Here is a 55,684-nt window from a genome sequence, read left to right on the forward strand (position 1 = left end):
GGGTTTCTTCGGCATTTTCGAGCGAGAATCGGACGGGCTCAATCACCACCGGGCGCGGGGCATCGGGGCCGTAGCGCTGGTAGGTGATGGCATCGAACGTCTGCTGAAGCAGCGCACAGAGGTGCGAGGCCTGGGTGTTTAGCTCCCGGTACAACTCTTCGCGGTCGAAGCGCTTCGAGGTGCCCGACGCCGTGGTGGGCGTCACTTCCAGGAACTGCATGTTCAGCGTGGCGTACGCTTCCGCCTTTTTGCGGGCGTAGCGTTCTTCCAGCGCTTTCAACGGCTCAATGCTGCGCGGAATGTACCCACCCGGCGGTATGGGCAGATTGGTGCGCATTCCCTCGTCAGACAGGCTTTGCGCCGTTGGCGCGGTAACGATAATCTTACCCGTGGCCGATCCGCTGGACACCGTGCCATGCCCACCGCAGACGGTGCAGGGCGACTCGTTCAGTATGGCCCCGTCGGCGTCTCGCAGGGTAACCGTACCGTTGTAGCACTTGCGTGGGTCGCTTTCGGGTAGTCTCGTCGATGGGCATTCGCGGGTGGCGTACTCCCATTTTTCCGACGACACATGCAGGTTCGTCTCAACGTCGGCGTCGTTGTTGTTTTGCTGCGCCGCTTCGATGCATTCGAGGGCGGGCGACAGCGGCGATTCGTAGTATTCTTCGTCGGGATCGTCGGCCACCACGCGGGTGGTCTTACCCGTTTTTTTGCGTTCCTGATAATCGGACCCGTCGTATTCCGCCTCTTCGTCCTGTAGCTTACCCAGCTTCCAGGCGGGCATGACGGGGCAGTTGTGTAAAGGGGCTAAAAAGCCGCTACCCGCCTCGACCGAACGAAGGCCCGTCACGTTCCAGGTCGACAGGCGGCCGGCGTCGGTTGATTTGATGCCGAGGTACGTAGCAATGGCGTAGCTGTCGGCATCGACAAAGGCGAGACGGCGCGGCTCGTCTGATTTGCGGGGCAACTCGACCACGCAGAAACGGCCTTTTTTGTGCTGATACACCTTGTCGCACGGAATCAGTACCGGACGGGGCTTGGCCCGTACCGTGTCCGATTCGGGCTGATCCAGCGGCAAAACCAGCAGGACCGCGTTGGGGTCATGCACGTAGAGGGGCCGTACGCGCCGCCAATACCAGTCGTTGACTGATCCGTCGCTCGAAAAGTTGGCGTTGCAATAGGTTTCGGTCGTGTCGGTGGCATCCCCATCGACGGCGGGCCACTGAATGACGAAATCGTCGGCCTTTGAAATGTAGTCGAGCGTTTCAATGTACCGGTTGCGCAGGGGGCGAAACGGGTTTTTGTAAATAACCCGGCGGTACAGCTTACTCTCTTTGGTTTCGTTGGGCCGGTTCAGGTCCAAGTACACCGGGTACGCCCGCCGGAACGCCTGCCGTAGCCGGTCGCGGTGGGCAATCGATGCCTGATAATAGGCATGACGCGGCCCGTCGCCACTCAGATACGGCAGGATGTCCCGGTTAAAATCGAGCATAACTCAAGGGGCGGCGCTTAGGCCTTGTCAATCGTGAAAGAATAGCTACCCGTTACGCCCGTCGCGTTTTCGACCACCAGCGTGAAGCGGTATGTGCCCGTCGTGAGGGTCGTAGCGATCGAGACCACACCCGTCGAGGTGTTGACCGTGACGGCAGCGGGTGCGGCGTCCGACGTGTTGAGGAATACCGAGTAGGCAATGCCTGAGCCAGCGGCCTGCGTCGCTTCGTTCAGTACCGGCGTCAAGGTGGCCGCTGTCGAGGCCATTGAGAACCGGTTGATGCCGCCGACTACCGGCGTGAGGTTGGTGACCGTCGGCGCGCCAAACGTGAAGGCGACATCGTTGGTCAGCGTGGCCAATACGACGCCAAAGGCGGGCAGCGGCTCACCCTGCGAGGTGCAGGCGATTTCGAAGGCGCCCGGAATGTCTTTTTTGATGTCGCCATCGACAGCCGTACCGATGTTTTGGTACACGGGGTTTTGCAGGCTCCAGCGCACGATTTCAACGTGGGCGTCCGAGAACAGGTAGATGTCGTACGGGGTCTGCCGTTCGCGTAGCGCGTTGAAGAACTCGACGTTGAAGAGTTGGTCGGCGTAATCGATCATGTACGCATACTCACCCAGACCCGTCGGGCGCGGCGTCGTGCGGGTGCCGTAGGCGAAAGCCTCTTTGAATTCACTGAACTTGCCGCGCTTGCCATTGATCTGACCGTTGCCGAAGAACGAAGCCAGTCCGGCGTAACACAGCTTTTTCAGCACACCGGGCAAGGTGGCCGCCGTCAGTGTGGCGGCGCTACCTCCATTCGGCGGGGTATAGCTCTGGCCCAGATCGGGCAGGGTACCCGCGACCACGAAAGCGGCAGCGATAAAGTTTGATTTGGGCTTTTTGACGCCCGATTGGGGTTTGCGGTTGCCCTGTACCGTCGATAGCGGATCGGCAATGACTTCGCCTAATTTGGACATGGTAGAGAAAAATTAGAGTGAGTTGACGCGGCCCGTTACCCCGCCGAAACGGGAAAGATCAGTTGGATATGCGCACTGAGAATTGGGGCAATGGCTTGCCCGTTACGATCCAGAACTGGCCGTCAGCGACGGGCTCAGAGACGTACGTTTCGCCATTGATGACCACGTTTACCGTATCGCCATCAGCGCGGTCGGTACTGAAAATCAACGTACCATTACCGTGATCGACCGATGTCAGGAAATCAGCGTAGATCGGCTCAATCGCGGTTCGGGTTGTTAGCTCGGGAGTATCTTGCTTCTTAGCCATTAGAGTAGCGGTAAGGAGAGTGAGAAATAGTTGACCGGATTCGTCTCGCCAACGGCCCGAATCGTAGCCGTCCGGTTGGCAGCGGGCACCGAGGGAAAGTTGACCTGCTGAAACTTGGGGTCGTAGCTGATGCCCGGCTGGTACGCGCCCGACATAATGCCTGGTATCATCACCTCGACCGGCACGGCACAGTTGATGTAGATGGAGAGAAACGAACTGCTGCTGTAGCGATACGAGGCCGAATTGATCACGCCCGAGCCAACCGGCGCTGAGGGCAGTACGGTCAGCGAGATCGTGCGCGTCGTAATAGCGCTGCCGATGATGTCGCGCCGGACGGCGATGGCCACGTTTTGGGCCGTGGTCACCGTGAAGGGGAGCGGTGAAATCGGCAAGCCGCCGTTATAGCCCACCAGCAGCGCTTCGTTCGGGCGTGGCAGTACCGAAACCGTGGTCTGGCCCGCCCGCTGCTCAATGGCCAGATCGTACAGTAGGGTCGTGCTGTCGGGATTGGTTTCGTAGGTGTCGGGCAGCCGGACCTTTCCCGCTTTGAGCGCGTCGTAAAACGCGGCGGGTTCGGCCCCGAATTCTGTTTCGTACTCGGTGGCCGATAGCGTGTCGACGCTGCCGTCAGGCCGCTCAACCTCGATCGTAGCGGGGAGCATCCAGCCGGTCGGTTGCCCGTCGGCTTCGGTAACCAGGCGCGGAATGCCGCAGCCCGCCCCGCGCTCGGTGTAGCTGGCCTGGATCACATCACCCGCCGACAGGGCCGTCACGGGCACCGTGAGCGTAGCTGCGCCGGTCGTCGTGGCGTAGCCAATCGTCCAGTCGCCGCGACTAATCAGTACGACTGTACCGGACCCCTGCGCGGTTACGTCGACCGTAACTGCCGTAGACCCGTGTACATAGCCACTGATGATTTCCGCTCTGAGCATACCCGAAATTGGCGGCTGGGCTGGGCAGCTTTACGAGGGCATGTGTATTATGACGGCTTTTTGGGGTGTAACTCGTTGGTAGTCAGTTTGTGTGCCGGTGTGAATTGAAAAACCCCACCGACGGGTATCGGTGGGGTTAGATCGGTACTTTTTTAAAACGATGTGCTGTTTGATTAATTCCTTAAAAACCCGCTCGCCAGGCATTCGGCATTGAACCGATGGCCTCGGTCGTTTCCGTGAAGGCCGTCGGCCAGCAGTAGGAAGTTGTACGCCGAATGTACACCAATGTCAATAAGCCGGATGTTGCGGGCGGCAGCAATCTTTCGTACCGTTGCGTTGAGCTGCAGTCGTTTCGTATCCGAGAATGCGCCGCCCGTCCCGGTGGTAACATCGAGCGGCCCCGCCGTCCACAGTACAGGCACCGCCCCCGCCGCAATCACCAGATCAATCATGCTATTGAGGTTGCTCTCCGAGGTGGAACGACCCACGCCCGCCGTGGTGCTTTTGGCGTCGTTGATATTGGCCTCAATTAACACAACTTGGGGATTATTAGCCGCCAATTGACTTGGCAACGCCGACAGGTTAGCCGATGAGTTCTGACCCGATAGCCCGCCGTTGACGACCGTAATCGAACGCCCCAATACTGCAGTAAGGGTCGCCTGTAGCACGTTGCGGTATTTCAAGGAATCCGCACTCGCGCCAACCCCATCGGTAATTGAACTACCGACCGCCAGTATTTTTGTGTAATTGATTGGCAGTGGCGTTCCGGTTGGCAATTGATCGGTAGTAGCGACCGTTTTGCCCGCCATTTTGGTGCCAGCGGCGAGCTGGATGGCCTGCACCGGCCCCGACACGTAGGGCGTAAAGTACGCCTCATAGGTTGTGGCGCTGCTACCGGCCTCCAGCATCAGGGTTGACGAAATAACCGATTCATCGCTGCGTTTGGCGGTAAAGATCAGGTAGGTGGCTGTGGCGGGCACGGTGAACGAGAAGGGGTAGGTCGAGGTGACCGCAAAGCCGACCTTTGCCTTAGCCGCTGAGGCGAACTGGATAGCTTTCTGCCCCGTCGTGCCGGAAAGTGTGTAGACCGCCCCGCCCGTCACGGGTATGTAGTCTGAAATCGTAAAGCCCGAAAAGGTGCCAATATCGCCCCCCGTCGAAACGGCAGAGTTAGCCGTCACCGACGCGGGATTAAACAGGTTCTTGGGCGACACAAACGATAGCGTGCTGACGTTGGCGATCTGATCGGCGGTGACCAGCGCCTTGCCATTCATGGTCGAATTCGGAAACAGCTCAGCCGCCTTGAGCGCCCCGCCCTGTACACCGGTCACGACAGGCGCCCGATAGGCGGTGAAAGCGGTAGCCGAACTGCCCAATTCCAGTTGCACCAAAGCGGGCTGCGTCGCGTCACTGTTGAACTTGCAGGTGAACACCAGTTGGGCTGCCGAGGCAGGTACCGAAAACGAGAAAGGGAACGACGTGCTGGAAATAGCCGAACCCGCTACATACGTACCAGACGCATTTTCAAACCGAATCGAGTACTGTAAGCCATTGGTCAGGCCCGACAGGGTATAGGTGGCGCCCGGCGATACAGGAATGACCGGCGAGAGGTTGAAGCCGGTAGCCGTACCGATTGAGCCATCCCCCGAGTTTGATACATACTTACCCGTCTGGACAGCCGCGACGTTAAAGAGGTTTTTTCCCTGCTCAATGGTGGTGCCCAGCGTGACACCGGCGATGCGCGTCCAGGTGGTTCCGTTGCTTAGCAGCTTATCACCCACACTGTAGACGGTACTCGTACCCGACACAACCGACGTGGTGCCCGACGTAGTGACCTCGTAATAGTCGCCCTGCGTGGTGGCCGTGGCACTCAGGGCCGGACTATTAGTCGAGGCGTTCCAGCCCCCTTTGAAGGTTTGTGGTGCGATCGTTTTGGCATTCCAGGCAATCCGCTCGGCGGGGCTGACTGTGCCCGACGATATGTTGGAGATGGCGGTCTGGAGTGCAGTAAAATTGTAGACCACAGCTTCCCCTGTGCTTAATGTGAGCGATAGCCCACCACCGTCGGGTGTTACTGACATGTAGGCAATGCGCTTGCTTTGGGCGTTAACGCCAACGGTAATCAAAGCGGCAAGCGCTAAGAGTAAGTATCTTCTCATTGGTTTTAGCTTAAAATAATCTGATTTAGTTTATCGGCACCAACCCCCCACTTTACATAGACGCTCGGGCGCCCTGTTGTCCCATTTGGCACGGAAACGAGGATTGCGTTCTGCCCTATTGGGAGCGCGGGCATGGGGGCCAGGGCGGCAGCCTCGAAACTCGTATAGGTCAATGTCTCGTTGGTGACCCCGCCTTCGTATAGATTGGCTAGTACCTCTACAAACCCCAGCAGTGTGATCAGAATCGTTTGCAGAGTTGGCCCGCTAATCTGGCCCGCGCCGTTAGCTTTTATTTGGGCGTTAATTAATGCTCGAAGATCTGTGATGCTCATTGGTCAAAATCATCGTTAAAGTCTGGGCTATAATCTGGTCTGTTCGTCAGTTCAGTGTCATAGGTCAATACGGTGTCCGGGTCGCCAAACGCGCTGCCTACAACCCCGGCCACCGACTCATGTGGCACAGGCAACAGGCTTACCGTGTAGGCGCCAGGCTCGAAACGCACGTTGCGAATCCGATTGGTCTGATTGGCCCACAGCGTGTATTGACCTGCCAGCCCATCGGGTCCGTTGATGCGTAGCTGCAGCGTGTCAGCGCCCACCCCGACGCGCAACTCGTATTCACCGGCTGGCACCTGCACCCCTTCGCGCAATTCGCTCTCAAACGTATAGCCACGTACCCAGATGGCTAGCCCCCCATCGCCATTAATGGCCTCAATCAGCGCGTAACTGCCTGATACATAGTCTGCCGTGTTGCCCCAATTTAAATTCGTATCCAATTGCCGTGTCGCGTAGAGCTGGGTACGTCCCTGGGAGCGGTAGCCGTCGGGTGCGTAGCCTTCTGACAGCGTGTACTCCCCCAATTGCTCGACTTCGAGCCCGTCGACCACAACCTGCCCCGATTTCAGCGCGGCCCATAACGCCCGGTGAAACCCACTTGATTGCGTCTTTGTCGTGAGCGTGTAGCAAGGTCGGGCCGTAGCGCGTTGCCGTACGGCTTTGCCCGTCAGATCGGCGCTCAGGCTTTCGGACTGCTGAAGCCGGGCCTTTTCAACCAGCAGAGGTAAGCGTAGTTGACACTGTAGCCCGTCTTCCAGCCCGTCGAAGCCGCCCCACCGCACGAGTGAGGTTTGCGGCTCAGTAATAAGCCGGGTTTGCGCCCGTAGGCGTACTGGTGACACACCCGACCCGACCTTGAGACAGTAGCTACCCAATGCGAGATCAGCAGGTACGTTCAGCTCAGCCACCAACGGCCCTTTGACGGGGCGCGGGGTCTGGCTCAGCGTCAGCGGTGCCACGTTGGCGGGCGCGTGGTAGGCGGGGCCGCGGCGGACGAGGCCCGTTACTGCAACGCCCGTTGCCGTCTCGATCGTAAAGCCCGACCCGACGAGCGTTTGACCAAGTGCCGCGACTACATCGGCCATCGTGTCGCCGTCGGCCGCCGTGTAGCTCGTAACAGCCCCACCAATCGACAGTTCGTAACTGTTGCCCGGCGCGACCGAACTGCCCACGTACCCATTCCAGCGCCGTACCGTGCGCGAGGGCAGCGGCGTAAGTGCTTCGAGCGTAATGGATGGGCTGTTGACATTATCGCCCGTCTGGTAGCCCGCCTGCACAAGCGTGACGGGTTCCGTACCCACGGCGACACTCAGCACCCCACCCGATACGAGCGCAGCGGCTATCGTGGTTGGCGTTGAGGTGTCATCAGCTACGGCTACCCGGTCGGGTTGACCTGACACTGAAATCTGATAGACGTTGCCAGGCAGAATGTCCGTACCCACCACGACCGCGTACTGGTTGGCGCCGCCCGACGTGCCGGTATAGCGCAGGGCCAGGGTGGGCGCGTTGCTATTATCCCAGCGGCCTTTGTCGGGCTTGGCGTAGGCGGTTGGGTACGTTGCGGTTGGCAACTCGACTGGCGTTTCCGGATCGGCCGGCAGCCCGAGCGCGGCGCGAACTATGGCCACCGTATCGCCATCAACGGCGGTATATTCTTCCGCCCCGAACACGAACACGTTACCCGCCACGATCGAAGCGCCGATGTCGACCCGGTACGGCCAAGCCGCGGCTTTGCTCAGCGTACCGCCATCCATGACCACGAAGCTGGGCGCGTTGGTATTGAGCTTGACGACCTTCCCCAGCCCGACCGTGACGGTCTGCTCAGCCAGCCGAAGCCGGTCGGAGTCATGCAGCCGTACGTAGACCACGTAGCCAGAGCGCCACACGTCGACCGCGATAAACGGCTGACTGGCCAGATGCCGCGTAATGGCGCGGGTGTAGGCGAGTCTATCCGCATACCCCGCTTCATCGGGGTAAAACGTGGTCGTGATGGGCACGTCGCCCACGCAAAGCGCGAATTGCCGGTACGAGGTCGGCAGCGCCCCAACCGTCAGCGTCAGGTCGGTGTAGGTTTCGCCGCGAACGGTACGCAGTGAGCCGACCACGGTTTCAACCCCAGATGCGTCGACCAACCGAATAGCATCGCCCGGCGCAAACGTGCCCGTTCGGGCCAGTAGCCAGCGGTAGTTTTCGCCGGGCAGGATGTCGAGTACATCGGTCGCGCCGGTATCGGAGGGCGTTACCGGCAGGAATACGTAATCATTGTCTACTCTCATCGAACAAGCAGGGTTATGGTCAGTGAGTGGGTGGTTTCGTCATAGGCCGCGTCGAGCAGTTCGCCGCTTACCGGGCCATCTGGCCCGCCGTAGGTTACGCTATCCGCGAGGTTCAGGTACGTTGCCCCGTCGGCGTCGATCGTGAGCGTATGCAGCTCCGGTAGTTGGCTGTAGGTGTACCAATCAGCCCACCGCTCCCGAATGGCTACGGCGTCGAGCCGATCAGGGCTGACGGGTACGTAGTAGATTTCCTTCGTCTTGTCGCTGTTCTGGCTCAGTAAGCCGCGTCGGGCCTGCTCAATGCGGGCCGGATCGCAAATCCAGGTGGGCTTTAGCGACAACTCGTTACCCGATAGCACCCCCGTTAGGTACGTTCGTTCTCGGTAGTCGGCACTTTGGCGCTGGGTCGTGTCGCTCGGTGCTGGCCAGCCCGACGTAACCGAGCCGTAGACGTACTCAGTGGCCCGTTTAATGCTCAGGTTCCGGATCTGCTTGTACGGAATGGCGCTCACTGTTTCGGCATCGTTGCGCACTTCCAGACTCAGCGCATTATTGACCGTCAGGCCGACCCGCAGGTAATGCAACAGGCACAGGTTGCCCAGCAAGCCCGATAGTGATAGGCTAATCGTCGCTTCGTCGTCGCCCGCCAATCCGGCCGCCGTGGCAATCTTACCCGCTCCAAACTCGGATAGCCACGCTGAAGCTACATCTACGTCGGCCAGCCCCATTTTGTCGAGTAACTGCCGTAACGCCCACTCAACCGTTACGCCCTCCGCGTACGAGGTGAGCAATTCGGGCTCTTCGGTGATGGTCAGTTCGGTCGAGGTGTCGTAGAGGTGACTGCTGCCGTTGGCGTAGGCCGTCAGCGTTAGCGTATCGCCCGCCGCGACAATCCGCTGTTTGTTGATCAACGCCGTTACGGCCCCGTCGGCAGTGTTTACCTCAATGAGCCTGGAGCCGCCGCCTGATAACTGGTAGGTGCCTGCCGTGCCGATATTGAGCGCGATTCGACCCTTAATCCGTACGGTAACGGGTTGATTCGATGTGTTTTTGTAAATGGTCGTTGCCAGTGAGGCATCACCCGTACCCACAAATGGCACACCGCTGTAACCAGCGCGAGGTACGACCGTACGATCGCCAATCCATGCCGATACCTTCAGGGTGATTAAATCGCCAATTGATCGACCTGCCAGCGGGAACGAGTACGACGGGGTTAGCTCGTAGACCGTCGCGGCCCGCTGGGCGATCGTGTCGGCCACGCTGCTGCTTTTCAGCCCTACCGTTACGCCCGTGAGCGTCCGGTTGTAGGTGTCGTAGTCGATCTGCGCTTCGTAGTTGAGGCCCGGGACGTCAATGGCAAACGTAGTCGAGGGCAGCAGTTGCTTGAAACCCTGTTCCAGTATGCGCACGGCAACGGGGTCGCTGAACTGTAGGTTCGTCAGCCCCGTTACCATCGCTTCACCGCGTAGAAAGAAGCCCCAGTACTGTTTGTGGCGCTGCCGGGCCAGCCGCAGCCCGTCGACGCCTGCCGGTGCGGCTATTTTGACTCCGTTGAGGCTATACATTTGGGGGCTTTGTTGCGGTTACGAACCGATTGGATTTTGAAGTAATGACGGGCGTTCACGACCTCTCTGCGTAGCTCTCGATGTATTGCCTTCATCTCGGCGTCGAACTGCTGTTGCTGTTGAATCGTGAGCTTATCTCGCTCTTGATAGGTGATATGAAGCCCATAGATTTTTTCCAACTGTTCCAGCGTTAGCACGACGACCGGTTGGTTGGTGACGTAGATACTTTTCGGTACGAATTCTTTTTTAGCCGTGTTTGCCATTGTTAGAATTGGAAGCGATTAGCGTGATAGGTGGTCTTTTGGTCCTGGGCAATCATGGCGGCAGCAATGCCCCCGTTGTCGACGTTGAGCTGCAGCAACTCTTTGTCCTGAATCGCCTTACGTAGCTCCCGTAGTTCGGCCAGCATGGCACTACTGCCGCCGCTCATGCCGACTGTATCGGGCAGGTTGAGCCGGGCGGGCAAAACAGGGATCGCCAATCGTGGCTGTAGCATCCGGGCGATTAGCTCCGTGTTCGAGATATTGCCCAGCAGGGCGTTTTGCTCGGTTGGGATCACCCGTTCGCCCCGGTTGAGCAGGGCGGGTATCGTGTCTACGCCGCTAGGGTAGGGGCCATCGACGTACTCGGTGCCCTGAGCAAATCGTTTGCCCGTTGAGGGTATATAGCCGTCGGCATTACGAAGCTGTATTGGGTTTTTAGCGGCGTCGTAAACGGTAATCACCTTGTTGTCATTGGGGTTGTAAAAAACCTCAACGGGTGCGCCGTCACTGGTAAACCAGCCCCGGTATACGTCATCACTGCCGCGCTTAGAGGCCACATCCTGCGCTGCCGCGTAAGCCCCGCCAATGCCGCCGCTTGGATTGATCACAACGGGCGTACCATAAGCAGCCGGGCCGCTGACCCCGCCTAATTCGCTAATCATCGCATTCACTTGATCGATCAAGCCCTGAGCCGCGCCAGCAGCCCGTAGCTTGAGTACAGCGATTCTTAGCTCGATGATGCTTATCTGCTTATTAGCCTCAAAGGCTTCTGCCTGCGCTTGGCGTACCGCGCCTATATAAGCCCGGTTGGCAAGTTCTTTTTTGTGCGCGGCGTCAAGCTCGTTGTCACGTAGTTGATTCTGATAACCCGTAATGGTGTTCCTAAGCTCGGTTTGCAGCGCCTCAATCTTGTTCTTTGTATCAACCTCCAGGTCCCTAATCCGACCCTTCAACTCCCTTTCTTTCGTCTCGAAATCCTGCCGGTAGGTATCGAGCGTCGTCTTAAGCTGTGTTTTTAGGTCGGTGATTTCGTTCTTTTGCCGGGTCTCTAACTCAATAATCTTATTGGTCTCCTCCTCTTTCAGCTTCTCGGTCAGGTCTTTTTCTTCCTGTTTGAGTTGTTTGCTGATTATGGTATTCGCCTTACTCTTATCGAGTTTAGCATCCTCAACATCTTTATGAACCTGACCGATGCGCTCAGCAAAAGCGTTCATTACGTCGGCCCGTTCTTTTTCTGATAGGTTACCAGCCAAAATGCGGTCACGTTGGGCGGTCAGCTTATCAACCTCGGTCGTACGGTAGCGCTCCAAAACGTCGTCGCGCAACCGATCAATGATACCCGCCGCCTCTAATTCATCCGCTTTTGACTGCTCAACCAAAGAGCGCCGGAAGTCGTAAGTATCCTGTAGTGCCTTTTTCTCGGCATCGTAGCGGTCGTTGACCTTTTGAACGGCGTCGTCGTATTGCTGCTGAGCGAGTGCCTTTTGTTGATCGTAGCTGTCTTTGAGCGCCGATAGCTGATCTTCAATGGCTTCTTTCTTTTTGTCGCGCTCCTGCTCAATGAGGTCTTTTTTGATCTCAAAAGCATCCTTTGCGGCGTCGATCTCTGCGTTTATCTGATCCCTTCTTGCCTCGAACTCTTCGCTGATCTGGCTCAGTTTGGCGTCGTGTAAATCGGTCAGCCTCTGCTTTTCAAGTTCAATTTGCTTTAGTCTGGTTTCAAGATGCGCCTTTTCAAACGCCATCTGATCTTGTTCGGAATTGCGCATTAAAGCCCGCGCATCCCCCTTGGCGTCGAGGATTTCTTGCACCTGCGCCAATTGAGCATCTACACCGTCGCGGTTCTTCATCAATTCGCCCTGGTACTCGTAAAAGCGCTCGATAATGGTTCGCTTTTCGTCGTAGCCACGGCTAAACGATTCGAGTTCCTGTTTGTAGGCTTCTTTACTGGCATCAATCAACCAGTCGTAAAAGCCGCGATGAATGTCCCGAAATTCCCGGAAGGCATCTGCCTGAGCCTGACGCTGGGCCTGAATTTGCTCATCTACTGCTTTGCCGAGCGCTACGAATGCCTGAAAGCCCAATGACAGCAAACCCGCCATTGCCTGCTGACTCGACGCCGTGACTTTTTCCAGTTCAGTCTTTGCCTCTTCGGCGGTCACTTTGGCCCCTGCAACGACCTGCTTCTGCTTCTGGATTTGCTCACCCGTACCAAAGTCCATTAAGAACGTAAGTCGCGCCTGAGCGGCATTGAACAGCGTTTCGGTTTCCCGTACCCGCTGCTCAGCGCTCTCTTTGCTCTTGCCCGAGATAGCATCCCAGTTGTCGAATACCGCCTTCGCGGCCCTGCCCATTTGACCGACTAAGCCTGATTCCTGCGAGGCAAAATCCAGTACCAGCGCAAAGAGCTTGCGCCGGGATTGCTCTTCGATTTTGAATCGCTCGTTCTGCGTTTGAGCAACGTCACGCGCCGCTTCTTTCTCAATTTGGGCCGTTTGCTTGGTTAACTCTGTGTATTCTTTGGCTCGCTCCTTTGCCCCTTTGTAGCCCTCTGTCTGAATGGTGAGCCGCTGGATTTCGCCCTCTTCAAGCCCCTTGTTAGCCTGCTCAATTACCTCACTGATTTTGAGCCATTCATTACGGCTTAGTTCGACTCGCTTATCCTGATACGTCTTGATAATGCCGTTTATCTTGCCCTGTGCAACCTCTGTCGCTTTGGCTATTTCGGTATCACTGGCATCTTTGGCGACCCGTATCTTGTTGACCGACTCGATTTCGGCTTTTTCTTCTTTGTCGAGGTAGGCTAGTTTTTCTTTATAGGTCTGCTGATTCTGAGCAGCCTTTTCAAGCGCAATTTGGGCCGCAGACTGGACGGTAATGGTTTTGTACTTTTCGGCATTGTCACTGGCAATGCCGAGCATAGCAGCATTATGCGCCAGCGTAAGGTTTTTGGAATCTAAGTGATATTTGCCCTCTAAATCGATCTGATCCGTCCGGTATTTGTCAAGTTGGCGGGCGTTGGCGTCAATAGCACCGGGAATTTCATTCATGGCTCCCATCAATCCCCGCCAATTGCCATTCACGGCGTTAGTGAGAGCATTCCATGTCTTAGAGGCTACATTGCCACCCTCGATTTGCTGCTGAAAGTGTCTTTGAACCGCAGGAGCCAACTTCTCAATTTCTTCATAAAGCGTTTTAACGCTACCTCCTGCGCGGTCTACTAAATAGGCGTACTCAGGAGCGCGTTCACGTACCTGATTCAGCAAGTCAAGCTGCTTGGCAAATAGCTTGTTCTGGGTCTCTACCGCCTGTTCGACCAGATACGCTTTCTGCGCTAGTTCGATCCGTTGAGCGTAGCTGAGGTTTACTTGAGACAGCACTTGCCTGAGTTGGGCGTTACTGATCGTCTCCGTGTTGAGCCCCTTGAAGTATTCGGGATACTGCTGCACAATAGTAGCGATAGCTTGGCGACGTAGATCACTACCTTGGGCCGCGTTCAGAGCTACATTTGCAGTTGCCCCTAGTAAGGTCTGCTCCCGTAGTAAGCCTTGCTCCTGCTCGCCCATCGTCTCTTTCATACTCGCAGTCGCAGCCTGCCAAAGCTGAGTTGCGGTCACAATCGCCATAACCGCTGTTACCAACGCCCCAAGCGGGTTGCGGGTAATGGTCGTCCACAGCGTCGTTAAGACACCTGAAAAACGGGATGTGGCCGCACTGCTAGCGGTCGTGGCGGCCGCATTAGCCGCTGTTGCCGCCGTCGAGGCAGCCTCGGCCTCTGCCGCCCGTATCTTGGCGGTGGCGGTAGCGCTTACAGCTACCCGGTAAGTAACGTAGGCTGCGGTAGCGGCCTCTAACCAAGCCTCTGTACGCTGGATAGCCTGCCCGTTGCCTAAGAGTGCGTCGATAAACTTGCTCGTCCAGGTAATCGCATTCTTGAGACCCTCTTCGTAGTAGTCGCCTAGGCGGGCCTTAGCAAAGAAGAAGCGGTCAGCTAGGTTGGAAGTTTGCCCTGCCAACGTCTGCGAGGCAATACCCATCTGATTGTAGTATAACCCCCCTGACGAGGTAGCGTCTTGTAAGGCTTTTTTAACCTGAGCAAAGCTAATTTCATGCGCTTGAGCCAGCTTGATAACTTGCTCCAAGGGCTTGTCCATCGACTTTGCCAATAATTCGTAGAGGTTGACGCCCGCTTCTGAAAATTGCCGTGTCTCGCCCGCGTATAATTTTTGGCGGTTCTGTACGTCAGTAAACGCTTTAGCTAGTCGAGGTAATTTTTCCATGCCGACAGCCGAGGCAATATTTCCTAGCATATCCATTGTCGGCAATAGGTCCTTTGTAGCTACCCCCATTGCCTTGAGCTGTTGGGTGGTTTCCAGAAGTTTTTCAACCTCAAAAGGCGACTTGAGCGCCATCGCCTGAATCTGCTCAAATAATTTATTGGCCTCTTCGCGCGTACCAGTCATCTGTATAAGCGCGGTCTTGAAGAGGTCAATCTTAGACTTTGCCTCAACGACCTGTTCGGTAAACTGCTTGATCGCCTCAATAGTCAACGCGGCCTTTACATAAGAACCTAGGTCTGCAAAGGCACTACCTGCGCTTGAAACATGGCTACGCACGGCGGCGTTTTGCTGAGCTAATTCGGAACGATAGAGTGCCGTCTGTTGATTGAGTTCGGCTTTCAGGGCGGCAGTTTGTCGATCTTGTTCGCCCTTCACAATGGCGGTTTGTTGACTTGCCTCTGCTTTAAGTGCGGCTGTCTGCTGGGAGATTTCGCCGCGAATGATGCTTGTTTGCTGACTGATCTCTGCCTTTTTGGCGGCTGTTTGTTGACTAGCCTCTGCTCGTGTAATGGCCGTCTGCTGGTCTAATTCAGCTTTTAGTGCATTGGTCTGCTGTTGAAGGGCCGCGCGATACTCGGCAACCTGCTGTTGAATAGCTGCCTTTTGCTCCTGTGTCGCGGCTTGATGTTGCTGCGCCGCCTGTTGAGTTACTGTTTTAGCCTGCTCAGTTAACTCAATTAGCTTTGAAAGTTGCTGGTGTACGAGAGGTAATTCACTGACCGCCTGGATAGCAAGGCGAATAGTAGTCGTTGACATCTACCTGAGGTCGTGTAACGCGTAGTGTTTGGCTGGTTTTCGCCCGTCGATTACCTAGCCCGATGGTGGTTGTTTACCCCGTAGAATTGAGGTCTGTACGAATACTTGACTGGATATGTAAAAATAAGTACTTACTGCTGAATTTGTTGTTAAGCTAATTATTAGTAAGACAAATAAATGTCAATAAAAAAGCCCACCGTCTACGATGGGCCTTCAAGGGCTATGAGGTCGATTGATTTAGCCTCACAGCCATATTAGCTTCAGAACCCAAAAAGGTAGTCCAATCCTTCGCCGCTATAGGTACGTTCAGTAAATGTCCCGTCTCTGTGTTCGCGCTCTGTTATTTCCTCAATCTGCCAGCCCTTGCCCGCCCCGTCGGTTCTTCGTAATTCAGCTATTTGTTGGACTACGGTAAAGCGATTACCCTCATCTGAGCGACAAATAATCGAGCCGCCGGGGTAATGAAAGAGGTTTTAACCTCAAAACCGGAAAGGGTGGGTGATCCCCAAGATTTGCCCGTTTCGGTGTCAATGGGCTTAATTGTTTCTAGTGTTTTCATTGAGTTATGCGGTAGCGTTATACAGATTATTTGACAGACTTATTGTTTTGAGGTTATGCAACAGAATCTAAAAATACGCTTTAACGACAATCGGCAGGCTTCACCTTTTCGCCACTCGACAAGCGCACCTTGTTGCCCTGCCAGCACACCCGCAGGTGTATGGGCGCCCGACCGTCTTTATCCAACCGGTCGAGGCGCAACAGTATAGCCAGTTCCATTGGTGTAGCCTATAAAGCCTTTTGTTGAGAATCGCCCATATGTCTGCCGTAATACTTTGCCCCGTTCAGATAGGTATCGGTTTGTTTGTGACAGTCTTTACATAAAGTCCTGCCGTTCGACAAATCCCACAGCGCGGCGCAGTTGCGGGCCTCGTCAAGCGTTTCGATTTTGTAGTCGCTGAGAATCCGGGAAAATGGATAGATATGGTCAGCTTCAATGTCTTGGCGCTTAGTTGCGTCGCCGCAGTGCTGGCACAAAAAAGCGTCTCGTTTGAAAACAGATAGTCGCCAATTCCTGTACTGTGCGCTGGTTCTTATTAAGGCGCTCAGTTTTGTTTTTCCGCCCTGCCATTGCGAACTAAGTGGGCCGCTGTATTTCCGACCAAACTCTTGAAAGCGGGCTTTTTTGGCAGCTATTTGCTGTTCGTTTTCCGGCTCATTAAATACCCCTGTGTTCTTAAGTGCCCTGTAGACAAGGTGCATGAGTGTGTTATTCTTTTCAGCAATTTGGGTTAGCGTCATTCCTGCCCGATAATCCGAAATCATACTTTCAGTAGGCAATTTATCGTACTGGCACCTGTCGCGCGTCTTGTGCCCTCTGGCCCGTAGTGCCTCTATCAAGGTTGGCCCGCTAAGCCCATAGAGGTGAGCGCTATCTGTGGTAATGTCGCCATTCAGGTAGGCGGCAACCGCCTTTTCTTTGGCCTCTTCGTCAACAAATCGAGACCTAACCTCGCCACCCAACGCACGAACAACTTTACCTATTGTTTTGGCACTGGTGTCATATTTTTCCGCCAATTTCACGGTTGACAGGCCCGACTCGTAATCAGTTAAAATTTTGTGCTTAGTCTCAGAGTCTATCCGCTTTTGCGGCCTTATCGGCACTTTCTCGCGCCGGAGAATGTGAAACACGGATCTTTCGTGTATGCCGTATTTACGGCCCAGCGAAGTAGTCGTGCCACCGTTGAGGTACTCGTCAATTATGGCGGCATCACGTTCGTTTCTTGTTGCTGACGCCCTTACTAAGCCCGCCTCGTCAATGTACTTCGCAGCTACGGTAGGGCAGATATTGAGCCTCTTTCCGATTCTGGAAGGCGTAAGCCCCTGCTTGTGGCTGGCTATGATTTGCTGCTGGAGTTCTTCGCTAAGGCTCCGCGACCTCACTTGCCCACTCTTGCGGAGTATAGAGTATAGCGTAGTTACGCTCATGCCGTAGTGCTTGGCAACAGCGGGGCCGTCTACTCCACTCAGATAAAGCTCAACCGCCTGTCGCTTCGTATCGGCGCTATACCTGATTCGTTTCGCTTCTTCGCTTTTCGGGGTAAGGCTTCCGGCTACTCTGAGAATCGTCTGTATGCTTACTTGGTATCTGTCAGCGAGGGAAGATAAAGACTCCCCGTTTATGCGCTCGGCCTTAATTGCGGCCCTTTGCTCACTGGTCAACTTGCCTTTCATAGCAAAAGTACTGCTGTGTGTGTTATTCGTCTATTTCATCATTACGCCAATACTGCTGCGCCTTCGCCCCGTAGGTTTCGGTGCGTTTGTGGCAGGTCGGACAAAGGGTTCGTCCATTGTTTACCCGCCAAATCAGTTCACATTCCGCCGCCTCTTCAAGGCTGTTAATGCGTCGATTGTGAACAATAGCCGACAGGGGGTATATGTGATCGACCTGAACCCCCTTTGTGTTCCCGCATTCCTGGCAGCGGTATCTATCCCGCCTGAGTACCGCCCGCCGCCAATCCAAATACAAGGGCGTTGTCCGTAGTTTGGCTATCAATGCCTTTTGCCATTCAGGATCATAGGTAACCAGCACAATCCTGAATACTTCGGAGGCCTCTTTGGCCGGTAGTTCGTTTTGCTTGCGAACCCCCTTCAAGGCGCGACTTACTTCGGCTTCGGCCAATTCCAGTCGTAGGGCTATCTCCTTAATCGACTCGCCACCATTAGTGTAGGCGTCTTGGATTAGCCACTTTGTGCCTGCGTTCATAGCTCGACAAGGGTTTGGTTGGCACCGATTGTTGCTTTGAATTTATTTCGCCCACCTACTCCCATACGGCGCACATGGCATCATTGACCTCTTCCGAACGCAATTCTGACAGGTAAATCTCAGTGGTAGCAAACCGCTTATGAGAGAGTGCTGCACTGATCTTACGCTTATCAGTGATCTTAGCATCGGCCAGTGTGGCGAAGGTGTGCCGCGCCACGTGGGAGGTTAACTTACCTTCAATGCCTGCTAGTCGGGCCAATTCTTTTAGCTGCACATTGATCTGCGCTGTGGCCGATTCGGTTTTGCTTAGCCACTCAGCTTTCGCTTCCGGCTCAGACAGGCCCGGCGTAGGAACGTACCTTGACAGCCATGGCAATAAATACGGGCCGGGGGTGGCATTGTATTCCGCCAGAATGTCCAGCGCGGCCCGGTTCAGTTTTACCTCCAAAATATCGCCCGTTTTTTGGGTGCGGTACACCAGATACGCACCCCCCTCCCGGTAGCGCAGGTCGGTTTTCTTCCAGTTAACTGCATCGCCAATGCGCGCGCCGTAGGCGTAAACCTGCAATAGGAATGTATTGCGGGCATCGCGTAGCTTACCTCTTACGTCGAGGTCTTTAAGTTGCTCTACCTGATTGTTCGTGAGTTTGAGCTTAACAACCCGCTGCTCTTTGAATCGCAGAAACGCCATTGGTTCGTGGTGCATTAGGCCCCGCTTACGAGCGTCATTTAAGAGCGTAGTCATAAAGGCCATGCGGCGCTGTAAGGTGTTGGGTGATTTGCAGCCGTTAGCGCCCAACCAAACCGAGAACTCAAGCAACCACTTCTCCGTAACTTGAGAAAGGGCAATGTCTTTTTGCGTGCCGGTATGCGTTTGGCCCAAAAACTGAGCTAGGCGGTTGAGGTGTCCGTTGTACTTCTCAGCCGTTCGCGTCTGGCTCAAGAGTGCCAAGCGCTCAACGTAGCCTCGACCGTGAGCCAATAAGGTGATAGCCGATTCAACAGGCGTTTGCCCACCAAAGAGGACGTATTGAGCATCAATGGGCTGCTCATAGCGAGAAAGCTCCTGCAAACGGGCCTCGGCTTGCTGGAAAGCATCGAATACCTGAGCGTTCAGTAGCCGCTTTTCAGGGTGATCGATAACGAGCCGACGGGCTTTATCCCATTGGTGGGGCTTTAAGCGGCACAAGGTGCGGCGTTTCCAGCTAGTCCCGTTTGCGCCTTTCTGTACAATCAGCGAGAGCATTAACGGGCGCGTACCATCACTATAAATCTTTGTGTTGAGAAGGAGCGAAAGTGTTGCCATGATGGATTGTTTACAAAGCGAGTTGATGAAATACTGTCTCCCTAGCCGTGTCAAAACCTTCCCATTCACCCGACTCATCGAGTAAATGCAGGTCAGTGTATTTGGTGCCTACGACTTCATCTTTGATCTGTCTCAGCACTCCGTTAGGCTCCAACCAGCCGAGCATATCTGAGAACGGCGAAAAGTCGCTGCCTCGGTTGCAGATTGTCCCAAAGCAACCGTTATGATGAATTACCAAGTAGTGCGCGTAGTTGGCTGTGAGGTCGTCGGCATCAAAGTTTGACCAACGGGTTATATCGCCCTCCCATACCTCGACGCCGTTGGCGTCATATAGCCCCGTAAACTGCGTAACCTCGTAACGCGGGTCCGTCAACTGCTCAAGGCTTGACAGTGGGGACAGCACCCGGTTGATGCTGTCCCATGTGCGTAGTTTTATTATGCGCGCCATACGTGTTCCGGCGTGTAGTAGCCACGAATGCAAAGCAGTTGAGGGCGCTCAATTTTCCGGTCGTGAGGCACATCCCGCAGCACCCAGAGCGCCGTAACGGCCCCTTCGGTCGTGCGCCAATCCGCCCCACCTTCGTCAATGATAAGTGAAGCGGGCATTGAGTCATCGTCGGGCAGGTCTTGACAAAACAGAAACACACCTTTTCGGAAGCGAGGCACGTACAGACTTTTCATTACCTCGAAAACGTAGACAGGCCCCGGCTGCTCAACAAAAGGAGGAAATGAAGTTCGGCGGGCGATTAGCTCCGCATAGGGCGGCAGATTGTGAAACGGCTTGCTCATAAGGCTAGGGGCTATTCGCTGTAGATTTCCTCCGCATTGGTGAGCGTATACAGCCGGTCTAATTGGCTATATCGCTCAATCACATCCAACCACGTTTCACCGTTACCGCGTGGGCATTGATACACATCAAAACCGTAGACATGATGTAAGCGGTTGTAGAGGTAATTCCAGACAAACTGTTGACTATTACCCGTTCGGGTGGCGGCGGCGTTCACGTACTTGGTAATCTGACTCCGCACATTGGCGGGAGTCGATTCCCGAACGGCCAGCGGTAAGACTAACTGTGTCTTTTGTCGTTTAGCGGGGGCAGGTAAGCCGCGCTGCATATCGGCAATGTCGCTTTGCAGTCGCTCTAAGATTACCTGCTGATTGGCGAGTACGGCGGCGTTCTGCTGAACGAGTTGCAGCATCAACTGTTCCGACGTGGTGAGCGCGGGCATTTGCTGAGCAACCTGCCGCAACTGCTTTTCGGCCTCAATAAAGTACTGCCGCGCCTCTTTGCCTTTCTGGTTGTTTTGCACCATCGACAGTTCTTTGGCGCAATCCAGGGTCAGCGCATAATCGGTTTCGGGCCTACCCCCTTTTTCCCCGTTTTGGGAAAAACCCTCAATGGCTTCAAAGTCCTGACCTTCGATCAATCCGTACTTATCAACCCGCCGACTGAACCACTGGGCAAACTTGTCTTTGACCTCCAAGAACTCGTGTAGTTCGCGGGCTGACACAACCGATACACCTTGTGTATCGGTTGTAATTTGAATCAGCGCGTTCATTGATCCTTGGCCTGTCCAGCCTTCCACGCTTGGTAAGAGGGATACGATTGAGGATCGGCCATATGTCGAATCAACCAATAGTTGTACTCGCTTGCCGTAGCCATTTTGCGGGTAAGCTTTACCAGCAGTTCGTCAATGGTTTCAACTTCGTAACTGGCTGTTTTTGCGTCAGACTCAAAGTTGGTCCGAGCGTAATCAACCACCATATTTTGCAGTGTCTGCCGGTAGTCGATCAAGGCACAGAATACGAGCATAACCTCACTGTTGGCGTCGCCTTCGCCAAACAAGTCCAAATCGAGGCTAACCGAAGATTGAGAAGAAGTGCCAGCAACAGCCTGCCGGTACTGTTCCGCCGTTGGCGGTGCGCTTTGTGCCGCTGAGTCGGCTTGCTGTGCCGTTGGCACAACGGGATTTGCGGGCGCAGGGTTTGCGCCGTAGTTTTGCTGCGTGTTCATTTGAACTGCACGGTTTAAGTGATACATCCGACCCCCTCCGCTGTTCCGTCCAAAGAATTGAGCGTTGGGGGTTTTCGTTGTCGTCTATCGACAGTTCAAATATACGTTTCTTTCCTTATATGGCAAGTGTTTAGGCAAAAAAATTTCTATTTATAGAAAGTCACTTTAACCTTAAGGCCGAGCGCCTTCGCTATTTCGTCAATGGTTTCTAGCGTAAGATTCTGATTACCACTTAAATATTTGCTCACTGTGGGTTCGCCTACATTCAATTTAGAGCCTACCTCTTTCTGGGTCAGCCCGCTATCTTTCAGGGCCTCGCGCAACGCCTCTGCCACAACCTGTTTAATGCTCTCCATTTCTGAATTGGGGTTTCGACAAAGGTAGTTTCTACTTGCCATATAAAGAAAGTGTCAACCAAGTAATGTTTCGCCGTTAACTAAATGGCCCCACTGTTTACACTTGTTCATATATTGGCACAAAAAGATTAAACTACCTCTATGCGACTACCTCTATACTTTCTGTCAGTACTGGCAACCGGAGTGCTGCTAACCAACTGTTCGTCAGAGAAAAAGCAAGCTGGCGGTTTATTTTCCGAGTCTACCTCTTTCTCGAAAGCCGATTTTGCGGGCAAGACCTTTAACATGGCCTTTTCCGTTGATCCGGCATCAAACGATAAGGAGCTTGAGGAAATAAAAATGCAGATGACCTTTCGCAACGACACAACCGGCTTTTGGCGGGCAACAAAGGGGAGTCGGTTTTATGATTCACCCTTCGGCTGGGAGGTCTTAGACGATACGCTGCATTTCCACGTAAAAGACAGGCTAATGCTCGACAAGTCAGCCATAACCAAAGAGGGTGGCGCTTACAAATTAACCGACGGAAAGACCTCGCTGTTACTTACGGAATGACCTCTATAGTTTATCTACAATTGCAATAGTTAGTAAGCTAACTAAATCTGCCTGTAAAATATTAGCCGCCCAGTAATTAACGACATGATCAGAGGATCATGGGCGCGACCCTCATTTGATCTGGTCAAATATGCTTACCTGCTTTGGCTTTAATAAAATTCCGACTCTCATGCGGCTAGTACCTGCCACTTACCTACTATTATCAATCAGCCTTACGGCCCTGTCGCAACCGCAGACAAGTTCTAGAATCGATGGCATTGGCCGATTTAAAATCGGCAAAACTACAACTGCTATTATTGATTCGCTAGTTGCCGAACGTGGCGGTAAGGTGAAGGAAATAGAAGAGCAACCCATGCTTGAGGCTGCCACACGTAGCATTTACAAACTAGTACCTAGCACCAAAACCAACTATACACTTAATTCGTCGCTGTGCCCTGATACTGAGGTATATCTATTGGGTCAAGTCGAGGTAGCAGGTATTAAGATTAGGCAGGTCTATTTGATCTTTTATCAAAATGTGCTGGCTGAGTTTCGCTCAAAAACATCAGCCGAACTTTCGGAAGCGCTAAGGCTAAAGTTCGGTAAGCCGACCGTCGATATTAGAACAAAGGATGAGGTGTGCAGGTACGTCCGCCTTGGAACCGAGGTCGTGAATAAGGAGGTAACCGAAATTACCTCATGGTCAGACGCCGGAGCAAGGGCCAAAGATGTTCGCATGAAGCACTACGATCAAAAATGTAACCCTATTTATTCCAGTTACTTCAGCTTGAGCCAAGAGGAATTGTTGTCTGCTGCCATTGACTGTAAGAAGGCTTGGCAGGATAAGGTTAACTATCAGAAAGAGCGACAAACCCGAGACAAGCTCAAAGAGTTTTAATACACAGTTCAATTTTCACTATCCCAACACCAATATGTATAAACTGCTACTGTTGCCGTTCCTGTTGCTGTCGCTTTTCTGCTGCCGAAATTCCGCCAGCCGCTATCAATCTTACGAACCCTACTACGAATACCGAATCGATTCGTTAGCGGAAACACACGCCATAGAAACAGAGGACGGGACTAGGCTTGTTGACCTGGCACCGGGCACTATCGTAATTGTCAGAGGAACACCGGGAGGTGGCTGGTCCTATATTGACTACAATGGCTACCGTTTGAGGGTTTATGATCCGGTTTGGACTGCAATTCGCCCTGTAAACTACACGCCGCCGCCAAAGTACAGGTCGGCCAAAGATTTGCCCGTTTATGCCTATTACACTACTGGCCCTAACCCTGTTCGTGTGCCTGCTGCTCGGCGAGCATCGGAAATCAGATCGCTGCGCGGCGAATACGAATCCACATCAACTAGCCGTAACGGCTATACGCCAAGTACGGGCGCAGAGATACATACTGGCCCGCGAGGGGGCCGCTTCTACATCAATTCCAATGGCAACAAAACGTATATAAAGCGCAGTTCGCCTTATCATTCATCCGGCTCTAGTTATCGAAGCCGTAGCAGTTCACGTTCATACCGCAGTAGTGTCCGCCGTCGATAGCTTCGCGCTTTCTACTCGCACGTAGCTGGCTATATGCCGGTAGTAGTCCCCAATAGTGCATGTAGTAAGCCATCGTAATTTTGTAGGGTCTCCATTCGCAATCCGATAATGTTCATCGTCTCTGGCGTCAAACCAAGCGATTCCCTCTGTAGTAGGATGCGCTTCAAATCCAGCCACTCTTCTGTGTTCTGATCGGCCAGATTCCCCAACCACGAAACAGACTTCATATCTGCTTGTAACAGCTTGGATAAGTTGAGGAATTTGTTCCAAGGCTGTTTGGCGAAAAAAGGGAACATCTCTGGTTTTTGGCTCCAGATCGCCTGTTTTTTACGGTTATGGGCAGTATCGTAATCCGTCGGGTCTTCGTCCTCACTCATACAGTAGAGGGTCGCTAGTTCGTAAATCATGGCTATATCTAAGCCTAGCTCTTTACGTACCTGTAGCCGCTTAATGATTACCTCGATTTCGGTATTGGCTGAGGTGTCGGGTTCTTGTCCATCACCCCGCAACATCTGCCGCAACGACTGTTTGTTGAGGTCAATGATTGTTGCAAAGGCTGTTGTCAAAACCTCGTCTGACAGCCCTAATTCATTGTGCTTGCGTACCATGTCGGTTATGGCATGGAATCGCTTAATGAACAGGTTTGCCCCGCTGTCGGTAGGCAGATAGTACGTCGCTCCTTCGATGATTATTGGCCCACCGTCCGGCCATTTGGCTACCTCCAAATAACCCCTTTCGAGGGCGTCCTTAAAATTCGGGTGCATATTAATTGCGTTAGTTTTCAGTCAATTGAAGTGCGTTATATTTGGCTTATGCTACAGAACAAAAAGCCATCCTTTGCCCTCCGGCATCTCACCACCAAAAAAGTTTCTATCAATGGTGATTTGCGATTTCGTTACTTCTTTGAGTGGTCGGAGCGCACAAGCCCCGTAAAATGTAAAGTGAACATTGAGCTATTGGACGAAGCAGGCCAAGTCTTAAATCAATCTACCTGCGTAGTCGAAAGTGTACATGAGGCAAAAAACCGCTGGGTTATGTTCGATATTCACGCCGATCTGAAGCCAGCGACTTTTCGCTATCGCACAAGTCGAGTGCTGACTTTTTCTGACTGGGCAACGGGCCCTATTAGTGGCAAAACAGAAGACTTGAGTTTCTTCGATCATAAAGAATAGCGATACATCTAGAAAGTAGCCGTGTATCGCGTTGCCTGTGGCGTCAACTCAGCATAAAACGCCCGGATGTCATCGTTGCTGACCCCTTCGATCTGGTAGGGGATCGCCCACGCCCAAAGGCCCGGGTCGATACTCTTTTGCTTCTCCGGGCCAAAGCCCAGATACTTTTTCATAATGTCGGGCGCGTTGTCTTCAATCGTGCCGTAGAGCCGGACACCCGGCACGGTGGGCAGCGTCATCATGGCCCGGCCAATGGCCGACGGGTCACGACTGAGCAGGATAAAGCGCATTTGAAACCGGAATGACGTTTGCTGATACGAGCCGTACGTTTGCGTGTAGGGCTCCGAATCGACCGCAACGCCCGCCGTGGTGTGCATGGACAGCCAGCCTAATGCATCGTCGTCGGTGATGGGCTGCTCAACCGTTGCCGAAAGCTGCTCGGTGTCGAAGTCGGTTGAGAAGTCGCCAGAGAATGCGTACGGCTGACCTGGCACAAACAGCGTGAAGTGCTTCTCGCTGCTGCTGTAGGCGGGACGTACGAGGCCCAGAATGCGCGAGGGCAGCACGTCGCCGTTCTTATCGCGGATGCTGTGGATATCGCCTTCGTAGTTGTGCAGCGCGTCGTTAATGGCGGTGATGATTGGGGCGATCATGGGCTATTGCTCTGTCTTCTGATTAAGCTTTCTGCGTATCTCTACCAGTTCATCAATCAATGAATGCAATAGCATGCTGATCACGAACAGCCCGCCACCAAAGGCAACAGCAAACCATTCGGGTGCGTGATAGGCCATTAAGAATTTGTAGGCCATGAACGCAGAAAAGCCCACGGTTGCGATTTGGAATAGTTTATCAAGAATCTTCATTCTCAGTCCTGCTTTATGATCTTATCAACTCGTTCCTCTGCGTACGCTACGATCGTACCCTCTTCGCTGTCGGACAGGCTCACCACCGGGCCGTAATACGCTTCGAGGTATTCGGCTTTATCGGCCTGCGTTGAGCTACCAAACCCGCCCTCTGCCGTATCGCCGCCGACCGACAGCCTGCGCAAATCGTCCAGCATGGCCCCGGTATCGGTCAGGTCAACCCGATCGGTTGATTTGCCTCGTTCGGTGCGTCGTTTCGCGTAACCGGCTGAGTACGCCCCGATACGCTGCCGGCTCTTGGTTTGCAGCACCTGCCCTTCAGCACCCACGCCCCGATTCCGTACCCGGTCGCGGATCAGATCGAGGCCCATATCCACGCTGTCGCCCAGGATGTCGGGCAGTTCGGTGTCCAGTTGCTCGAACTGACGTTGCAGCGCGGCAATGACTTCGGGGGCGTTGGTGTCGAGGGTGAACATTACTGACCGAGCAGAATACGCGTGTGCCAGTACAAAAGCCCAAGTTCAATGCATGAAGCGATTAAGGTCGACCAAACATTGTAGTTGCCCTTTTTGGGTTCGTTGTGCTTAGCAGAAGCAACACCGACGGCGATTATCGCTAAAGCGAACATTATGAGCATTGGAATCGTGAACATGGTATAGGGTGTTTGAACTGGTTGAACGATTGTAGGCTATCCGAGCATTGACCCACGGTAATACCCAGCCTGCACCTCACTATCCGCCTGCACCACCGGGCCAGGTACGTTGGCCAGGTCCGTCAGAATGCGTCGGGCGATGGGCTTGAGTAGCTTGTACGCGTCATCGCATAGTTTCTCAGCCTTTTCAGCGGCAAATTCCAGGTTGGTATTCGTGTAGAGGTTGATCCGGGTCGAGCCGCGTTTATCATCCATCAGGCAGCTGCCGGTGAGGTGGCGGAACGCGTCGGCCAAATCGAAGGCATAACGCGCAATGACTGCCGACAGTGAATGACTCACTGACGACACAAACCAGAATCGGCAGTCGGTAGCGACAAAGCCTGACGCTGTGCGGTTGGCACCATCCAGCGTACCCGTAGTCATGGTTGCACCACTATCCCCTGTCAGTGGGTTTGCTGCGCCACCTATTTCGGACAGTGTGAGGTTAGGCGACTCAACGCCTACGAATAGGTCCAAGCCATGTAATGGCACATCAAATACCATCGGCTCCGCAAATGGCGTAAAGTTTTGGGGCCCTGTTTTCTGGTAGACTGATTGGTTGTCGAGATAGTCGCCGGTCATCAAATTATAGGCTTTTACCTCGACTGTGGCCGCAATCGCCACCGTCAAATTCGCGTACAGCCCATCAATACGTACCTGCCGATACGGGGCATAAGGCACAGTTAAGCGACATCCCTGCAACCGGCTGTCCATTGTCACAGCTTCGCGTAGGTCCGTGGGCTTGAATTCAAAAACCGACGAGCTGGCCACCGTATGCTTGAACTCGCCCGACTTGTTGAACTCGGTTTCGAGCATGGCTGACAGCTTGCTCAGCGCCAGATCGTTGATCCGTGCCCACGTATCGGCAACGGTCTGATCGTCCTTACGCAGCGCGGTAACCAACTCCGTGCTGATGCCGGGCAGGTCGTTGACGTAGATGCTCCGGGCTTCGTTGTTGAGGCCACGCAGGCCGACGATGGAGGCAAAGGGGTTAGTCATGCCTGTACGATTTTTAGCACTTGTGAGTAGGTCGTATTGAGCGTAAACGATTCGCCATTCAGCATGAAGACCCGGCACCGATCGTTCATGTCGCCACCTTCGTTTTCGCCGGTTGACTTAAACGCGCTGATGTCGCTGATCTTGATTGACATGGGCAGCCATTCTGTCTTATCCGTATCAAGGCCCATGTCGACCATTGACTTGTCGTAGCAGGCTACAAAGCAGTGTAGCCAATTGCCCATTCCTGCGTCGTGTCGGTTATCCATCAGCGTTTCGATCTTCCGAAGGTTGGCACAACAATCGCGTTCGGGTTGTCGGCAAGTGAGACGATGTTTAGGTTTTTGTCGAGGCCGTGGGTGCCCGATTCGAGTTGCCTGGTTTTGGTTTCAAGCCGCTTGAGCCGTTCGGCCCGTTGCTCGGGCGTTTCGTTTTCGTATCGGTTAGTCATGAGCGTAAGTGGGGCGAATGTTGGCGGCTGTTTTCAGGTACGTTTGCGAACGGCTTATCATCGCCTCGGCTTCGTCTTGCAGTTGCTGGGCGCGCACTTGTTGTTGGACAGCCAAACGGTCTTGTATGCTGACCATTACGGCTTCCTGGTCGTGGGGCTCATCACCACAGTGAGCAACGATCATATCCACGACGTACATGACCATATCGGCGTTTGATTTGAGCATTGGCAGCGATGGCGCGATGTCTGGGAAGATCGGGTAGCCGGGCTTAGTCTGCGCGTCAAACGGTGGTAACGGTTTCTCGGCTGGGTTATGCCAGCATTCCAGAACAGCAGCACCATCAACCGACAAATCGGGGTACGTTGCCGGGCCTTTGCAATTCCCTTTGCAGCCGCTTTGCGTTTCCTTTGCAGCTTTGGTGAGCGCATCACGTTCACGCTGCCCGTATTCGCGCAATGCTTTGACTTTTTCGCTTTCAACCACTGTAACCCCCGCCGATTTGCTGACTGCCTCTTCGAGTTTATGCAGCACCTCAGACGCAGACGATGGCAAGGGAAGGACGACCTGTATTCCCTTTTCCAGCTTAGGGGGTTCATCCGCAGGCTCATTGTCGGCCGGATCAAAGAACTCAATGACGGGTTTCGCTTTCTTCTCAGCATCGACAACAATGGATGCTGCTGTCTCGGCAACTGAAGGGTTACCAATACCCAGCTTTTGCAGCACATCGGCGGCGCTGAGCTTCATCAGCGCACCCATCCGCACGTACTCGTAGACATCAATACCGGCCTCACCCTTGCTTTTGATCGCGCCTATCTCTTCCAACGCCTGAAAGAACCGGTTGTCAACGTCGTGACGCTGGCAGAACACCATCGTGTTGACGCGTCGCGGCTTGTCACTGGATAGCTGACCGACCAGTTCGAGAATGGCCTTTTTGTAGCGGGGTTCAAGTACGTGTTGTATCATTTTTCTAAGGGAGCGAGAGGTGAAATGCTGGGATTTGCTTTATGGACATTGGATATTTCTAAGCCGCTTTCTTATAGTGGCCCAGACTTCGGAACGTGGTGTACTCGAAATTGCAGAGGTCGTAGCGCCCGCAGTCCGAGAGGTGCCCGTAGTCGAATTTGTTGCAGTCGTCTTTGTCGAGCTTGCCATCCGTGGCGGTTTTGCACCGCTGCACGTCGGCCGCCAGCACTGGACAGGCTTTGTCGTCAATCTTGAAATCGTCGCCGTAGTGGTGAATCAGGGCGTTGACCACGAAGCGGGCGTCGTCGGTGTGTGGGTTGGCTTTGGGCACCTGATAGTTGGTGTAGTGCGCCCCGTACTGCGACATGTAGGTCTGAGTCAGTCGCCACGCCGACCGGTTGCCAGGCGTTAAGGCGTTGGACGCCCCGCCCGATGCATCGCCGGTGATGTGTAGCTGGTTGCTGCGCCCGTAGGTGTGGGCAATCTCTTTGCAGATGTATTCCAGGTCGAGCCCTTCGCCGCCCTGGTGGATCTCCCGGAAAAACTGTGGCACCTCCACGCCGTTAATCACAGGCTTTTGCCGCAGCGTCACCGAGTTGATCTTATTGAAGTCAAACGAGCAGTACACCGGAATGCGCGGGTTGTAAACCACCTTGCCGAAATGCACCGTCGGGTTGATCTTGTGGAAGTACGGGTTGTCAGGCCGGATAATGCCCCACAGCCCCAACACGTACACCCGGTACTGGTAGGGATCAACGTCTTTGAGTCGTTCCAGCGCCGCGATTCGCTCGGGTGTGATGTACTCGTTATCGCGGTACGTGACGTGGCAACTGCCCACCTGCCCCGCGTAAGCCGCGTCATCGATCAGTTTGCTTTTGATCCAGTGCGATTCAGAGACGGGATTGAGCAGTAAGATGATCTGAATAAACTGCTCAGAACGGGCGCGGCGGTCGATTTCCAGAAAGTCGCCCCATTCGAGTTGGTTGGCCTCTTCGATCAGCACCCGGTAGAAGCCAAACAGCGACTTGAGCGATTCGGGGTCGTTGACGCCCATAAACACGATCTTGCGACCGGTGGGCTTAAAGACGATCTCGCGTTTGTCGCTGCTGTAGAAGAAATCGAACGAGGTGGTGAGCCCCCACGCCAGAATAATAGCCTTGAGTAGTTTGTAACAGGATTCCCGAATGTGGCTGGCCTGTTTGCGCATGACCAGAATATCGGCTTTGGCGGTCATCAGGTCGAGTACAATGTCCTGATGCGCGCTGTAGCTCTTACTGCTATCGGCAGCCCCGAAAAACACGACGTAGCGGTATAACTGCTGCACGACCGCCCGAAACTTGCGGTAGGCGGTGGTGAACAGCTTGGCCGACAGGTGCAGCTTTCTCATTCGGGCGCGATGTCTATAATGATGTCGCCCGATTCCTCGTCGCGCCGTATCCGCTGCACACCATTGGTTTCAACAGCCACCTCGTGTTTATCACGCCACTTCTTGGGCTGGCGGTTTTTAAGCCAGAAGATCAGCGCTGTCGGGTCGGGCGGGTAATGCTTGGTTGTCGGTGTCTCGGTAACGACCCCTTCGTAGGTGCTGAAGTGCGTGTCGTCGTGACTGTAGCCCGTGGCGCGTTTGAAGAGCGATTCGACCACCTCGGCGTCCGCAATGGCTTTGCCCCTTTTTATGGACTCAAAAAACTCTTCGTGTTCTACCTTCCAGTTGTTGACCGTCTGCTCGGTGACATCAAAGAACTCTGCCAACTCGGCGTCTGTATGACCGAGCAGGCAGAGCTTATACGCCTGCTGTGCGTACTCATTACGGTACAGGGTAGGACGACCGCCAGCGTTACCAGTGGCAAAGTCATTCCCTAAGGGAGCAGACATGTAAACGTGAGTGTAGTTGGTGGTACTGTGTTGTAATTCGTACGAATATAAAGAGAAATACGGTTAGTTGTCAAGCAAATAATTAGTGTACTAATAATTAGCAAGTCAAGTAATTGAGCTAAGTAAAAGCCCGACGTGGTGGGTCGGGGGTGGTGGGCCGATCACCGTCTGCTGCCTCAGCCCGTGCCAACCCCTTATTATAGGTGGCGATGACCAGACTGACGATGCGCTCAATAAGCGCATCGTCGTCGGCGTGGTGCGGACTTGCGGTATCATGGTAGTCACTGACCATCTTTTCGGCGCTGTCTCGTATGCTCATGGGTTATGTTGTTTACTGTCGAGCGGGTTTATATGTCTTGACCGAAATGCATGGCGGCTTCGGTCTGAGCCGCGACAAGCGCGTCTCGTTGTTGCTGGGTAAGTTCTTGCCGTAATTTGGCTTGGTATGCCGTCAAGCAGTGCTTCCAGGTAAGCCGATCTGCGCCTATTGTGTCGACCCCTAACACCCGCTGCCAATACGGCGTAATTGTAGCTGGCTTGGCTGGCTGTTTTGGTGTGGGCGCTGGGCTAGATACGTTGGTCGGCACAGCGCCAAAGGGCTTGAGGGCTTCCCCGACGGGCAATAACATGCGCCGGGTAAAACCGCGCAACTCACCAACCGCTAACCGGATTTCGTTCAGATTGCCCGCAATCGTGTCGTACTGATCGCAGGCTAAGCAGAACTGATGCCCTTTGGCCCGAACATGTTCAAACCAGACGGCGACGCCGGGATCATCGACCGTCTTTGGCTGTTGGCTATAGGGGTCACCGTTTTTCTTCAGCTTGGCGTTGGAGGTGATGACCACGCGAATCACGCCCAACATAGCCAACTCCTTACGTAGCGCAGGTAAGGCGTTGGCGATCGTCAACGTAGTGCGTGGCGATTCACGAAACCGCTGCCGTACGCGGTTGACAGGCCAGCAAAGTGGGGCAGGTTTCATCTGATTGTCTCGTTTTCTACTCTCCAACTACTCGGCACCCACCCACCTGAACGTACCTGCTCAGCGGCCAGCTTGAGCAACTTGTCGCGCTTGACAAACCCGCCGCGTATAAACGCCTCTGATCGATGAAACGGCAGCCGAAACACCTGATACGGTGGCTGCTTCTGAACGCCCACGAACTCGAAGAACTTGGCGTTGTCGTCGCTGCTCAAATAGTGCGCCGCCTGCCGGTCGTAATCGTACTCGTGGCACGTGTCGATGAATTCGCTCTTTGATCGACACGAGGTTGTCTTCAAGTCGATCAGGTGTACACGACGCGGCAACACGATGGCATCAATCTTGGCTTTGCAGGGCAGGTTGGTTGTGGGATCTGTCCATGTACGTACCTGCTCACGATCGGCGCTGTTGAGCAGGTGGAACAAATCGCCTTCGCCGCCATTGATCACGGCGTTGCGCATATCCATTAGCCGGAAATACTCGTCGGAAGTGCGCTCAACAAAGGGCGTCTCGTAGACGCTGCATTTTTCTGGCTCCAAAATCAGCGTGTGAAACGCGGTACCAAACGCTAACGTCTCGGCAGATGCCCGAATCGGCTTGCGGCCAAACATGTGGGCAGCCAGGGCGGAGAGGTCGGAGTTGGCCCAATGGGGGAGCTGCCTGTATTCAATGTCGTTCACGGTAGTTGCTGGTTAGCGGTTTCTAGCTTAATCGGGTCGGGCACGTCAATACCCAACGTATCGGCGGCAAACTGTCGGCAGCGTTCGATGTACTCGCTGAAGGCTGCTGTGTCGAGGCTACGCGTTTCGGTCGACAGGGTGATGATGTGGCCGTTTTCGGTCGGGATGTCGCGGCTGTTAAACTGCCGTTTCAACCATTCGTGCGTTTCGCCGTGGGTGAGCCTCTCGCCCGCTACGTCCGACATCGCTGCCTGAATGAGTGGCAACACGACGCCGTGATAATATTTTGACTGCTGGTTGCTGCGCTTGCTGTACACCTTCGTAACCACCACCTCAACCACGCAGTCAGGTACGTTGGCAACGGCGTCGTCAAACTTGTCGCGGTCGCTGATGTAGAGCTGACCAGCAGTGATGTTGCCCAGCGCGGTTATCGTCTTGCCAGCCATATCAAAGGGTTCTGATGCGCTCAATGAACTCTTCGGCCAGGGCAACACGGCGCGCGTTGAACTCGATCAGCAACGCCTTTGACTCGTCGTTTTCTGGCTCTGGAAAAGCCAGATTGCCGATCGACAGCGCGAACTTGTGCAGTAGATTCTTGTCTTTGGCCAGCCGTTGGGTACGTTCCTTATCGGCTTTTTTGCGGGCCTTTTCGTCGGCTTCGGCCTGTTTGGCGGCGTTGGCCTGTTCGGTTTTCCAGTTCGTGAATTCGCTTACGAACGAATCGAATTGACTGTCTTCACGCCAGTACTCAAGTCCACTATTGGGTATGGTCTTGTCGTAATCTGGGTAGGCCCATTTGCCACCTTCCAACGCAAACCCCAAACTGGTAAGCTGCTCGGTACGACGCTTGATCGTTTCGCCTTTGATCCGATACTGTTCGGCTTTCTCTAAAATCCGTTCAGCGGCCCGAACCTTATAAGCATCAAGGTCAACAACCATCTGGTTGAACGTGCCATCCGAACACGCGCGTAGTTCGGCTTTGTCGGTGATGGTCCAAACCCGGTCATAGACAATATGAAATTCATCTTCCTCGTAAGCGCCCATCCCCACCAGCTTGTCAATCCGCAGCGCCAACCGACCGTCGAGCAATTCGTCCTGCTGCCGTTTCAGCGCGGCGGCTTCGTCCTGTTGGCGTTTCTTCTCGGCTTCCACGTCGCGGCGCAGCTGCTCGGCAAATTCCTCGTCTTTGCGCTTCTGCTCAGCGTGGGCGGCTTCGACCTGACCGTACAGCGTATTCCACTCCTCATCGGGCAGCGTGGTCAACTCAATCGCTTCGATCCGGATCTCACCGTACACATAGTAGCCAGCCTGTGACAACACCCCCAACGCATGCAGGGCACTGGCCCGCTCCAACGTTCGGGCCGCTTTGGCGCGCTCTTCGGCGGCGCGGGCTTCGGCAATCTGCCGCTTCCGCTCTTTGTCGGCGTCATCCCAGACAGTCTTCAACGGTCGAGTGAGTGCTTCGGCTTTACGGGCTTCTTCACCAATGCGCTCCCCTTCGGCCTTAATGGCGTCGTATTGGGCTTTGAACGGCGCGGCTATTTTTTTGGCCAGCTTTTCGGCGTCGGTACGCACCTTGACGGCCACCATCGTAAAGTCATGGACGAGGTCGGCTTCGGCCTGCGTTTTGGGTACGCCCAGCGCGGCAATGCGTTCGGCTTCAGTCAGCAACCTGGCGAGTTGTTGGTCGGTGGCGCTGATCGCTTCCAGCTCAGCGGCGGGAATCGTGGCAAGGGTGGTGGGGTCGGGTTGGCTGGATACTTCAGATACGACGGCTTCCAGGGCTTCGGTTTGGTCAGTTGTCATTGGTCAGTTGCGGTTTTTCAATGCGTTGATACTCGACTACCCACACGAAGGGGTTTTTCTCCCATGAGCCGGGGCCATTGATATTGTGCCAGATGAAACGGTATCCATCAACGTACCGGGCGTACTCGTTGACCTCTAATTGACAGCCGTTCTCGCCGTATGGGCGATAGATACCCTGGGTAGCCCCTTCAGCTCTAGCATCGGCTTCGCTGATGTCCTGCAACCGCTCAACGCGTACCGACTTAACCTGTAGCCACATACGGCAGGCAGCGTATGGCATGTGGATGGATGGTTTCCACTGGTAGGGGTAGCCCGCCTTGATGTACTGTTGCCGGTAATCGTCACTGTCGGCGCTCGTCTGGTCGGCCTTATAAGCGTAGGGTTGTTCTTTGGCCCAATGGTGGTCGACCAATGGGCAGTACGTCTCACGTACCCAAAGCACATCACCCGGCTTGCCGTAAGGAGACGAGGCCACCACGTCGGCCATACCGGGCGCCGTAAACACGAAGCAGGGCAAGCCACCTTTGACGGCTATTGGCGTTACGGTCCAATCGTGCCGCAACTGCTCGTTGACAACCTTCAGTTTGCCGGTAATGCGCCGGGTCTGGCTTTTGATGCCCGCCTGATTGGCCTGAACCATCGGGGTAGAAAAGAGTATCGGTATCAGCTTCATTGTTTGATCAGTTTACAGGATTCGGCGCTGACGGTCTTATGCTTGCCGTCGTCGGCCATCAGGTACGCGTTGCCGGAAGGCGACCACGAAACGAACGTGGCGTTGTAGTTGCGGATGTGGATACCACGCCGGGTCACCGTGACCCGTACCCGGCTACCGCGCTTGAATTGTTGGTCGGTGATCATCTTAGATACTCAATCATATGGTTGCCGATATACTCCGTATAGGCAGGGGGGATTGCCTGATCCAGCTCCTTTCTGATCATCCAATCAATGTCCATTGCAGCCCTGCACTCGGCAACCGTGTGTTCACGCCGTTTGCCATTCTCCAATCGCTTCGTGGTGCCTGACACGACCGTTGGGATGAAGTCGTGTTTACAGGCGGGCGTCATAATCAGGACATCGAAGCCGATTTCAAAAAAGCGGTGGCGGTGCGTTTTCAGGCCAAACATGGAGCCGCACAGCATAATCGGATTGTGGAGTTCATGCCGCGCGCCAGGCACATTTTCAATGTCATATGGTTTGCCAGTGGCCAGGAGCAAATCACGGGTTGGGCCGATGAGATCGGGGTGCTTATCCTGATGCTCAGTTGGCGTAAGGACTGAATACCGCTGACATGGGGGCGAGGCATGAAAGGCGTTAAAGTTTTTCCAGTTGTCAGCAAGGTATTGCAGGGCATCAGCCTGAATGAAGCGAAATGGATAGCGGGGTTGTGGACTCCGATCAATACCGACCACCTCGAACCCCGCCCGATGAAAGCCCATGCCAGCCCCACCCGCGCAGCAGAAAAGATCAAGTAGTTTTGGTTTGGCCATTGTCGAAGGGAGAAAAGCGCCCGCCACCTATCACAGCAGCGGGCTATATGGGTAGGGTTACGCGGTGGCAGGGTTGAGGACAGGCGACAACACCGGTTCGTCAATGGCATGAGCGAACGGGTTGTAGTAGTTGAAGGCCGTTTTGATGTTGGCGATGTCGGTCAGCGTTTCCTGCCGAAACACCTTGTAATCCTGGGCGAACGCTTTCAGCTCCGCCGATTTGGCCGGGTCGGCCATCTGGTACGTGAAATCAGCGATGTAGTAGATACCCTTCGGCTGAATCTTGTTATTCTCCTTTTTCTCAGCCGTGGCCGTAATCACTACGTCAGCGAGCGTCAGGTCATCGTAGTACAGCGGCTCGATCAACCGGAAGATGTTGTCAATGCTGTAGCCGTGAAACAGCACCGCCGACACGCAGTTTTTCTCATCAATGAAGAACAGCTCAGCCCAATTCTTCGTACCCATGTTCAGGATGTTATCGGTGAAGATGCGCCAGGCGATGGGCTGAAAGGTGAGGGTACGACCTACCTTATCCGTGCCGTTGATGTTGAATACCCCTTCTTTGGCATCGAATCGGTACTGTCTCGGGTGCCCTTCGAGGTACTTGTACTTGCTGACTGCTTCGCCGGTATCGGTGTTAAGCACTTGATAGGGCTTGAGCATGGCCTGCGCATCGGCAGGTACGTTGGTTGCGGTTTCTTTATTCATTGGTATTGGGGAGTTTGAAAGGGGTTGATTAATTGTCGATCCAAAGCCAGTTTTCGGCAGTGGGTATGACTGATTTCAAGTCGCCGCCAGCAGGGATGAACCAAGAGCCATTAGGGAATTCAAGAATCAGTACCTGTGGGTGCTTTTCGTTTTCTGGCAACTGGCTTAATGTGTGCTGGTAGCCAACTGAGTTGAGGTAGCCACTGAGCGGATCAGCAACCAGCCAACCAGTGCCGTTGATGGTGTCGAACGTACCCTCGAATCCAGAAAAGAACTCTTGGCTGATCTTGGTGATCTCGGCTTTTTGCGCGTCTGTCATCGTCTATCGTTACCCGCTACCGGGCGGTTGGGGGTTGGTGAAAACATCAATTGCCCGCACAGGCTTACCCGGCCCTCTAGCCAGCCATCGTAGAAGCTCGACCACTCCAATTCGTAGCGTTTCAACTGCTCGAATCGCTCGTTGACTTCGCCAATCATGGCCTCACCGTCTAGCGTGAGTTTTTCCAGCCAATGCGTCATCGGCAGGTTGTCGGGCGGTGAGTTGGTGCCGCCGACGTCGCGCATGTTCCAGCCGTGTTCGGTCAGCCGGTAGACGCGATGGTTGCCGGCCTGGTCAATCGTGGTAACCCATTCACCCAAAGGGGGCAGCCGGTCAACGATGGGCACTGTTCTGTAGATTATCATTGCTGTTTATGCGTGTTAGTTACTTACCCGATTACCAGCCGATCCGCCCGAAACGAGCGCCAGCCATTCACCTCTGTATCGAAATACCGGATCGCCAACGAAGCCAGATTCTCCGCCTTACCACCCTCGACCACCGGAGCCGCCCCGTAGTAGCCAATTGCGGTACGTTCGCTGCCGTCTTCTTTCACGTAGGTGAAGCGCGTGGGTGTTACCAGCATCTGGGCTTTGAGTTTGATGGTCTGCCATGCACGTTTGAGGGCATCGGCCATTGACAGGCCGGTGGCGCGAAGCGAGTGGGCGAGGTGGAAGAGTTGGCGTTTCATGGCGTTGTGCTGTTGTTGTCGTTTTGATGATGTAAATGTAGTATTTATATAAATATCTGTCAAGTATTGAAGCGAAAAAGATGTAAAATAATTGACAGTTAATGTACGAAGGCTCGAAAAATTGTCAGGCGATAAGGCTCATGATCTAATTATGTGTCAAGAAATACGGCGCTCGTGACCCCAACATATAGTGGGGTCACGAGCATTCGACCGTATCGACTCTATCGGTTCTATCGGAGTCGGTTAGCGAACCATCAGGCCTTCGACGTTGGTTGAGTCGCTAAGAATGGACTGAGTCGGGAATCGGTTAACATTCCTTAAATTGTTCGCTTAAACCGCCATTTGCAACCGCAGGTACGTTTACTTTGTTAAGGGGTAAGTTGCTGAAAGGCCCAAACTGAAGGCCTAATGCTCATTTAATGAGCCTAACCGGCATCCAGACTATTATTGCAACGCTCGACGGGTCTGTGGGGTCTTGCTGTTACTTATGAATCAATCGATTGCACGCTATATAGGTTGTTTCCTGCTGTTGCTGGGCCTGCTGGGTACGTTCTCCGACGCCCTGGCGCAGGGGCAGGATAGCCAGATCACCTTCACGGGGATCATTACGGGAGGGAAGAACAGTGAGCCGCTACCCCTGGCCCGCATCTTTATCCCCCGCGCCGGTAAAGGCGTGCTGTCGGCTTCCAACGGCTATTTTGCGCTGCCCGTTTACCCCGGCGATAGCGTGATTTTCAGCTACGTGGGCTACAAAACGCAGTACCACATCATTCCCCGCCGCCTCACCGAGCAAACCTATTCGGCCGTAGTGGCTTTGCAGGAAGATGTAAAGTTGCTGTCGGAGGTGAAGGTTTACCCATACCCCACGGAAGAGCTCTTTAAGCAGGCGCTGATCAACATGAAGCTGCCCGATCAGAAAGACCGCGATGCGCTGGCCAAAAATACCGATGCGCAGGCGCTGTTGCGGGCTTCGGCCGCCACGCCAATGGGCGCGCTGTCGAACCACCAGTACTTCATGAATCAGCAGTTTCTGGGTCGGGAGTCGTTTGCCAACCGGGGGGCAGTCACCACCTTTCCGTTCCTGAATCCGTTTGCCTGGGCCAACTTCATCAAGTCGGTGAAGCGTGGCGATTTCAACACCAAAGAGTACCGGCAGGGGCTGAACAATGCGCCCCCGGAGAACATCCGTCGCGACGACATTCTCAGGAATTGACCCCAATGCGTTGATTTATCCGTTACTCCACGTAGTCCAGTTCTTTGCCGTAGGTTTCATCGAGTGTAGCCAGTGACCAGGCGGCCAGCCCAAAGCAAACCGCGCCTACCAGGGCACCAGCCCCCAATGGCCCCAAGGCGGGTAGCGTTTTCAGCGATTGATACGCCGGAATCGATAGTAACGTCGTCGCCCGCACATTATTGGCAACGGAGGTGGTCGCTGTGGCTCGTAGGTTGGTGCCGAAGCTTTCGGCTGTCACGGTCAGGAACATGGCGATGTAGCCAATGCCAAAGCCAAGCAGACCGCAGACGAGGTAGAATAGAGAAGCCGAGCCGATAAGCCCCGACAGGTAAACGACGACAAAGACGCCCGTAAAGGCCATCATCCAGCCGATGGCACCCCGCCGCGACCCGAGCCACTGACTGAATACCCCGCTGAACAGATCGCCCGCTACCATGCCGATGTAGGTGTACATCACGCATTTGCCGGGAATGATGGCCTCTGCGATCCTCAGTGCTTTGCCAAACTCATTGCCAAAGGTGGCCAGCAGCCCGATAACGAAGTAGGTCGGCAGCGAAATGCCCATGCAACGCAGGTAGCGCAGAAACCGATCACGGTTGGCAAAAAAAGCACCGAAGTTACCCCGCCGAACGGTCGTTTGCTGCACCTGCCGGAACAGCCCCGACTCGAACACACTCACGCGGAGCAGCAGCAAAACCAGCCCTAAGCCACCGCCGATCAGGTACGTGAGCCGCCAGTTGCCCGATGCGCTCACGGTCAGGAAAGCCGCCACGGCCCCCAACAGCCCAACTCCGGCGACCACACTCGTGCCGTAACCGCGCAGGTGTCGGGGCAGAATTTCGCTCACCAGCGTAATACCCGCGCCCAGTTCGCCCGCCAGCCCCAGCCCGGCCATGAACCGCAACCAGGCATACGTTTCTGCGGATTGAACATACCCGCAGGCGATGTTGGCCAGCGAGTAGGTGATAATCGAGCCGAACAGCACCGACAACCGGCCCCGTTTGTCGCCCAGAATGCCCCACAAGATGCCGCCGAGCAGCAAACCTGCCTGCTGAAAATTGTAGATGCGCCCTCCAATAAGCGAAATGTCTTTTTCGCTCAGTCCCAACTCGGTAAGGCTGGGCACCCGCACAATGTTGAACAGCAGCAGGTCGTAGACGTCGACAAAATAGCCAAGCGCGGCCACCAATACGGGCAGGCTCAGCACGGTGCGTAGCGGAGAGGTAGGCATGAGAAGAATAATGTATAATGCACAATGTACGATGTACAATGGGCTGATGCGAGCCGCTTTGTTAATGCGTTAGCCCATTGTACATCGTACATTGTGCATTATACATTACATATTGATCGCCCGGTTGTCGGTAGCGGCCAGACAGGCCTCTTTGAAGGCCTCCGTGTAGGTTGGGTGAGCGTGTGACATCCGGCTGATGTCTTCCGCCGACGCGCGGTATTCCATCGCTACCACGGCCTCGCCAATCATATCGGCCGCGCGTGGACCAATGATGTGTACGCCCAGAATTTCGTCGGTTTCTTTGTGAGCCAGCACTTTTACGAGCCCGTCAATGTCCATCGACGCCCGCGCCCGGCCCAGCGCCTTGAACGGGAACGTACCCAGCTTGTAGGGTACGGCCTTGGTTTTCAGCTCCTCTTCGGTGTAGCCTACCGCCGCTACTTCGGGCCAGGTGTATACCACGTTCGGGATGAGCACATAATTGATGTGCGGCTTCTGACCGGCGATCGTTTCAGCGATGAACACGCCTTCTTCTTCGGCTTTGTGGGCCAGCATCGCACCCCGGATCACGTCGCCGAGGGCGTAAATGTGGGGCACTTTTGTCCGCAGATGATCGTCTACTTCGACCTTTCCGCGCTGATCGGTAGCCAAACCCGCCGCTTCCAGGTTCAGACCGTCCGTGTAGGGCCGACGACCCACCGATACCAGGCAGTAGTCGCCCGTTAGTGTGATTTGCTCGCCTTTCGGCGTATCGACGCTGACCACGACCTCATTGCCCGTGTTCTCAACCTTCGTGACTTTATGGTTGAAGTAGAAATCAGCGCCCAGCTTTTTCACGGCCTTCTGCAATTCCTTGCCCATCGTCTTGTCCATCGTCGGGATCATCGAATCGGCAAACTCAACGAACGAGACCTTGGCGCCAATCCGCGCGTAAACCGAGCCCAACTCCGCCCCGATAACGCCCGCGCCGATGATAATCAGGTGCTTGGGGATTTCGGGCAGTTTCAGCGCCTCGGTGCTGGTAATCACGCGCTGCTTATCAATCGGCATCGAGGGGAACGAGAGCGGTTTCGAGCCCGTGGCGATCACGATGTTTTTGCCGCTGATCGTTTCTTCACCGCTGCCGTCCGACTTTACGATCTTCACCGTATTGGCATCGACAAACGAGCCCATGCCGTAATAGGTATCGATCTTATTTTTCTTCATCAAAAACGCGATGCCCTTCGTCGTCTGATCGACCACGTCCTGCTTCCGCTTGATCATCTGCGGCAGATCGACGGCCAGTTGATCGAGCTTGATGCCGTGCTCGGCAAACGTGTGGCTGGCGTTGTAAAAATGCTCCGAGGAGTCGAGCAAGGCTTTAGATGGGATACAGCCCACATTAAGGCAGGTGCCGCCCAGCGCGTTGTATTTCTCGATAATGGCTGTTTTCAGCCCAAGTTGAGCGCAACGGATGGCGCCCGTGTAGCCGCCCGGCCCCGAGCCGATGACGATAACGTCGTATGCTTGCATGGAATTCTGAATTGTCTCGTACGAATTGACGCGTGAAGTAACGTCCTGTTTGACAACACTAATAGCGTTATAAAAATTTTCTCACGCTTTGGGCCGCTTAACTACCGCTAAGATGTGTGATGTGGTTGATCCGCTGTCGAACACGCCGACGCTCCTGGTTTCGATGGGAACGAGTGGTACCAACGCCCAGCCTTGCTTGCCGAGATGGCTAAGCTTTCCCTGACAATTGCCCAACTCATCCATGCGAAACCCAAGCGACAGGTAGTCCCACATAGCCCTAAAAAGGTAAGGTTCAATGGCCAGGGTCCAACGTGGGTGACGTTGAATCTTGGCCATTGAACCTTGAACCGTTGGTTTAAACACCCAGCAAAATGCGGGTCGGATCTTCAAGCAGTTGCTTCACGCGCACCAGGAAGCTAACCGACTCTTTACCGTCGATGATGCGGTGGTCGTAGCTGAGGGCCACGTACATGATCGGCCGAACGACGATCTCGCCATTCACGACGACAGCCCGCTCCACGATGTTGTGCATCCCCAGAATGGCCGATTGCGGCGCGTTGATGATCGGCGTCGACAGCATCGACCCGAAAATACCGCCGTTGGTGATCGTGAACGTACCGCCCTGCATCTGTTCGATGGTCAGTTTGTTATCACGGGCCAGACCCGCCAACCGGATGATCTCCTTCTCGATACCGTCAAACGACAGTTGCTCGGCGTTCCGAATAACGGGCACCACCAGACCGCGCTCCGACGATACCGCAATTGAGATATCGCAAAAATCGTTGTACACCATCTGATCACCGTCGATCATGGCGTTTACGGCCGGGAACTCCTGCAACGCGATGCAGACCGCTTTCGTGAAGAACGACATGAACCCGAGGCCCACGGCGTGCTTCTCCTTGAACTTGTCTTTGTACTTGGCGCGCAGATCCATGATCGGCTTCATATCGACCTCGTTGAAGGTCGTCAGCATGGCCGTTTCGTTTTTCACGGCCACCAGGCGGCGGGCAATCGTTTTCCGCAGCGAGGTCATTTTCTCGCGCCGCTGGGTACGTTGGCCGGTACGGTCCGGCGATCCGGGGGCGCTCGGAGCCTGCGGTGCGGGCGCCGGTGCGGCGGGCTTCTGCGCCGCGGGGGCAGGCTGAGCCGGAGCCGGTTGTGGCGCTGGCGCGGCGCTGGCTTTCTGGGCGTCTTCTTTCGTGATCCGACCGCCAACGCCGGTACCGGCTACCTGCGCGGGCTCAACGCCTTTTTCGGCCAGAATTTTGGCGGCGGCAGGCGACGGGTAATTGGCGGCGTAGCTACCGTTGCTGCTGCCGTTGGCAGCCTGAGGCTGTGCGGCCGGAGCGGCTGGTGCCGACGTACCTGACGGCTGCGCTGCACCCGTTGACGCGCTGGCTTCAATGCGGGCGATGGTCGCGCCGATGGGCAGCGTCTGACCGGCTTCGGCAACGATACGCAACGTACCGGCGGCTTCGGCGGGCAATTCAAACGTGGCCTTGTCGGATTCCAACTCGCAGAGGGTTTCGTCCATCGACACGCTGTCGCCGTCTTTTTTGCTCCAGGCGGCAATGGTCACTTCGGTGATTGATTCACCAACGGCCGGAATTTTTACCTCGATCGTGCTGGCGGCCGTTGACGGCTGCGCTGGCGCAGCGGCGGGCTCGGCTACAGCCTGAACCGCCGGTTGCGGCTCGGGGGCTGGTTGAGCGGGTGTTGCGTCAGCCTTGGGCGCTTCGGCCTGGGGGGCGGCAGGGGCGGAGGCTGCGGGTGCAGCACCGGCAGCATCGATGGTGCAGATGGTCGCGCCAATGGGCAGCACGTCGCCGGCCTGCGCCATAATGTGTAGCACACCTTCGGCTTCGGCCGGTAATTCAAACGATGCTTTGTCGGAATCGAGCGTGCAAAGCACCTCATCGACCTTTACCGTATCACCCTCTTTCTTCAACCATTCACCCACCGTTACCTCCGTGATCGACTCACCTACAGCGGGCACTTTTACTTCAATAGCAGCCATTTTATGTGTTTGGAAGGGTTTTCAGTGGTCCGTTCTCGGTTGCGTTTGGCTCACTGCCTGTAGCATGATGAAATCCTGTGTTCTCGTTGTAAGAAGCGAAACAACAAAATTCCTCCTGTAATGGGCAAGGGCAATGGGAAAAACACAACTGAAAACTGACCACCGAAAACGGAACAACTCGTTTTATTCAAATGCTTTTGCGACTAACTCGTTCTGCTCCTGCGTGTGCACTTTGGCGAAGCCAGTAGCGGGCGACGACGCCGACTCACGACCGATGTAGCGGAGGTTGCGCTCCCGCATCCGGCGCAGCATAAACGACCAGTAGCCCATGTTTTCCGGTTCTTCCTGCACCCACACCAACTCAGGTTTCTTGTATTGGCTCAGGGCGGCGTCGAGTTGCTTCACCGGAATGGGATAGAGTTGCTCCATCCGAACGATGGCCACGTCGTCGCGCTTGTCGGCCTGTTGCTTATCGAGCAGATCGTAGTAGACCTTACCCGTGCAGAGCAGAACGCGCTTCACCTTCTTGGGGTCGGCGTAGGTATCGCCAATCACTTCGCGGAACGTACCTGAGGTCAGCTCGTCGATCGACGAAATGGCCTGCGGATGACGCAGCAGCGATTTGGGCGACATGATCACCAGTGGCTTGCGGAACTCCCAGGCCAACTGCCGACGCATCGCGTGGAAAATGTTGGCCGGCGTGGTGATGTTGGCCACCACCATGTTGTTTTCGGCGCAAAGTTGCAGGTAACGTTCGGGGCGGGCGTTTGAGTGCTCCGGACCCTGGCCTTCATAGCCGTGGGGCAGCAACATGACCACGCCATTCTGAATGCCCCATTTCGATTCACCTGCCGCAATGAACTGATCGATCATTACCTGGGCGCCGTTAGCGAAGTCGCCAAACTGCGCTTCCCAGATCACCAGTGCGTGCGGCGCGGCCATCGAGTAGCCATATTCAAAACCCAGCACGCCGTATTCCGACAGCAGCGAGTTGTAAATCTGGATGGGTAACTGCCCGTCTTGAATGTGGTTGATGGGCGTGTAGAGCGTATTGTTGGTCGAATCGTGCAGCACGGCGTGGCGGTGCGAGAACGTACCCCGCTGCACGTCCTGTCCACTCAGGCGAACCACTTTGTTTTCGAGCAGAATCGAGCCGTAGGCCATTTGCTCCGCCACCGACCAGTTGACCTGCTTCGTTTCGAAGATCATCTTCTTGCGGTCGGCCAGCAGTTTTTCAATCTGCTTCAGTGGCTTGAACCCTTCGGGCACCGTTACCAGCGCCTGCCCGATTTTCTCGACGGTTTCGGCCGAAATGCCGGTTTGCGGTGATTGGTCGAAGTCTTCGGTTTTGGCGTAACGCAGGGCCGCCCATTGCTGATCGAGGCGTAGCGGTTTGTAGGGCAAACCGGGCTTCTGCTTCACCATGTCGAGGCGATCCTGCAGGAGCTTTTTGAACTCCGCATCCATCCGGCTGGCGAGTTCGGCATCCACGTCGCCGCGCTCAATCAGCAATTTGCTGTAGAGTTCGCGGGGGTTGTTATGCTTCTCGATCGCCGAGTACATCGTCGGCTGCGTGAACTTCGGTTCGTCTGACTCGTTGTGGCCATACCGACGGTAGCAGACCATGTCGATAAACACGTCGCGCTTGAACATCTCGCGGAATTCGACGGCCAGTTTAGCGCAGAAAATCACCGCCTCCGGGTCGTCGCCGTTGACGTGGAAAATCGGCGCGTCGATGATCTTGGCTACATCAGAGCAGTAGATCGACGAACGGGCGTCATCAAAATCGGTGGTGAAACCAACTTGGTTGTTGATCACAAAGTGCAACGTACCCCCGGTCTGGTAGCCGGGCAACTTGGCCATTTGCGTCACTTCATACACAATGCCCTGACCAGCCACGGCCGCGTCGCCGTGAATCAGGATAGGCATGATTTTGGCAAAATCGCCGGCATACTCTTCGTCGGCCTGCGCCCGCACGAACCCTTCAACGACCGGGTTGACGGCCTCCAGGTGCGACGGGTTCGGGGCCAGCTTCACGCTGATCTCCTTGCCTGCGGGCGTCTTGGTCAGGCTCGAGTAGCCGAGGTGATATTTTACGTCGCCATCGCCGTGTACCTGCGAGGGTACGCTGCCTTCAAATCCATCGAAAATGGCTTCGTAGGATTTGCCCAAAATGTTGGTCAGCACGTTGAGCCGACCCCGGTGGGCCATCCCGATCATCACTTCCTCAACGCCTAGATCGGCCGCGCGGCTGATAATGGCATCGAGGGCAGGGATGGTCGTTTCGCCACCTTCGAGCGAGAAACGCTTCTGCCCCAGGTACTTGGTGTGCAGGAAGTTCTCGAAAATGCTCGCTTCGTTCAGCTTTTCCAGAATCCGCTTTTTCTCGGCGGGCGTGGGGCTAAACGTCAACGCTTCTTTTTCGATCTTGTTCCGCAGCCAGTTCTTGACGTCGATTTCGCGGATATACATGTACTCGAAGCCAATACGGCCCGCGTAGATGGTTTCCAGCGATTCCATGATTTTACGCAGGGTGGCGGCGCCAATGCCGAGCAGTTTCCCGGCTTCAAAGGTGGTGTCCAGATCGGCCTCCGACAGCGCGTAGTCGGCCAGGCTCAGGCGGGGGTTACGGTCTTTGCGCTGACCAATCGGGTTGGTTTTCGCCAGGAGGTGCCCGCGCGACCGATACGCTTTGATCAGGCTGGCTACCGATACTTCTTTTTCACTGTGTTTGGCATCAACGGGTACGGTTTGGGCCGCCGAGGCCACGCCGTTTGTGCCATTACCATTCCCGTTGGCGGCCTGTTCGCCATAGGCTAACGAGAACTCAAAGCCTTTAAAAAACTGCTGCCAACTGGTGTCGACCGAGGCGGGATCTTGCTTATACGACTGGTACAACTGGTCGATATAAGCCGCATCGGAGTTGGCTACATATGAATACTGGTCCATGATTGGTTGCAACGCGCTGTTTAACCGACAAAGGTAAGGTAAAGCCTATGAATGGGTGGACACAACACTTGTTTTTATCCAACTTACGCCGGGCGTAGTGGCGTTTTTATGGATACAACCCTATTTAAGTGGAATTAGTTAGTAAGTGGCCCGCCGTTATGGGCGATTCCTGCAATGACCGCGCCGGGTTAAACGTTAACGGTTTTGAGGCAATCGGGTAACGCTGGTAACGCTTTCGCACTGAGCCGGTTTGTCAGGTTAACCTAGCCGTTAGGTAGATAAACTAAGCGAATAGTGCGGAATAGAAACGTTATTCTGGCCGAAATTTGGCGTACTTAGCCGCTGTTCGTCCGACTATATGAAACAACTCTTCGCGCTGCTGTTGCTGCTTTACTCGACAACAGGCTGTGAGCCGTTCAACCTGGAACGCAAAAACTTTGCTGATTGCAAGGCACCCTCGGCCACGGTGGCCACCACGGTCAATCGGCTTCAGGTCAACGCCACGCTGACCAATCCCAACCAGGAGTTTCGTACAATCGAGTGGGATTTTGGCGATGGGCGCAGCCTGCCGCAGGTGGGTACCAAAGCCGCCTATCTCTACGACCGCCCCGGCACCTACACCGTACGCGCCAAACTCACTACCGTGTGCAGCCAGACTACGACCGCGTCGCGTACGGTCAGCGTTACTGAATAAGGCGCTTGCCTGCCCCGAAACCGGCTGGCAACGTACCCACAACTCTATTCCCACGAATTGCTTCTTACTATGCCATCATCCTTACTACACTCGGGCATGTTGCTAGTTGCCGGCTGGCTGATCGCGCTGGGCGCGTCGGCGCAGGGCCGGGTCAGCAATGTTCGCATGCGCGCGCTCAACCAGCAGTCGATCGAGGTGTTGTACGATCTGCGAAACAGCCAGCCCACCGATTCGGTCTATATGCGGCTGCAACGCCGGAACGGCAAACTGATCGTGCCCAGCCGGGCGTATGTCAGCGGCGACACGGGCATGCGCCAGACCGACGGGCGCGACCGGCGCATTGTCTGGAACCTGCGCCGCAACGGCTACACCCTGCGCGAAGAACTGCGGGCGCTGGTGTTTGTGAAGCAACTGGGCCTGCAGGGTAATCCTATAATCGCCGATGTGCCTGAGAAGCGCTCGAAGGAATCACGCCGCCGCGCCGCCGAACCCGATACGGCGTCGGTCGCCACCCGCCCGTATCGCGGCCCCGGCTGGGCGTTGTTGTCGGCACTGGCGCCGGGAATTGGCAATATCTTTGTGCAGACGCCCCGGCCCAAGGTGGGGCTGCGGCCGCTGGTAACGGTAGCCGCCTATGGCCTGCTGATCTACGGCGCCGGGCAACAGGGCGAGGCCGCTCAGGCCTACGAAAACTACACTCTGTCGGGCAGCAACGACGTGGGTGAGCCTTTTTATCAGCAAGCCAACACCGCCCATCAGCGTTACTACATTGCCACACGGGCCGCCGCCGCGATCTGGGTAGCTGATATTGCGCTCACGGTACTGCGAGGGATCAAAAATCAGCGGCCCGACAAGCGTGGTCAGGCGGTGAGCGTCAATCTGTCGTATCAGGCCAACGTACCTGTTGCCGTTGTGCGTTATTCTTTTTAGCCATCATGCGTACGCTATTTTCTATAAGCTGCTTTTTGCTCACCACCGCTGTGGCCGTGGGGCAGAAAGCACCCATTGTTTCGTCGGCCAGCAACTGGGCTGTGCTGGTCATTACACCTGCCGATACCGTTGCGAAAGCCGGTAACGAAGCCGTGGCATCCGGTAAAACGAAAGCCACTAAGGCCACCCGCAGCAAGGCCAAGGCCACCGCACCATCGCCCGCCCCAGCCGTTACCAGTACGTCGCCTGAACCGACAAGGGTTGCTGAGGCACCTGCGCCCGAGAAAGCCCCCGCCGAACGTACCCCGGATCGGCTCCCGCTGCCCAAACCGTCTACGGCCCCCAAAGGCACGTCGCGGTCGTTTCTGGAAACGTTTGCCGACAACCATAATGGCTGGCTGACGGGCCGCCGCAACGGGTTTGAACTCGAATTGGCCGACGATAACAGTTACTACATTCGGAGTCAGCGCCCCGTCGATAACGGGCAGAGTCTGGCGCGCCCCGGCCGCAGCTACATCAAACTCCCCGACAACCTGAACCTCAACCGGGCCGACACCTTCACGGTATCGGTGGAAATGGTGATGCCACCGGGTATTGCGCCCGACGCGGGGCTGCTTATCGGCGTGAAAGACACGAGCAATTACTGTCAGTTTCGGCTGCTCGATAAAAACAAAGTGGCCCTATACACCCGCGTCAACGGCACATCGCAGGCGGGCTACATGGCGGGGAAACCCACGCTGGCCAAAGTACCCATCGATGTCAAACGCAACACGCTGACCATCCGCCGAACGGGCGATCAACTGCACTTCTACATCAACGGTCGCGAGGTGGAAGACAGCCCCCATCCATACCGGCCCTTCAAAGGCAATGGTATCGGATTCATCAGCTACGCCAACGCCGTAAAATTCCAGTACCTGACCGTGCAGTTAGGGAAGTAAGCGTATGCAACGCTTACCATCCAACGACCTATGGCTACTCCCTGATCCGGTCGCCGTTGCGGTCGATGTCGTAGCTGTTACCGTTGATGCTGACGCGTGCCCGCCCGTCGTTGTAGACCTCGATCGCGTCGTAAACGGGGAGGACCATCCAGCGGCCTTTGCGCCACAGGCCCCACTGTCCATCTTTTTTGGCGGGCCGTTCGCCATACTGCCCTACGTCGTTCAGTAATTCGTCGTACGGTTGATCACGGGGCGATGTTGTTGCCCGCGCCGATTCGTTGGACCGGGCATCCGGCGACGCAGGGGGGGTAGTGGAGGTTGTACGGCGTTTTTTCTTCCGACGGCTGATGCCCTCAGTCGGCTGGGTACGTTCCGAACGAGCTACCGTATCGACCTGATCCGTCGTCGTTTGATTGTCATTGGGTGACGATTTGCCGCTTTTAATCAGGAAAATGACAAAGCCAATGAGCCCGCCCGCAATGAGCAGGGCGAAAAGCATGTCGCGCAGGCCCGTGGAAGGCGCTGGCTTGGGGACGGTCGCTACCGGAGGGGGGGGCGTCGGTAAAGGAGTCGTAGGAGCGACCGTCGGTTGAGTGGGTTTGTTTTCCCACCAGACAAGGTGGCGCCAATCGGTCGACGTGAGTTTGTCGCGCAGGGTGGGGCCAGTTGGCTCGGTTTCCGACGCGTAGAAATTGTCGCGCAGGTAGGCCAGTACGGCTTCGGCCAGTTTGGCTTCGTCGTAATCGATGGTGCGAAACAGCGTGCGAATCACCGCGGCCGGGATATGCTCCTTGTAATCGTCTAAGCTGTGGCGCACCTTCTGGCGCATTGCCTCGGCCGCATCAGGCGCCGGGGGAATAGGGGGCGCCGGTGGCGGTATAGGCTGGGCTGGCGCAACGGGCTGAGCCGGTTGCGGCGTTGGCTCGGCATCGGGAAGCTGGGCCAGAATGCGCGGCACCCACTGCTCGGTCACAAACGACCGCGATAGCCCTAATCGCTCGGCTTCGAGGGCAAAGCCGCCAATCTGCACGTCGGACAGCCGTTTTTGGGTGTCGACGGCGATTTTTCGGATGACGGCCTGCAACTCCAGAATCTTGCTGAACTGGGCATTGAGCGGACGGGCCACGTCGTCGACAAGCCGTAAAAAATCGGTGATACCCAATTCGCGTGCTTCGGTGGGCAGTCCGGTCCGGTTCCATTGCCAATCGGCGATGTTGCCTTCGTGTAAAACCAGTTCGTTCTTGATGCGTTCGCGTAATTCGTCCAGCGACATAGGTATAATGGGGCCGTCAAGCGGAGGCAATCGGGTCGCCTGGCCGTTTGGGTACGAAGGTAACGCGCAATCGGGCGTTTTGCCGTGAATCGAAGGCCGCATTGCGCGAGAATGTGCCTATTTGGCTGGAAAACAGCGCTGGGTACAAGTACGGTTAATCGGACCCGCAACGAATAGGTTGTACCTGCGGGAATTCGATTAGTTAGTAGACGGTAGCAGCGATCAGGAACCGATTGCTGGAGGTGATAGTTAACTCGGTTGACGATTTATACGCACTGCATGAAACAACGGCTACTGATTTGGTTGTTGCTTGCCCCACTTTCTTCAGTTGGACAGACTACCGATACCCTTCAACGTACGCCTCAACTCGACGCGTCGGACCTGGCCAAGCGCTGGTTTGGCATTAAACTCGTTCCCGGTAACGATTCGACGTTGTCGAAACCCCAATGGGCGGTGTTGCCCTCGCTCAACTACCAGCCAGCTACCGGCGTGGCCGTCGGCGGCATTCTGACGACCTCCTTTTACCCGGCTCAGACACCACGTACCCGGCTCTCGACGGCCCATTTGTATGCGGGTTATTCGCAATTTAATCAGGTGCTGGTAACGGCTATCAGCAACCTCTGGACGCGCGGTCATCGGTTCAATATTCAGGGCGATTGGCGTTTTTACAATTTCCCGACGACTACCTACGGCTTGGGCAACCAAACCCAGCTGGCCGACGCCAGTGATCTGGATTACAACCACATCCGGTTCTACCAGATGGCCTACCGGGCCATTGCCCGCGATTACATGATCGGGGTCGGCTACCTGCTCGATTACCATTTCGACATACAGAATACCAGCCTCAACGGTCAACTCACGGATTATGATCGCTACGGTCGCCAGGTACGTTCCACCTCGTCGGGGCTGGCCGTGGGGGTGTTGCGTGACCGCCGCGACAACCTGAACAACCCCACCGGCGGCTCTTATTTTCTGGCGCAGTATCGGCACTACGATACGTGGCTGGGGAGCAATGTCGATTACGACGCCATCTGGCTCGACTACCGCCGCTATGTGCCGCTGGGTGGCCGACTGGAAAAGCAACTGGCTTTCTGGGGCTTCAACTGGACGACGTTTGGCAACGGCGTGCCTTACCTCGATCTGCCCAGTACGGGCTGGGACACCTACAACAACAGCGGGCGAGGCTACGCCATGGGGCGTTTCCGGGGGCCGGCTCTGGTTTACGTCGAAGCCGAATACCGAACCGAACTGACGGCCAATGGGCTGCTGGGCGCGGTGTTATTCGCCAATGCCCAGACGGTGCACAACTGGCTTGGCGATCCGCTCAAAACCACGCAGGAAACGGCGGCGCTGCACACGACCAAAATCTGGCCGGGGGTTGGTGGAGGACTTCGGGTGAAGGTCAACAAAAACGCCCGCACCAATCTGGCCATCGACTACGGCTTTGGTGCGGGCGGTTCGCATGGACTCTATTTCAACCTCAACGAGGTGTTTTAGGCTACGAGATTACATTCCAGAGGTGGGCGGGGGCCAGCTTGTTTTTCAGCTTGTGCTCGCCGACGCTCTCGCAGTGGAACGACTCTTTTACTTTTTCATAACAGGCCTGCGTGATCAGGATCTGGCCCGCTGAGGCCGTCGATTGCAGGCGCGAAGCCGTGTTGACGATGTCGCCGATGACGGTGTAATCGAGGCGGCGCAGGGCTACCGAACCAATATTCCCCGAGACAACCTCACCACTGTTGAGGCCAATCGACACTTCGGGCTGGTAGGGTTTGCCCGATAGTTCTTCCTGAATGGCGGCGATGTTTGACCGGATGGCCAGACAGGCTTCGATGGCCCGGTCGGTGTGGAATTCGCCCTGGAAAACGGCCATCACGGCGTCGCCCATAAACTTATCGACGTACCCACCCTGATTCAGGATTTCCTTCACCATCACATCGAAGTACTTGTTGATCAAGGCAACCACGGTCTCGGGCGTTTCGCGCTCGGCGATGGCCGTAAACCCGCAAATGTCGACAAAAACAATGGTGGCGGTGCTGGTTTCACTGGCCGTCAGCGACTGCTCAAACTCCGAGCGAGTCATGAACTTCAGGACGCTCTCATCCACGTACATGCGCAGGATGTTGTTCTCTTTCACGGCCTGTAGCGTCTGCCGCAGGTCGTGAACGTGCCGGATGGTCTTCTGCATCGTCAGTTCGAGGTCTTCGAAGTTGACGGGCTTGCACACGAAATCATAGGCCCCCCGGTTCATGGCTGTCCGGATATTCTCCATGTCGCCGTAGGCCGACACCATCACCGCCTTGAGGATGGGGTTCAGTTCAGCCAGTTTGGTTAACAGGGTGAGCCCATCCATCTCGGGCATGTTAATATCCGACAACACCACGTCGATGTCGGGGTTACGTTGAATCTGGGCTATGGCCTCAAGCCCATTCTGAGCAAACGAAAACTCATATTGTTGTTCGCGTATCTGACGGCGGAACTTCTGCTTGATCAGCAGTTCGAGGTCCGGTTCATCATCAACGACGAGTATTTTAGCTTTCATGCAGGGTGTATGCTTTGCGTAGCTAAAGTTAGGCATAGCCGTTCAAGGTTCAATGGCCGAGGTTCAAAGTTGTCATTCCGCCTGATGAGCGGCGAAAAACAACGTTAGACCTCGGCCATTGAACCTTTAACAACTATACACTTGGGTGTGCTTACAGCCCGTCGACCGTGCGCTTCACGAAGGCTGTAAGGCTGGGGCCGGTGAGGCGGTTCTGGGCCAGCAGCGCCAGGTCATAAAGCTGCTGGGTGAGGGTTGTCTGGGTAGCGCCTTCCGTAGAAAGCAGCTTTTGCGACAGTGGGTGGTTGGCGTTGACCACTACGTTGTACCCACCCGGCAGGCTGCCAAACATGTTGGCCTCGCCCGACAGCGCCGACATGTCTTTCATCCGCCGCATAAACTCAGGCATCGTGATCGACACCGGCAGCTCATCGGTGGGCAGCGATTCAACGCTCACCGTCAGGGATTTATCATTGAGGGTTTGCTCGAACAACTCTTTCAGCCGGGTACGTTCCTCTTCCGACAATACACTCTCGCTGGCCACGCCTGAGTCGATCAGTTTGTCGAGTGTATCGGCGTCGACGCGTTTGAAGGTCGTCTTTTCGAGTTTGTATTCCAGGGCGTTGATGTAGTGCGCGTCGATGATCGTATCCATCAACAGCACGTCGTAGCCCCGCCGCTTTGCCGACTCCACGTAGGCGTCCTGCTGGTTGCGGTCGGTGGTGTACAGGAAAACAACCTGCTCGCTCTTGTCGGTCTGGTTGGCCTGCACGTGTTCGCGGTATTCGTTGAGCGTGAAGTACTTGCCATCGGTGTTTTTCACCAGCGCAAAGTCTTTGGCTTTGTCGTAGAACTTGTCATCGCTCAGCGAACCGTATTTCACGAAAATGGCGATATCGTCATACTTGGCTTCAAAGCCCGCCCGGTCGTTGACAAACAGCTCGTTGAGCTTGTCGGCCACTTTACGGGTGATGTAGCCGTTGATTTTCTTGACGTTGCTATCGGCCTGCAAAAAGCTCCGCGACACGTTGAGCGGAATATCGGGCGAGTCGATTACGCCGTGCAGCATCATCAGGAAATCAGGCACTACATCCTTCACCTCGTCGGTGATAAACACCTGACGGCTGTAGAGCTGAATTTTCTCCCGCTTCATCTGGAACTTGTCGCCGTCGAGTTTGGGGAAATACAGCACGCCCGTCAGGTTGAACGGGTAATCGACGTTGAGGTGAATCCAGAAGAGCGGCTCCGGCGACATGGGGTACAAATCGCGGTAGAACGACTTATAATCGTCGTCGGTCAGGTCGGCGGGCGATTTGGTCCAGATCGGCGTGGTCGTGTTGATCACCTCGCCGTCAAACTCAACCGGGATGGGCAGAAACTTGCCGTATTTTTCCAGGATGCCCTTGAGCCGGTATTTGTCCAGAAACTCTTCCGAGTCCTCGGCGATGTGCAGGATGATGTCGGTGCCCCGGTCGGCGCGCTCGGCTTCGCTCAGTTCATACTCGGTGGAACCGTCGCACACCCAACGCACGGCCTGCGCCCCTGGCTGATACGACTTGGTGATGATCTCGACTTCGCGGGCGACCATAAAGGCCGAGTAGAAGCCCAACCCGAAATGGCCAATGATGTTGGTTTCGCCGGCCGTTGCTTTGTCTTTATACTTCTCGACAAACTCGGTAGCACCCGAGAAGGCAATCTGGTTAATGTATTTCTTGACCTCGTCGGCGGTCATGCCGATACCCCGGTCGCTGATGGTGATGGTTTTAGCGTCTTTGTCGAAAGCTACCGTAATCTTCAGTTCACCAACCTCCTCGTTGTATTCGCCATAACTGGCTAGTTTTTGCAGCTTCTGACTGGCATCGACGGCATTGCTGACCAATTCGCGCAGGAAAATCTCGTGGTCAGAATACAGAAACTTCTTGATGATCGGGAAGATATTCTCCGTGTGAATTGAGATTTGGCCCCGAGTGGATGCTCCTTTTTCGTGTAGGGTTTCCATAGAATGTATGAATCGATTAACAGGCGTACCTCATTGGGATTGACCAAACGTACCTGGCTGGGTACGTAGCAACGCTGCCGATGAGGCCTGACAGATGACGTTTGCCTGCCCCGCACCAAAAGCCGTTCCAGACAGAACAAGGCTGTCAGATTGACAGCCATGAAAAACCCCTCACCAACGGGCGAGGGGCGAACGGAGGATCAGAAAGCTAGGTACGTTACGACTTGTTCAGGAAAGCCTGACGGCACAAATCCTGGTAGGAAAGATTGGTCTGCCGGGCCTCGCGGTACAGCATATTGAAGCGCTCAACGGTTTGCTGAGGCACCTCCACGCCGTACAGGTCGAGCAGGCGGCTCACTTCATTGGCAATGGGCTCGGGCGAATTGCCCATGTTGTCCAGTACATACACACTCACCGTTTTCACGTCGCCTTCGGGGGTTTCGAGGGTGAGCGGTATCTCGGTCGCGCCATTTTGCCAGTTTTTGTCCAGCCGGGCCAGCTTAACCGGCGATAGCACTTCCTGACTGTAGCGGCGTTTGAGCCGTTGATAAGCAGGCGTGTAGTGAAGTTGGAACGCGTAGGTATACCATTTTTCGGCCGATGACCAGTCGGATGAACCACTCAATTGCTCGTGCAGAAAAGCGATGGCGTAATAGAGAAACCCCTGGTCGGCCCGGTTAGTGATCAGGTCCTGTCGCAGCCGCTGAATCGCCAGGACCGGCGTGTGGGCCACGTCGCCCAGGTAATCGGCCAGCGTTTGGGTCATCACCGCGGCCACAC

The 55,684-nt window shown here is 55.2% G+C and carries 58 protein-coding genes (2 of these 58 cut by a window edge); 8 read left to right on the top strand and 50 right to left on the bottom strand.

Going from position 1 to position 55,684, the window contains the following annotated elements:
- The 20 genes from FAES_RS09210 to FAES_RS09295 form a co-directional block, all read right to left on the bottom strand.
- Positions 1-1,492 carry the 5' portion of a hypothetical protein gene (locus FAES_RS09210; protein WP_015330932.1) on the bottom strand. 473 nt of this gene lie to the left of the window's left edge, so only the first 1,492 of its 1,965 coding nucleotides appear in the window; the start codon lies at positions 1,490-1,492; its stop codon lies off the left edge, out of view.
- A 17-nt stretch (positions 1,493-1,509) separates the two neighbouring features.
- Positions 1,510-2,454, bottom strand: a complete 945-nt coding sequence (locus tag FAES_RS09215) for an Ig domain-containing protein (RefSeq protein WP_015330933.1) — start codon at positions 2,452-2,454, stop codon at positions 1,510-1,512.
- Between the two features lie 58 nt (positions 2,455-2,512).
- Entirely contained in the window at positions 2,513-2,761 is a 249-nt protein-coding gene (locus tag FAES_RS09220) for a hypothetical protein (protein ID WP_015330934.1), read from the bottom strand.
- A complete protein-coding gene (locus tag FAES_RS09225) occupies positions 2,761-3,693 on the bottom strand; it encodes a hypothetical protein (protein ID WP_015330935.1) in 933 nt (310 codons plus the stop codon). The genes FAES_RS09220 and FAES_RS09225 overlap by 1 nt, the downstream gene beginning before the upstream one ends.
- 173 nt (positions 3,694-3,866) lie before the next feature.
- Positions 3,867-5,852, bottom strand: a complete 1,986-nt coding sequence (locus FAES_RS09230; protein ID WP_015330936.1) for an SGNH/GDSL hydrolase family protein — start codon at positions 5,850-5,852, stop codon at positions 3,867-3,869.
- Positions 5,853-5,857: 5 nt separating this feature from the next.
- A complete protein-coding gene (locus FAES_RS09235) occupies positions 5,858-6,184 on the bottom strand; it encodes a hypothetical protein (protein WP_041257701.1) in 327 nt (108 codons plus the stop codon).
- The gene (locus FAES_RS09240) at positions 6,181-8,463 is read right to left on the bottom strand and encodes a hypothetical protein (protein ID WP_015330937.1); all 2,283 of its coding nucleotides are present in this window, start codon (positions 8,461-8,463) and stop codon (positions 6,181-6,183) included. The genes FAES_RS09235 and FAES_RS09240 overlap by 4 nt, the downstream gene beginning before the upstream one ends.
- Positions 8,460-10,028, bottom strand: a complete 1,569-nt coding sequence (locus FAES_RS09245) for a hypothetical protein (RefSeq protein ID WP_015330938.1) — start codon at positions 10,026-10,028, stop codon at positions 8,460-8,462. The genes FAES_RS09240 and FAES_RS09245 overlap by 4 nt, the downstream gene beginning before the upstream one ends.
- The gene (locus FAES_RS09250) at positions 10,001-10,291 is read right to left on the bottom strand and encodes a hypothetical protein (protein WP_015330939.1); all 291 of its coding nucleotides are present in this window, start codon (positions 10,289-10,291) and stop codon (positions 10,001-10,003) included. Before FAES_RS09250 ends, FAES_RS09245 begins: the two co-directional genes overlap by 28 nt.
- A gap of 2 nt (positions 10,292-10,293) precedes the next feature.
- The gene (locus FAES_RS09255) at positions 10,294-15,387 is read right to left on the bottom strand and encodes a tape measure protein (RefSeq protein ID WP_015330940.1); all 5,094 of its coding nucleotides are present in this window, start codon (positions 15,385-15,387) and stop codon (positions 10,294-10,296) included.
- A gap of 406 nt (positions 15,388-15,793) precedes the next feature.
- Positions 15,794-15,946, bottom strand: a complete 153-nt coding sequence (locus FAES_RS30330; RefSeq protein WP_158408756.1) for a hypothetical protein — start codon at positions 15,944-15,946, stop codon at positions 15,794-15,796.
- An 80-nt stretch (positions 15,947-16,026) separates the two neighbouring features.
- On the bottom strand, positions 16,027-16,164 hold the full coding sequence (locus FAES_RS30335; RefSeq protein WP_015330941.1) for an Arm DNA-binding domain-containing protein: 138 nt from the start codon (positions 16,162-16,164) through the stop codon (positions 16,027-16,029).
- A gap of 9 nt (positions 16,165-16,173) precedes the next feature.
- Positions 16,174-17,619, bottom strand: coding sequence for a LysM peptidoglycan-binding domain-containing protein (locus tag FAES_RS30340; protein WP_015330942.1), 1,446 nt, complete (start codon positions 17,617-17,619; stop codon positions 16,174-16,176).
- 22 nt (positions 17,620-17,641) lie between these two features.
- On the bottom strand, positions 17,642-18,151 hold the full coding sequence (locus FAES_RS09265) for an HNH endonuclease (RefSeq protein ID WP_041257702.1): 510 nt from the start codon (positions 18,149-18,151) through the stop codon (positions 17,642-17,644).
- A gap of 55 nt (positions 18,152-18,206) precedes the next feature.
- The gene (locus tag FAES_RS09270) at positions 18,207-19,457 is read right to left on the bottom strand and encodes a tyrosine-type recombinase/integrase (protein WP_041257703.1); all 1,251 of its coding nucleotides are present in this window, start codon (positions 19,455-19,457) and stop codon (positions 18,207-18,209) included.
- A gap of 10 nt (positions 19,458-19,467) precedes the next feature.
- Positions 19,468-19,905, bottom strand: coding sequence for a YopX family protein (locus FAES_RS09275; protein ID WP_015330944.1), 438 nt, complete (start codon positions 19,903-19,905; stop codon positions 19,468-19,470).
- Positions 19,893-20,246, bottom strand: coding sequence for a hypothetical protein (locus FAES_RS09280; RefSeq protein ID WP_015330945.1), 354 nt, complete (start codon positions 20,244-20,246; stop codon positions 19,893-19,895). Before FAES_RS09280 ends, FAES_RS09275 begins: the two co-directional genes overlap by 13 nt.
- Before the next feature lie 11 nt (positions 20,247-20,257).
- The gene (locus tag FAES_RS28915; RefSeq protein ID WP_015330946.1) at positions 20,258-21,016 is read right to left on the bottom strand and encodes an antA/AntB antirepressor family protein; all 759 of its coding nucleotides are present in this window, start codon (positions 21,014-21,016) and stop codon (positions 20,258-20,260) included.
- Entirely contained in the window at positions 21,013-21,471 is a 459-nt protein-coding gene (locus tag FAES_RS09290; protein WP_041257704.1) for a hypothetical protein, read from the bottom strand. Before FAES_RS09290 ends, FAES_RS28915 begins: the two co-directional genes overlap by 4 nt.
- A gap of 146 nt (positions 21,472-21,617) precedes the next feature.
- A complete protein-coding gene (locus tag FAES_RS09295) occupies positions 21,618-21,827 on the bottom strand; it encodes a helix-turn-helix domain-containing protein (RefSeq protein ID WP_041257705.1) in 210 nt (69 codons plus the stop codon).
- A 183-nt stretch (positions 21,828-22,010) separates the two neighbouring features.
- Here FAES_RS09295 and FAES_RS09300 point away from each other — a divergent pair, with 183 nt between their 5' ends.
- Positions 22,011-22,379, top strand: a complete 369-nt coding sequence (locus FAES_RS09300) for a hypothetical protein (RefSeq protein WP_148289330.1) — start codon at positions 22,011-22,013, stop codon at positions 22,377-22,379.
- Positions 22,380-22,548: 169 nt separating this feature from the next.
- Positions 22,549-23,256, top strand: coding sequence for a hypothetical protein (locus FAES_RS09305; RefSeq protein ID WP_148289331.1), 708 nt, complete (start codon positions 22,549-22,551; stop codon positions 23,254-23,256).
- A 684-nt stretch (positions 23,257-23,940) separates the two neighbouring features.
- On the opposite strand, the gene FAES_RS09310 is transcribed toward FAES_RS09305, so the two are convergent.
- Positions 23,941-24,675 carry a hypothetical protein gene (locus FAES_RS09310; RefSeq protein ID WP_015330949.1) on the bottom strand — a complete coding sequence of 245 codons (735 nt, stop codon included), beginning with the start codon at positions 24,673-24,675 and terminating at the stop codon, positions 23,941-23,943.
- Between the two features lie 48 nt (positions 24,676-24,723).
- Between FAES_RS09310 and FAES_RS09315 the strand changes: the two genes are divergently transcribed.
- On the top strand, positions 24,724-25,083 hold the full coding sequence (locus FAES_RS09315) for a hypothetical protein (RefSeq protein WP_041257707.1): 360 nt from the start codon (positions 24,724-24,726) through the stop codon (positions 25,081-25,083).
- Positions 25,084-25,091: 8 nt separating this feature from the next.
- Here the strand turns inward: FAES_RS09315 and FAES_RS09320 are convergent, their stop codons facing one another.
- From FAES_RS09320 to FAES_RS09420, 21 genes are all read right to left on the bottom strand, one after another.
- A complete protein-coding gene (locus tag FAES_RS09320; protein ID WP_015330950.1) occupies positions 25,092-25,736 on the bottom strand; it encodes a hypothetical protein in 645 nt (214 codons plus the stop codon).
- Between the two features lie 3 nt (positions 25,737-25,739).
- Positions 25,740-25,946 (bottom strand): hypothetical protein, encoded by a 207-nt coding sequence (locus FAES_RS09325; RefSeq protein ID WP_015330951.1) that lies wholly within the window; start codon positions 25,944-25,946, stop codon positions 25,740-25,742.
- A gap of 2 nt (positions 25,947-25,948) precedes the next feature.
- Positions 25,949-26,422, bottom strand: a complete 474-nt coding sequence (locus FAES_RS09330; protein WP_015330952.1) for a hypothetical protein — start codon at positions 26,420-26,422, stop codon at positions 25,949-25,951.
- Positions 26,423-26,634: 212 nt separating this feature from the next.
- Positions 26,635-27,636: a hypothetical protein gene (locus tag FAES_RS09335; protein ID WP_015330953.1), complete on the bottom strand. Its 1,002-nt coding sequence runs from the start codon at positions 27,634-27,636 to the stop codon at positions 26,635-26,637.
- Positions 27,633-27,902, bottom strand: coding sequence for a hypothetical protein (locus FAES_RS09340; RefSeq protein WP_015330954.1), 270 nt, complete (start codon positions 27,900-27,902; stop codon positions 27,633-27,635). Before FAES_RS09340 ends, FAES_RS09335 begins: the two co-directional genes overlap by 4 nt.
- Positions 27,902-28,084, bottom strand: coding sequence for a hypothetical protein (locus FAES_RS09345; protein ID WP_015330955.1), 183 nt, complete (start codon positions 28,082-28,084; stop codon positions 27,902-27,904). Before FAES_RS09345 ends, FAES_RS09340 begins: the two co-directional genes overlap by 1 nt.
- Positions 28,077-29,048 carry a hypothetical protein gene (locus FAES_RS09350; RefSeq protein ID WP_015330956.1) on the bottom strand — a complete coding sequence of 324 codons (972 nt, stop codon included), beginning with the start codon at positions 29,046-29,048 and terminating at the stop codon, positions 28,077-28,079. Before FAES_RS09350 ends, FAES_RS09345 begins: the two co-directional genes overlap by 8 nt.
- A gap of 58 nt (positions 29,049-29,106) precedes the next feature.
- Complete coding sequence (locus FAES_RS09355) at positions 29,107-30,435, bottom strand: PBSX family phage terminase large subunit (protein ID WP_015330957.1); 1,329 nt, start codon at positions 30,433-30,435, stop codon at positions 29,107-29,109.
- Positions 30,432-30,923, bottom strand: a complete 492-nt coding sequence (locus tag FAES_RS09360) for a hypothetical protein (protein WP_015330958.1) — start codon at positions 30,921-30,923, stop codon at positions 30,432-30,434. The genes FAES_RS09355 and FAES_RS09360 overlap by 4 nt, the downstream gene beginning before the upstream one ends.
- Positions 30,924-31,041: 118 nt before the next feature.
- Positions 31,042-31,242, bottom strand: coding sequence for a hypothetical protein (locus FAES_RS09365; RefSeq protein ID WP_041257709.1), 201 nt, complete (start codon positions 31,240-31,242; stop codon positions 31,042-31,044).
- 28 nt (positions 31,243-31,270) lie between these two features.
- Positions 31,271-31,903 (bottom strand): hypothetical protein, encoded by a 633-nt coding sequence (locus FAES_RS28920; protein WP_051054053.1) that lies wholly within the window; start codon positions 31,901-31,903, stop codon positions 31,271-31,273.
- Entirely contained in the window at positions 31,900-32,580 is a 681-nt protein-coding gene (locus tag FAES_RS09375; RefSeq protein ID WP_015330960.1) for a PD-(D/E)XK nuclease-like domain-containing protein, read from the bottom strand. Before FAES_RS09375 ends, FAES_RS28920 begins: the two co-directional genes overlap by 4 nt.
- Entirely contained in the window at positions 32,577-33,026 is a 450-nt protein-coding gene (locus FAES_RS09380; RefSeq protein ID WP_015330961.1) for a hypothetical protein, read from the bottom strand. The genes FAES_RS09375 and FAES_RS09380 overlap by 4 nt, the downstream gene beginning before the upstream one ends.
- A 1-nt stretch (position 33,027) precedes the next feature.
- On the bottom strand, positions 33,028-34,386 hold the full coding sequence (locus FAES_RS09385; RefSeq protein WP_015330962.1) for a hypothetical protein: 1,359 nt from the start codon (positions 34,384-34,386) through the stop codon (positions 33,028-33,030).
- On the bottom strand, positions 34,376-35,059 hold the full coding sequence (locus tag FAES_RS28925; protein ID WP_015330963.1) for a hypothetical protein: 684 nt from the start codon (positions 35,057-35,059) through the stop codon (positions 34,376-34,378). The genes FAES_RS09385 and FAES_RS28925 overlap by 11 nt, the downstream gene beginning before the upstream one ends.
- Positions 35,056-35,244: a hypothetical protein gene (locus FAES_RS09395; RefSeq protein WP_015330964.1), complete on the bottom strand. Its 189-nt coding sequence runs from the start codon at positions 35,242-35,244 to the stop codon at positions 35,056-35,058. The genes FAES_RS28925 and FAES_RS09395 overlap by 4 nt, the downstream gene beginning before the upstream one ends.
- Complete coding sequence (locus tag FAES_RS09400) at positions 35,241-35,873, bottom strand: DNA cytosine methyltransferase (protein WP_041258743.1); 633 nt, start codon at positions 35,871-35,873, stop codon at positions 35,241-35,243. The genes FAES_RS09395 and FAES_RS09400 overlap by 4 nt, the downstream gene beginning before the upstream one ends.
- A 57-nt stretch (positions 35,874-35,930) precedes the next feature.
- Entirely contained in the window at positions 35,931-36,581 is a 651-nt protein-coding gene (locus FAES_RS09405; RefSeq protein ID WP_015330966.1) for a hypothetical protein, read from the bottom strand.
- A 28-nt stretch (positions 36,582-36,609) separates the two neighbouring features.
- Positions 36,610-36,900 (bottom strand): hypothetical protein, encoded by a 291-nt coding sequence (locus FAES_RS09410; protein WP_015330967.1) that lies wholly within the window; start codon positions 36,898-36,900, stop codon positions 36,610-36,612.
- Positions 36,897-37,265, bottom strand: coding sequence for a hypothetical protein (locus tag FAES_RS09415; protein ID WP_015330968.1), 369 nt, complete (start codon positions 37,263-37,265; stop codon positions 36,897-36,899). The genes FAES_RS09410 and FAES_RS09415 overlap by 4 nt, the downstream gene beginning before the upstream one ends.
- Positions 37,266-37,288: 23 nt before the next feature.
- Entirely contained in the window at positions 37,289-37,588 is a 300-nt protein-coding gene (locus FAES_RS09420; RefSeq protein ID WP_015330969.1) for an SH3 beta-barrel fold-containing protein, read from the bottom strand.
- 487 nt (positions 37,589-38,075) lie between these two features.
- On the opposite strand from FAES_RS09420, the gene FAES_RS09425 reads away from it, so the two are divergent.
- Positions 38,076-38,801 carry a carboxypeptidase-like regulatory domain-containing protein gene (locus FAES_RS09425; RefSeq protein WP_015330970.1) on the top strand — a complete coding sequence of 242 codons (726 nt, stop codon included), beginning with the start codon at positions 38,076-38,078 and terminating at the stop codon, positions 38,799-38,801.
- Between the two features lie 22 nt (positions 38,802-38,823).
- Here the strand turns inward: FAES_RS09425 and FAES_RS09430 are convergent, their stop codons facing one another.
- From FAES_RS09430 to FAES_RS09450, 4 genes are all read right to left on the bottom strand, one after another.
- A complete protein-coding gene (locus FAES_RS09430; protein ID WP_015330971.1) occupies positions 38,824-40,053 on the bottom strand; it encodes an MFS transporter in 1,230 nt (409 codons plus the stop codon).
- Between the two features lie 105 nt (positions 40,054-40,158).
- Positions 40,159-41,565 carry a dihydrolipoyl dehydrogenase gene (lpdA, locus tag FAES_RS09435; protein ID WP_015330972.1) on the bottom strand — a complete coding sequence of 469 codons (1,407 nt, stop codon included), beginning with the start codon at positions 41,563-41,565 and terminating at the stop codon, positions 40,159-40,161.
- Positions 41,566-41,920: 355 nt separating this feature from the next.
- The gene (gene odhB / locus FAES_RS09445) at positions 41,921-43,582 is read right to left on the bottom strand and encodes a 2-oxoglutarate dehydrogenase complex dihydrolipoyllysine-residue succinyltransferase (protein WP_015330973.1); all 1,662 of its coding nucleotides are present in this window, start codon (positions 43,580-43,582) and stop codon (positions 41,921-41,923) included.
- A gap of 183 nt (positions 43,583-43,765) precedes the next feature.
- A complete protein-coding gene (locus FAES_RS09450) occupies positions 43,766-46,531 on the bottom strand; it encodes a 2-oxoglutarate dehydrogenase E1 component (protein WP_015330974.1) in 2,766 nt (921 codons plus the stop codon).
- 358 nt (positions 46,532-46,889) lie between these two features.
- Between FAES_RS09450 and FAES_RS09455 the strand changes: the two genes are divergently transcribed.
- From FAES_RS09455 to FAES_RS28930, 3 genes are all read left to right on the top strand, one after another.
- Positions 46,890-47,225, top strand: a complete 336-nt coding sequence (locus FAES_RS09455; protein ID WP_015330975.1) for a PKD domain-containing protein — start codon at positions 46,890-46,892, stop codon at positions 47,223-47,225.
- Positions 47,226-47,294: 69 nt separating this feature from the next.
- Positions 47,295-48,155: a hypothetical protein gene (locus FAES_RS09460; protein ID WP_015330976.1), complete on the top strand. Its 861-nt coding sequence runs from the start codon at positions 47,295-47,297 to the stop codon at positions 48,153-48,155.
- A 5-nt stretch (positions 48,156-48,160) separates the two neighbouring features.
- The gene (locus tag FAES_RS28930) at positions 48,161-49,093 is read left to right on the top strand and encodes a LamG-like jellyroll fold domain-containing protein (RefSeq protein WP_015330977.1); all 933 of its coding nucleotides are present in this window, start codon (positions 48,161-48,163) and stop codon (positions 49,091-49,093) included.
- A gap of 34 nt (positions 49,094-49,127) precedes the next feature.
- Here the strand turns inward: FAES_RS28930 and FAES_RS09470 are convergent, their stop codons facing one another.
- Positions 49,128-50,366 (bottom strand): WG repeat-containing protein, encoded by a 1,239-nt coding sequence (locus tag FAES_RS09470; RefSeq protein ID WP_041257713.1) that lies wholly within the window; start codon positions 50,364-50,366, stop codon positions 49,128-49,130.
- Positions 50,367-50,645: 279 nt separating this feature from the next.
- On the opposite strand from FAES_RS09470, the gene FAES_RS09475 reads away from it, so the two are divergent.
- A complete protein-coding gene (locus FAES_RS09475; RefSeq protein ID WP_015330979.1) occupies positions 50,646-51,863 on the top strand; it encodes a BamA/TamA family outer membrane protein in 1,218 nt (405 codons plus the stop codon).
- A gap of 1 nt (position 51,864) precedes the next feature.
- On the opposite strand, the gene FAES_RS09480 is transcribed toward FAES_RS09475, so the two are convergent.
- The 3 genes from FAES_RS09480 to FAES_RS09490 all read right to left on the bottom strand — a co-directional run.
- Positions 51,865-52,908: an adenylate/guanylate cyclase domain-containing protein gene (locus FAES_RS09480; protein WP_041257715.1), complete on the bottom strand. Its 1,044-nt coding sequence runs from the start codon at positions 52,906-52,908 to the stop codon at positions 51,865-51,867.
- A gap of 151 nt (positions 52,909-53,059) precedes the next feature.
- Complete coding sequence (gene htpG / locus FAES_RS09485; protein WP_015330981.1) at positions 53,060-54,904, bottom strand: molecular chaperone HtpG; 1,845 nt, start codon at positions 54,902-54,904, stop codon at positions 53,060-53,062.
- 217 nt (positions 54,905-55,121) lie between these two features.
- Positions 55,122-55,684, bottom strand: partial view of a tetratricopeptide repeat protein gene (locus FAES_RS09490; RefSeq protein WP_015330982.1) — the 3' end only. 1,336 nt of this gene lie beyond the right edge of the window; the window shows 563 of its 1,899 coding nt (coding positions 1,337-1,899); the start codon falls outside the window, past its right edge; its stop codon occupies positions 55,122-55,124.

This window comes from Fibrella aestuarina BUZ 2 (genome assembly GCF_000331105.1).
Classification (GTDB): domain Bacteria; phylum Bacteroidota; class Bacteroidia; order Cytophagales; family Spirosomataceae; genus Fibrella; species Fibrella aestuarina.

What these genes read in the sequence shown, in the direction of transcription:
- FAES_RS09215 (WP_015330933.1), bottom strand. Translation starts at nt 2,454, where the DNA reads ATGTCCAAATTAGGCGAAGTCATTGCCGATCCGCTATCGACGGTACAG.
- FAES_RS09220 (WP_015330934.1), bottom strand. Translation starts at nt 2,761, where the DNA reads ATGGCTAAGAAGCAAGATACTCCCGAGCTAACAACCCGAACCGCGATT.
- FAES_RS09225 (WP_015330935.1), bottom strand. Translation starts at nt 3,693, where the DNA reads ATGCTCAGAGCGGAAATCATCAGTGGCTATGTACACGGGTCTACGGCA.
- FAES_RS09230 (WP_015330936.1), bottom strand. Translation starts at nt 5,852, where the DNA reads ATGAGAAGATACTTACTCTTAGCGCTTGCCGCTTTGATTACCGTTGGC.
- FAES_RS09235 (WP_041257701.1), bottom strand. Translation starts at nt 6,184, where the DNA reads ATGAGCATCACAGATCTTCGAGCATTAATTAACGCCCAAATAAAAGCT.
- FAES_RS09240 (WP_015330937.1), bottom strand. Translation starts at nt 8,463, where the DNA reads ATGAGAGTAGACAATGATTACGTATTCCTGCCGGTAACGCCCTCCGAT.
- FAES_RS09245 (WP_015330938.1), bottom strand. Translation starts at nt 10,028, where the DNA reads ATGTATAGCCTCAACGGAGTCAAAATAGCCGCACCGGCAGGCGTCGAC.
- FAES_RS09250 (WP_015330939.1), bottom strand. Translation starts at nt 10,291, where the DNA reads ATGGCAAACACGGCTAAAAAAGAATTCGTACCGAAAAGTATCTACGTC.
- FAES_RS09255 (WP_015330940.1), bottom strand. Translation starts at nt 15,387, where the DNA reads ATGTCAACGACTACTATTCGCCTTGCTATCCAGGCGGTCAGTGAATTA.
- FAES_RS30330 (WP_158408756.1), bottom strand. Translation starts at nt 15,946, where the DNA reads ATGAAAACACTAGAAACAATTAAGCCCATTGACACCGAAACGGGCAAA.
- FAES_RS30335 (WP_015330941.1), bottom strand. Translation starts at nt 16,164, where the DNA reads ATGGAACTGGCTATACTGTTGCGCCTCGACCGGTTGGATAAAGACGGT.
- FAES_RS30340 (WP_015330942.1), bottom strand. Translation starts at nt 17,619, where the DNA reads ATGAAAGGCAAGTTGACCAGTGAGCAAAGGGCCGCAATTAAGGCCGAG.
- FAES_RS09265 (WP_041257702.1), bottom strand. Translation starts at nt 18,151, where the DNA reads ATGAACGCAGGCACAAAGTGGCTAATCCAAGACGCCTACACTAATGGT.
- FAES_RS09270 (WP_041257703.1), bottom strand. Translation starts at nt 19,457, where the DNA reads ATGGCAACACTTTCGCTCCTTCTCAACACAAAGATTTATAGTGATGGT.
- FAES_RS09275 (WP_015330944.1), bottom strand. Translation starts at nt 19,905, where the DNA reads ATGGCGCGCATAATAAAACTACGCACATGGGACAGCATCAACCGGGTG.
- FAES_RS09280 (WP_015330945.1), bottom strand. Translation starts at nt 20,246, where the DNA reads ATGAGCAAGCCGTTTCACAATCTGCCGCCCTATGCGGAGCTAATCGCC.
- FAES_RS28915 (WP_015330946.1), bottom strand. Translation starts at nt 21,016, where the DNA reads ATGAACGCGCTGATTCAAATTACAACCGATACACAAGGTGTATCGGTT.
- FAES_RS09290 (WP_041257704.1), bottom strand. Translation starts at nt 21,471, where the DNA reads ATGAACACGCAGCAAAACTACGGCGCAAACCCTGCGCCCGCAAATCCC.
- FAES_RS09295 (WP_041257705.1), bottom strand. Translation starts at nt 21,827, where the DNA reads ATGGAGAGCATTAAACAGGTTGTGGCAGAGGCGTTGCGCGAGGCCCTG.
- FAES_RS09305 (WP_148289331.1), top strand. Translation starts at nt 22,549, where the DNA reads ATGCGGCTAGTACCTGCCACTTACCTACTATTATCAATCAGCCTTACG.
- FAES_RS09310 (WP_015330949.1), bottom strand. Translation starts at nt 24,675, where the DNA reads ATGCACCCGAATTTTAAGGACGCCCTCGAAAGGGGTTATTTGGAGGTA.
- FAES_RS09315 (WP_041257707.1), top strand. Translation starts at nt 24,724, where the DNA reads ATGCTACAGAACAAAAAGCCATCCTTTGCCCTCCGGCATCTCACCACC.
- FAES_RS09320 (WP_015330950.1), bottom strand. Translation starts at nt 25,736, where the DNA reads ATGATCGCCCCAATCATCACCGCCATTAACGACGCGCTGCACAACTAC.
- FAES_RS09325 (WP_015330951.1), bottom strand. Translation starts at nt 25,946, where the DNA reads ATGAAGATTCTTGATAAACTATTCCAAATCGCAACCGTGGGCTTTTCT.
- FAES_RS09330 (WP_015330952.1), bottom strand. Translation starts at nt 26,422, where the DNA reads ATGTTCACCCTCGACACCAACGCCCCCGAAGTCATTGCCGCGCTGCAA.
- FAES_RS09335 (WP_015330953.1), bottom strand. Translation starts at nt 27,636, where the DNA reads ATGACTAACCCCTTTGCCTCCATCGTCGGCCTGCGTGGCCTCAACAAC.
- FAES_RS09340 (WP_015330954.1), bottom strand. Translation starts at nt 27,902, where the DNA reads ATGGATAACCGACACGACGCAGGAATGGGCAATTGGCTACACTGCTTT.
- FAES_RS09345 (WP_015330955.1), bottom strand. Translation starts at nt 28,084, where the DNA reads ATGACTAACCGATACGAAAACGAAACGCCCGAGCAACGGGCCGAACGG.
- FAES_RS09350 (WP_015330956.1), bottom strand. Translation starts at nt 29,048, where the DNA reads ATGATACAACACGTACTTGAACCCCGCTACAAAAAGGCCATTCTCGAA.
- FAES_RS09355 (WP_015330957.1), bottom strand. Translation starts at nt 30,435, where the DNA reads ATGAGAAAGCTGCACCTGTCGGCCAAGCTGTTCACCACCGCCTACCGC.
- FAES_RS09360 (WP_015330958.1), bottom strand. Translation starts at nt 30,923, where the DNA reads ATGTCTGCTCCCTTAGGGAATGACTTTGCCACTGGTAACGCTGGCGGT.
- FAES_RS09365 (WP_041257709.1), bottom strand. Translation starts at nt 31,242, where the DNA reads ATGAGCATACGAGACAGCGCCGAAAAGATGGTCAGTGACTACCATGAT.
- FAES_RS28920 (WP_051054053.1), bottom strand. Translation starts at nt 31,903, where the DNA reads ATGAAACCTGCCCCACTTTGCTGGCCTGTCAACCGCGTACGGCAGCGG.
- FAES_RS09380 (WP_015330961.1), bottom strand. Translation starts at nt 33,026, where the DNA reads ATGGCTGGCAAGACGATAACCGCGCTGGGCAACATCACTGCTGGTCAG.
- FAES_RS09385 (WP_015330962.1), bottom strand. Translation starts at nt 34,386, where the DNA reads ATGACAACTGACCAAACCGAAGCCCTGGAAGCCGTCGTATCTGAAGTA.
- FAES_RS28925 (WP_015330963.1), bottom strand. Translation starts at nt 35,059, where the DNA reads ATGAAGCTGATACCGATACTCTTTTCTACCCCGATGGTTCAGGCCAAT.
- FAES_RS09395 (WP_015330964.1), bottom strand. Translation starts at nt 35,244, where the DNA reads ATGATCACCGACCAACAATTCAAGCGCGGTAGCCGGGTACGGGTCACG.
- FAES_RS09400 (WP_041258743.1), bottom strand. Translation starts at nt 35,873, where the DNA reads ATGGCCAAACCAAAACTACTTGATCTTTTCTGCTGCGCGGGTGGGGCT.
- FAES_RS09405 (WP_015330966.1), bottom strand. Translation starts at nt 36,581, where the DNA reads ATGAATAAAGAAACCGCAACCAACGTACCTGCCGATGCGCAGGCCATG.
- FAES_RS09410 (WP_015330967.1), bottom strand. Translation starts at nt 36,900, where the DNA reads ATGACAGACGCGCAAAAAGCCGAGATCACCAAGATCAGCCAAGAGTTC.
- FAES_RS09415 (WP_015330968.1), bottom strand. Translation starts at nt 37,265, where the DNA reads ATGATAATCTACAGAACAGTGCCCATCGTTGACCGGCTGCCCCCTTTG.
- FAES_RS09420 (WP_015330969.1), bottom strand. Translation starts at nt 37,588, where the DNA reads ATGAAACGCCAACTCTTCCACCTCGCCCACTCGCTTCGCGCCACCGGC.
- FAES_RS09425 (WP_015330970.1), top strand. Translation starts at nt 38,076, where the DNA reads ATGAATCAATCGATTGCACGCTATATAGGTTGTTTCCTGCTGTTGCTG.
- FAES_RS09430 (WP_015330971.1), bottom strand. Translation starts at nt 40,053, where the DNA reads ATGCCTACCTCTCCGCTACGCACCGTGCTGAGCCTGCCCGTATTGGTG.
- lpdA (WP_015330972.1), bottom strand. Translation starts at nt 41,565, where the DNA reads ATGCAAGCATACGACGTTATCGTCATCGGCTCGGGGCCGGGCGGCTAC.
- odhB (WP_015330973.1), bottom strand. Translation starts at nt 43,582, where the DNA reads ATGGCTGCTATTGAAGTAAAAGTGCCCGCTGTAGGTGAGTCGATCACG.
- FAES_RS09450 (WP_015330974.1), bottom strand. Translation starts at nt 46,531, where the DNA reads ATGGACCAGTATTCATATGTAGCCAACTCCGATGCGGCTTATATCGAC.
- FAES_RS09455 (WP_015330975.1), top strand. Translation starts at nt 46,890, where the DNA reads ATGAAACAACTCTTCGCGCTGCTGTTGCTGCTTTACTCGACAACAGGC.
- FAES_RS09460 (WP_015330976.1), top strand. Translation starts at nt 47,295, where the DNA reads ATGCCATCATCCTTACTACACTCGGGCATGTTGCTAGTTGCCGGCTGG.
- FAES_RS28930 (WP_015330977.1), top strand. Translation starts at nt 48,161, where the DNA reads ATGCGTACGCTATTTTCTATAAGCTGCTTTTTGCTCACCACCGCTGTG.
- FAES_RS09470 (WP_041257713.1), bottom strand. Translation starts at nt 50,366, where the DNA reads ATGTCGCTGGACGAATTACGCGAACGCATCAAGAACGAACTGGTTTTA.
- FAES_RS09475 (WP_015330979.1), top strand. Translation starts at nt 50,646, where the DNA reads ATGAAACAACGGCTACTGATTTGGTTGTTGCTTGCCCCACTTTCTTCA.
- FAES_RS09480 (WP_041257715.1), bottom strand. Translation starts at nt 52,908, where the DNA reads ATGAAAGCTAAAATACTCGTCGTTGATGATGAACCGGACCTCGAACTG.
- htpG (WP_015330981.1), bottom strand. Translation starts at nt 54,904, where the DNA reads ATGGAAACCCTACACGAAAAAGGAGCATCCACTCGGGGCCAAATCTCA.